Below are 47437 nucleotides of genomic sequence, written 5' to 3'. Positions count from 1 at the left end.
CATGCTGCCCCCTCCTCACGATATAGAAGTGCCCCGACGCTTGCCGCAACGAACGTCGCGATGATGATGCTCAAACCGGAAGAGAGCGGAATAATGGGCATTACCACCCAATGCAGAAAACCTTGCGTCACTGCGGCGAGGAGAGCCACGACCACGACAGGTTTTCGTGTGAGCGACGGAACGAGCAGACCGATAAACATGGCGTATAAGGCGATGCCCATGCTGGCCTGAATCGTTGCCGGCAAACCGAAGGCGAGAAATACACCAATCCACGTCCCGACGTTCCAAGCTAGAAACGCAATCACATTCAATCCGAGTACGAAATGTCCACGTGTGGCCTCGTGTCGTGTCGAGGCGACGCTGAACGTCTCGTCAGTCACCCCGAAAGCGATGGCCGCGAGAAAACGATTTGATGTCGTCTCGAGGCGTTGAGACAGCGAGGCGGACATGAGAAAATGGCGCAAGTTCAATATGAACGTCGTCAAGACGATTTCCCAGTACATTGCCCCGGCCATGATCAATTGCACCCCGATGAATTGACTTGCCCCTGCGAAAATGAAGAGCGACATCGCGAGCGTGATGATGTTCGGCATCTCGAACGACTTGGCCAAAAGACCAAAGGCGATCGCAATCGGGATATAGCCGACCGCGACGGGAATGCCGGCACGCATGCCAGAACGAAAGGCCTGTTTGTTGGATAAGCGTACCGTATCATAGAGCGGAGTCGCCATCGACTTTCCTCCTTTCAGAATAGGGGATGTCCTTTCATTCGATGTAGGAAAGGGTTATCCTGCTCGAATGAAGAAAAAAGCGGGTATAGAAAGGCGACAAGGAGAGTGTGCATATGAGCAGAGCAGAAGAATTCATCGCTTCATATCATCGGATTGAAGACTATTTGAGCCGAGAGCTAGGGGACGGGAAGCACTTCAGTTTCAGCAACATGGTCAACCGTCTCGCCAAGAACAATCCGATCGTCGAACGTTATAAAGAAGATTTGCACCAGATGAGCCAGTTGCGGAACGCGATCGTCCATGAACGACGGGAGCCGGACTTTATCATCGCCGCGCCGCATGATTCAATCGTCGACTTGATTTTAGAAGTCGAGCGGGAACTGTTGCACCCTCGGCAAGTCATCCCGCTGTTTCGGAAACTCGTGACGACGTTTCGGGCCGATGACCCGCTTCAAGACGTCTTAAAGGCGATTCGGAATAAAAACTACTCGCAATTCCCGATCTACAACGTCGACGGTTCGTGGCGCGGGCTGTTGACGAAAAAAGGTGTGACGAGTTGGCTCGCCGAATCAGCTCACGACGCCCATGTTTCGCTAGAAGGGGTGCTCGTCCGGCATGTACTCTATCATGACCCGCACATTCATCGCTATCGCTTCATCGCGGCACATACGTCGGTCATCGAAGCACATCATCATTTCGTGAACATGAAAGAAGGAGCGCGCCTCGACGCTCTCCTCATTACAAAAACCGGCGAAGAGAATGAGCCGCTTCTCGGCATCATTCGACCGCAAGACATCTTATACGTGATCGGTTGAGGCGGCGTGCTCGATGGCGACCTCGTATTGGCTGACCGTATTCCCGAGGACGACGGGCTTCACTTCAGACGTACCGTCGTCCCGTTTTTTGTGGGCGTGTTTATACGCACCGCTGTCACGCCAGTTCTCAAAGCTCGCAGCGTCACGCCAAGTCGTCATGATGACGACTTGGTCTTTCGTCTCGTCTGACGTATCAGTCAGCACTTGCATACGGATGAAGCCGTCCATCGACTCGATTCCTTTCGTCGTCTCGAAACGGGCTTTGACCGCTTCGACTTTTCCTTTTTCTACGTCCAACTTGTTCATCACAATCCACATGTTGCGTTCCTCCTTCACAAGTATCGTACATCCGATAGTATACCGCGAAACCGCAACGGCATCGGCGTGTGATGCTCGCCTTTAGCGCCGTGTCCACCATTCCTCGAACGTCCAATTGTTTTGCTTCATCGTCGTCGCCTCGTTGACGCCGACGTAACGCAAGTGCCACGGCTCATAGTTGTAGCCGGTGATTTTTTCTTTGCCTTTCGGATAACGGATGATGAATCCGTAACGGTGAGCGTTGGCTAGCATCCATCTTCCTTCAGGCGTCTGGTCGAATGAGGCGGCGAGCCCCATTTGCATGCGTTGGCTCGTCATATCGACGGCGAGACCGGTCTGATGCTCGCTGTGGCCGGGCCGGGCGACATACATTGAAGCGTAAGCCGTTCCGCGAGCGCTGACCCAGTAATTGTAGAGCGACTTTTGGGTCGTGTACGATCGATAGGCGCTGAGGGCGTAGAGGGTATGTCCTTGTTTCCGGCCGTCATAGTAGAGACGGGCCAGGGCATGGGCAGCCTCGGCAACCATGAGTGTTCGCTCGCTTCCTTTCGCATGAACGGTCGGGATGGTGAGGGTAACGAGTTGGGTGGACCGATAAGTCGATGTGAGACCATGTTGTTTATTGACGAGGCGGAGCCGCTCGGTCGAGGACAGTTTCGGAATACCGGCCTTAATATTGGCCGAAGGCGTGAAGTAGTGGGTGTTGCCGATGTAGACGTTCGACCAACTTCGGTTGTACACGGCATATCGGACCGGCGTGTTCGATGCGAGGGTTTTCAAGACCGGTGATGTTTGCATGGCGCGTCCATACAGTTTCGTCGATTGGACGGTATAGCCGGCGGTCGTCGCAGGTGCGGCTGCCGTAACATGCGTGCTGAAGATAAGGAAGACGATGAGGAACGTCGCGATGAGTTTCATGATGTTTTTCCTCCTTCTCACTCGATAGTTGTGTTTTTCCCTTTTTTTCAAATGTTGAAAAGAGGAACGAATAGGGAATAGGGTCATGACCGTCTCCGCCTCATGGCCATCATAGGATACAGCCAAAGCCCGATGCGCCATATGTGAGAAAACAGTACACTGATTGTAGAGAGACTGGTCGAGACTTGGAAGGAGTGATCGTATGGAACTCATTTTCGGCTTACCGCTTTTATTGCTCATTTTGTTCTTCGCCTTTTTGTATTTCAACATCAAAGGGCTATCGGACATGTGGAAAGATTACAACCGGACGAAATCGATGATTCCGCTCGGATTCTTCATCGTCGGCATTCTCGGGATTTTCACCGGGATATGGACGTGGCTCGTCATCTTAGTGTATTACGCGATTCGTCCGAAGGCGTGACGCGACACCGTATGCCAAGGCATGCGGTGTTTTTGCTATACTGAGGACGAGGTGTTGTTATGGAAAAATTGATAAAAGCGTGGTTCATCATCACGTTGATCACGTTTATTTTATTCAAACTCGGTGAGACGATGACGGCTGCTTATACTGAACCAGCAGCGGAAGGAAATCCGTACGTGCTCGTCCTCCTCATCGGTTGGCCGTTCGTTTTGTTGTTCGTATGGATCACGATTCGGCTCGCACGGCGGACGGTGCAATCGGTCCATCCGCTCGGGCGGTTCGGACTGATAGTTGGTGGCATCGTCATGGCAGCGATCGCGCTTACGGTCAATACCGGCCAAGCAAACGACCTTCGGGACGGGATTCGTGATTCTGCCAACGCGACGTACGCGACGGGATGGAACCAATTCACGAACATCATCTACGCGAACCAATTGACGTTCTTCGCGTTGACTGTAAGTTGCATGGTCATCGGCATCGCCTTGACGTTCATCGTCTCCGCAAAACAGAAAAACGAGGATCAGCCTGGGCGCTGATCCTCGTTTTTCATTAGTGGAGCTTCGCTTGGTACAAGCGGGCGTAACGGTCGGCAGCGATGATGGCGTCCGCGACTTCTTCCGGCGTGACATCAAAACCGCTATGAATCGTCTCCCCTTCTGCAGTAGCGGCTTGTCCGACTTTTAAGATGTCTTCTCGTGAGGCGTCTTTCAATTTCACGTCTTCGAGTGTGACCGGCAAGTCGAGGGCCATATATAACGCGACATACCGTTCAAACTCTTCTTGCGTCTGTCCTTCGAGCGCTAGCTGGACGAGCGTCCCGAACGCGACTTTCTCGCCATGCGTTAAGTGGTGAATGTCACCATCGAGGGCGGTGAAGCCGTTATGGATGGCGTGGGCCGCGGCCAAACCGCCGCTCTCGAAACCGAGACCGCTGAGGAGCGTGTTCGCCTCGACGACCGCCTCGAGTGCGGGTGTGACGACTTTCGCCTGAACCGACTCATAAGCAGGAATCCCGTAGTCGAACAACACTTCCTCGCAACGTTTGGCGATGGCTTCAGCGGCGATGGTCGGAACGCCACCGGCCATCGTCTTCCCGCCAAAGGCGAGGACGCTCCGGACCTCGACCCACGTCGCGAGCGCATCAGCAATGCCTGAGGCGAGGAAACGGGCCGGTGCTTCGGCGATCAGTTTCGTGTCGACGAGCACGAGGTCTGGATTCTTCTTATAGAAGCGATACGTCTCGAAGTTCCCTTCGTCGGTATAAATGACCGATAAAGCACTCGTCGGGGCGTCCGTCGAGGCGATGGTCGGTACGATGACGATGCGGGCATCGAGCTCGTCAGCGACCGCTTTGGCCGTATCGAGCGTCTTTCCACCGCCCATGCCGATCACGAACGAGACGTGGTTCTCTTTCGCGGCAGCGGCGATGCGTTCAATCTCGTGGCGAGACGCCTCCCCGGAAAAGTCGGCTTTTTCGGTCTCGACGTCACTCGCCGACAATGAAGCGGTCACTCGTTCACCGATGATGCGCCAAACGATATCGTCAGCGATGAGCAACGCTTTGGAACCGAAATGAGCGACATGCTTCCCGATGTGATCAATCGTATTCTTGCCTTGCACATATTTCGCGGGGCTGATGAAAACGCGTTCTGACATAATCAACATCCTTTCTCAAATGAATGTGACGACGGACGACAATACAACTCTTCCCGATTTGGAACAGAGTTGAAACGATGATTCGTGTGACATTCTAGTGAACCGACGTCAATCCACCGAGCACAATCAATAGAACGATCAAAGCGGCGACGGCAAGAAATCCCCATTCCAGTATCGATTTCGTCACGACAATCCCTCCTGCTGGCTGATGTGACCAGTATACGCGCACGAGGGGACGCGTCCATTTTCAAAAAAAGACCAGGTTAAAAAAAGTTTTACGTTCAGACGGGGCGAGCGTTTGATGGTTTGAAGGTGAGGAGAGCGGGAACAACTATGTCGTATGCTCATTTCAGAAGGAGGAATTGATGATGTCTAAACATGTATTGATCATCGCGACGTCTGCAAATAAACTAGAGAACGGCCACGATACAGGACTTTGGCTCGAAGAGTTCGCTGCGCCGTATCTCCAATTCGAGAAGCAAGGATACAAAGTGACCGTAGCGAGCATCGAGGGCGGAGACGTGCCGATCGATGCGAACAGTCTCGAGGAAGGCTTGTCACAAGAAGTTCTAAATACAAAAGACTTGTTAAAGAATACGGTTCGTCTCGAGCAAGTGGCAGACGACACGTATGATGCCGTCTTCCTCCCGGGTGGACATGGGACGGTCGTCGACTTCCCGAACAGTGAAACGTTACAACGCGTCGTACGTGATGTCTATGAGAACGGGAACGTGGTAGGAGCAGTTTGTCACGGACCGATCGGACTCGTCAACGTCAAGTTGAGTAATGGTGAACCGCTCGTGAAAGGCAAACGAGTGACGGGCTTCACGGATGCCGAAGAGCGCGAGATGCAACTCGATACAGCGGTGCCGTTCCTGCTTGAGACGGCACTTCGCGAGAAAGGCGGCGACTTTGATGGGGCCGACAACTGGGCGGTCAACGTCGCTGTCGACGAGCGTCTCGTCACAGGTCAAAACCCGCAATCGTCAGCCCGCGTGGCCGAGGAAATCGTAAAACAGCTCCAATAACGAACTAGGCAACCTTGGATTATTCCGAGGTTGTCTCTTTTTTGGACATATGTCCTTTTCAAACGCTATCTTCTCACGTACAGTCAGACGAGAAGATAGGAGGAAGAAAGAAAGATGGGGATACTATTTGCTGTGCTTTCAGGCACGTTCATCGCCTTGCAAGGCATCTTTAACGCCAAACTCGGCTATGCGGTCGGAGCGTGGCTATCCGTCACCGTCGTTCACCTTGTCGGGTTGGTGCTTGCGCTACTGATCTACGCGTTCAAGCGCGACGGGGATGTGACCGCGTTTCGACGTGTGCCATGGTATTACAGTTTGGGCGGGCTGTTCGGTGTGTTCGTCGTCTTTGGAGAGTTGACCGCGATTCAACAGCTCGGTGTGACGTGGGCGATTTGTGTATTGCTTGTCGCCCAACTGATCGGGGCGTTTTTAATCGATTCGAACGGCTGGTTCGGTGTCGCGAAAAAGCCGGTCACCGTAGGGCAGGTCATTGGACTCAGCCTAATGGTCATCGGCATCGGAGTATATACGTTTACGTGAGGAGGGGACCGGTATGAAAGTAGAAGACGCATTGATTCGTCTCGGTTGGCATCATCTGTTTTCTGAGCAGACGCTCGCCCGCGCCTCGATCGTGACATATCCGTCCGGGGCGATGCTTTGCGCGAACGACCAGGTCATTGACGCCTTGTTCGTCGTGTTAGAAGGGCGCGTCAAAATTTACACGCTCAGTGAAGAGGGCAAGTTGCGCCTGCTCCGCTTGAAAGCGGCGCCGACATTGATCGGGGACATCGAATACGCGAGCGGGCGCCACGTGCTCCATACGGTCGAGGCGGTCGGGCCGGTCGTTTGTTTACGCATCCCGTTCGAAGTGTTGCGGACGCATAACCGGACCATCGAGTTCACGGAACATCTATTGCGCGGTGTGTCGGAAAAATTGTTCATCGAGGCGAACGCGTCGTCGAATCATTTGATGTCAACGCTTGAGGAACGTCTCGCCGGGTACCTCGTCTCGCTCAGTGAGTCCGGGAACGACTTGTTCCAAACTGACATGAGTCAATTGAAGCGAAAAGAAGTGGCCGAATGGCTCGGGACGAGCTATCGACACTTGAACCGGACGTTGCAGGCGTTTGCGGACGAAGGGCTCGTCGAACGGACGCGTAAACAAGTGAAGATTTTGGATATGGAACGATTAAAGCAGCGTGCCAATGGCATGCTCTATGAGTAAGGAGAATCATTATGATTATGGGAATCATCTGTTCAGCCGTCGCGGGCGCGTTCATTAGCGTGCAAGCGGCCGTCAATGCGAAAATGAACGTCCACCTTGGCGCATGGGCGACGACGGTGCTCGTGTTTGTCGTCGGACTCATCGGTTCGCTCGTTCCGCTCGCGTTATTCGGGGGCAACATCCGAGGCGTATTCGAGATTTCACCGCTGTACGCGCTCGGCGGTTTGCTCGGCGTCGGTGTCGTCTTTTGTGTCATGCGAAGCATTCAACTGCTTGGTCCGACGCTGTCGGTATCAATCATCCTCGTGGCGCAATTGGTTTGGGCGCTCGGTGTCGATTTGTTCGGCGCCTTTGGCATGCCAAAACTCGCATTGTCACCCGGACAAGTTATCGGCTTGATGATGTTACTGCTCGGCGTCGCCATCTTCAAACAGTCACAGGCCGTGGCGGTGCAACGTGAATCGATGAAGGAAGCCGCTTGAAAGTTGAAGTGGCTTTTTTCATGTATAAAACGGGTACAAATGAGTATATATCATCAGTTGATGAACGAACATAGGAGTGATGAATACGGTGGGTGCATCTATATGGATTGATTTGATGATCGTCTTATTCTTAATTGTGTTAAACGGGATTTTTGCGATGACCGAAATCGCGCTCATCTCGTCGAAACCGTCGAAGCTTGAAGTGGAGGCGGCCCAAGGGAAGCGGAGCGCTCAAATTGCGTTAAAGTATTCAAAAGATCCGACGGATTTATTATCGACCGTTCAAGTCGGAATCACGTTAATCGGGATCATCAACGGGGCTTACGGGGGCGCGCGGTTCTCGACTCCGGTCGGAAATTTGTTCGAACAGCTTGGGATGAGTGCGCAATCGGCATCGACCGTCGGTTATGTCCTCGTCGTCACGGTCATCACGTATTTGTCGCTCATTATCGGCGAACTCGTCCCGAAGCGGATCGCGCTCGTCGCGCCGGAACGAGTGACGATGGCGATCATTCCTGCGCTCGATCTATTCAGCAAAGTGATGCGACCGTTCATTTGGGTTTTGTCGAAGTCGACGTTGTTCTTGTTTAAACTGCTCGGATTGAAGGCGGAGCGAACGGATGGGGAGACGGAGCTTGAAATCAAGCAGCTGTTGTTCGAAGGGGCGCAGCAAGGCCAGTTCGCCCATGAAGAAGTGCAGCAAGTCGAGCGTGTGTTTGCATTTCACGATCAATTGATTTACGAGTTGATGCAACCGCGGACGACGCTCGAATGGATCGATTTAGAAGACACGATGGAAGAAATCCACGCCGCTGTCTATGAGAGTAAGCATAGCAAACTGCCTGTCGGGAGGGGAACGCTCGATGAGTTCGTCGGTTACGTCGATGTTCGCGACGTGTTGATGTTGCCTGAGTTATTAACCCCTTCTGACATCCTCAAAAAAATTAAACAACCGCTCATCGTGCCGAAGCAACGAGAAGCGAGCCAAGTGCTCCAAATGATGCAACAGACCGGTTCGCCGATTGCGTTCGTCTTAGACGAGTACGGCGGTTTTCTCGGACTCGTCACGCTGTTTGATATCCTTGAAGAGATTGTCGGCGAAGTGATGATTGAAGAAGAACCGCCGGACGTCGTGCGCCGAGAAGACGGCACGTATTTAGCGGACGGCTTGCTCAGCATCGAAGACTTGAAACGGACGCTCGGTATTCGGGACGCCCGGTTTGATGAGGGAAAGAACGCTTATCATACGCTCGCTGGTCTCGTCATCTACACGCTCGGTGACTTCCCGACACGGGGGTCCATCGTCGAGGCGTATGGCCTGCGCTTTGAAGTCGTCGATATGGACGGGAAGCGAGTCGACCAAGTGCTCATTTCCGTATTACCTGAAGAAAAAGAGGAATGACGCGATTCGCGTCACTCCTCTTTTGTGCTTGCCCACGTCTCGAACGCGGCATTCATCAAGATGCGCGCCATATGGAGCATGGCCCGTTCGTCGACATCAAAGCGGGGATGGTGGTGCGGGAAGATGGCGCCTCGCTCCGGATTGCCGGCACCGGCAAAGAAGAAGCTGCCCGGGACGTGTTGCAAGTAGTATGCGAAGTCCTCACCGACCATGAGCGGAGCCATCTCGACGATACCGGCTTCCCCGACGACGTTCGCGGCCGATTGGCGGATGTGATCTGTTTCGATCGGATGGTTGATGACCGCAGGATAACCTTGGATGTAAGTCAAATCGTAGTCGGCGCCGCTTCCGGCACACGTCGTGGCGATGATCCGTTCAATCTCTTGAATCATTCGCGCTTGCGTGTCCGGATTGAACGTTCGCACGGTTCCTGACAGCCGGGCTTCGTCCGCGATGACGTTGAAAGCTTGACCAGCTTCAAACGTGCCAATCGTCAAGACGGCCGGTTCAAGCGGGTCGACGCGGCGGCTCACGACTTGTTGAAGCTGGCTCGCGACATTGACACCGACCATGAGTGCATCGACCGTATGTTGCGGGATGGCGCCATGACCGCCTTTACCTTTGATTGTCAATTCGAAACGGTCGGCTGCCGCCATGATCGGACCGGTTTTGACGCCGATTGTCCCGAACGGAAGCGGTGTCCAAATGTGCACGCCGTATATATAGTCGACGCCGTCGAGACAGCCATCTTCAATCATCGGTTTGGCTCCGCCGGGTGCGAGTTCTTCGGCAAACTGATGAATCAACACGATATCGCCGGGCAACTCGGCCTCGACGAGCACTTTCGCAAGGACGAGCAGGGAGGCCGTGTGAGCATCGTGACCGCACGCATGCATCGCCCCATTCACTTTCGAACGATACGGTACGTCTTTTAAGTCTTGAATCGGTAACGCGTCAAAGTCGGCCCGGAACGCAATCGTCGGCCCGCTCCCACCTTTGATTCTCCCGACGACACCGTTGCCGCCGACGCCTTCGCGGACATCAACGCCGAGGTCGCGCAAATAACGCGCGATGAAACGAGGCGTCTCCTGTTCTTCGAATGAGAGTTCAGGATGTTGGTGGAAGTGACGGCGCAGCGTCACCATCTCTTCATATAAATCGGTCAGTCGGGCATCAAGCGTTGTGACAAACATCGAGAACACTCCAATCCTATATATAATGGTCGATCAAACGTGCTGCCAAACAGCATGGGCGGTCAAATCATCCACGATCCGCGGGTGCAAGCGTTCCTTCGCCTCAAGCGGTGTCACCCAAGCGGCATCGCTATGTTCGAATGACAAGGCGACAGTCGTCGAAGCTGGACGACATAGGTAAGTCAAAATCACCACTTGCCGGCTCGGGTCGGTCAAAAATGTCGTCGCATATAACAGTTGGGTGACGGTGACGCGCAAGCCGACTTCTTCCTCGACTTCACGTTCGAGGGCCATCTCGAGCCGCTCGCCGAAATCAATTTTGCCGCCGATGAGTTCCCACGTGCCGGGATCGACCTCGTCTTCAATCGAACGTTTTGCGATCAAAAGCTTTCCTTCATGGACGATGACCGCTTTCACGGCAACGACGATCGTTTCTGGCATACCATCTTTCCTTTCTGATGACGATTTGTTGACACGATTCAGCCTAGACTGTGTCTTTTCCTTATTTTTGTAAAAGATAAGCTTATCGTATACGAGGAACGGGAATTAAAACAGGAGTAAATCAAGAAATGAGGTGCTTGGATATGTTGTGGATTGGATTAGGAGTCATCATCTTGCTGGCCGTCATTTATTTTTCGGCCTATAACGGTCTAGTGAAGTATCGAAATTGGGTCGATGAGGCTTGGGCTCAAATTGATGTGCAACTGAAACGTCGCTACGACTTGATTCCGAACTTGGTCGAGACGGTGAAAGGGTACGCGAAACATGAAGAAGAGACGCTCGCGAAAGTCGTCGAGCTTCGCAATCAGATGGGAGCAAGATCGACGCGGCAAGAACAAATGGAAATAAACGATCAGTTGAGCGGCGCGCTGAAAAATCTGTTCGCACTTCGCGAGGCGTATCCTGATTTGAAGGCGAACGAGAACTTCAAGATGCTTCAAGAAGAGTTGACGCAAACGGAAAACAAAGTCGCGTACTCAAGACAGCTCTATAACAACACGGTCATGAAATATAATACGAAAATCGAATCGGTGCCGACGAACGTCATCGCCTCGCTCCATCATTTTGAGAAGCGTGACATGCTCGAGGCGCGAGAGGAAGAACGCGAGAACGTTCGCGTCTCGTTCTAATGCGAGGTGCCAGCGATGCTCCTTTATGAACAGATTCGTAAAAACAAAGTGAAGACGGTGTTCATCGTCACCGGCTTCGTCTTGTTCGTCTTGCTCGTCGGGGCGGCGATTTCGTATATCAACTATGGGGATGCGTTGCCAGGCCTCATTTTCACACCGGTCTTTTCGCTGTTCTATGTCGGGATTGTCATCATGTCGAGCACGAATATCGTCATGCGGATGAACCACGCCAAAGAGATCACCTCGGTCGAACAGCATCGGTTTTTATGGCATACGGTCGAGAATATGGCGATGGTCGCCCGAATCCCCATGCCGCGTGTGTTCGTCATCAATGATCCGTCCCCGAACGCGTTCGCGACCGGCTTGAAACCAGAGAAGGCGGCCGTCGCCGTGACGACCGGGCTTCTCGATCGCTTAAGCCGCGAAGAAGTGGAAGGAGTCATCGCCCACGAAGTCGCGCACATTAAAAATTACGACGTCCGTTTGTCTACGGTCACACTCGCACTTGTCTCGGTCATCGCCATCATGAGTGATATCGGGTCGCGAATGCTCTTTTTCCGGAGTGTCGGCGGACGACGCGACAACAACCAAAATCCGATTTTCTTAATCGTCGGTCTCGTCTTACTCGTCCTCGCTCCAATCATCGCGACGCTGATCAACTTAGCGATTTCGCGCAATCGCGAATTTTTAGCGGACGCGAGCGGGGCCGAGTTGACGCGTAACCCGGAAGCACTCGCTTCGGCGCTCGAGAAGATTGCGAACGTCGAGACGCCGGTGAAAGAGGCATCGAGTGCGTCGGCCCCGCTCTACTTCTCCGATCCGTTGAAGAAAAAGATTAGCGGGTTGCTCTCGACGCATCCGAATCCGGTCGAGCGTATCAGCCGGTTGCGGCAAATGTAACGTTTATCGATTCGCTTGATTCATAAGCCATGAGAAAAGCCACCTCGCTAAAGGTGGCTTTCGTTTTTTATCCGGCGCGGTGGCTCCGGAGTTTTTCAATTTCTTCGAGAACGAATTGAACGTTCGTCCCGACGATGACTTGAATGTGGTTCGGGCTGACGACTTTAATGCCAGGGATGCCCGCTTTCTTGATTTGCGCTTGATCGACTGTGTCCATGTCTTTCACGTCGACACGGAGGCGTGTGACACACGACTCGATGCCCGTGACGTTTTGGTCACCGCCGAGACCTTCGTAAATCATCGCTGCCATGGCTGAATATTGACCGCCTGCAGCAACTGGTGCCGTTTTCGTATCGCCTTCAGGAGCTGTTTCTGTTGCGACCGCGTCAACAGCTTCATCTGTCTCACGACCCGGTGTCGCCAAGTTGAGTTTGACGATCATGAAGCGGAAGATCGCATAGTAGATGGCACCGAAGACGAGACCTTGAACGAGTAACATATACGGTTGGTTCGCAAGCGGTAACCGTGAGCTGAGGACGAAGTCGACGAGACCGGCACTGAATCCAAACCCTGCCGTCCACTGGAACGTCGCAGCGACAAAGAGTGAAATCCCTGTCAAGACAGCATGCACGAGGTAGAGAACTGGTGCGAGGAACATGAACGAGAACTCGAGCGGTTCCGTGACACCTGTGAAGAATGAAGCGAATGCTGCGGCGAGAAGGAGCGAAGCCGCTTGTTTTTTCCGTTTCGTTTTCGCGGTGTGATACATCGCGAGCGCTGCTGCCGGGAGACCGAACATCATGATTGGGAAGAATCCAGCTTGGTAACGTCCGGTAATCCCTTTCTCCCCTTCGCCTGACCAGAAGTTTCCGATGTCGTTAATACCGGCCACATCGAACCAGAACACCGAATTCAAGGCGTGGTGAAGACCAGTTGGAATTAAGAGACGATTGAAAAATCCGTAAAGTCCAGCGCCGAATGCGCCCATTTTCGAGATTGTTTCCCCGAATCCGACGAGGCCTGTGTAGACGACCGGCCAGATGAAGTAGAGCGCGACCGAGACGAGGATCATCGCGAACGCCGTCATGATCGGAACGAGCCGCTTGCCGCTGAAGAAGGCGAGGGCGTCAGGCAATTTCACGTGACTGAAACGATTGTACATTTGAGCAGCGACGATACCAGACAAAATCCCAACGAATGCGTTGGCGATTCGTCCGAACGCCGGGTTGACGGCTTCGACGTCGACCCCTTGGAAGAGGGCGACCGTCCCGGCCGAGAGAAGCGTCGTGACCGTGAGGAAAGCGACGAGTCCGCTCAGTGCGGCCGAACCGTCACGGTTTTTCGCCATCCCGAGGGCGACCCCGACGGCGAAGAGAATTGGAATGTTATCGATGATGGCACCACCGGCTTTAATGAGAAACGCGGCGGCAATGTTTTCAGAACCCCAGCCGACAGGGTCGATCCAGTAACCGATTCCCATGAGGATGGCCGCTGCAGGAAGCACTGCGACCGGCAACATGAGGGAACGTCCGAGACGTTGTAAAAAGTTCATCATTGTGAATGTCCTCCTTTTTGATGGTGTTGATCTTGCAGACGTTGAATATGGAGCGTGATATAACCAAGCTCTGACTCGGGCAAGACGATACCGTATAAGTCTTCCATTTCGTTTGCGACATCAGACGCGCACGTGTATGCTGACGAGAATTTTGTTTGAATCATCTGCAACATATCCTCGTCGATCGTGTGATGATCGTAATGGTTGACCCGATCCATGACGAATCGTAAATGAGTTAATAAGCGTTGATAGGATAAGTCATCTTCTTCAATGGATAGGTCGAGCCGTCTCGAAATCGATTGAATCATGTCTCGTACGATCGTCGTCTGTTTGAGCGTCTTCCGTAAATCACCCCCTTTCACTTTAAGCGTATGGATATGGAGGGCGATGAAGGCGGCCTCATCTTTCGGCATCTTCACCCCGAGCGTATTCTCGATATGTTGAATCGCCCATAGCCCGATTTCATATTCATTGCGATATAAAATTTTAATCTCGTTCAACAGCTTGTTACGGAGCGAGATGCCTTCTTGTTCACGCTCGATGGCAAACGAGATGTGGTCGGTCAAGACGACGTGAATATGTTCGTTGAACGTCGTCTCGAGCCGCTTTTCCGCGTGCGTGATGATGTCTTCTGAAATCGTGAAGTGCTCGACCGGGATGCGGCTGAGGAGCTGTTGAAACTTGTCGCCTTCAGACATGACGAACAGCTTTTCGATCTTATGCGGATTGACGATGTCGTTGCGCCCTTTTTTAAACGCGACACCAGGACCGATGGCAATCTTTTCTTCACCCTCGTCCGAGACGATGACCGCATTGTTGTTCAAGATTTTTTTGATTTTTAACATGGTTCCTCCTAACGAGGAGTCATTGTTCCGCTTGAGCGACGACGGTTTTGCCTGGGAGAGCAGGACCGCCTGTGTGGAAGGAGTACGGCTCTTTCAGTTCGCTTCCGTTCGTGACGACCATTGGGGTCACCGTGTCTTTACCGGCTTGCTGGATTTGAGCCAAGTCAGCCGTTAAGAGCGACTGCCCGGCCTTTACCGTGTCGCCAACGCTGACATGAACGTCGAACGGGCTTCCCGCAAGCTCGACCGTATCGAGTCCGACGTGAATCAAGATCTCGGCTCCATCTTCCGAACGGAGGCCAATCGCATGTTTCGTCGGAGCGACTTGGATGATCGTTCCGTCTACCGGTGCGACGACCGTCCCATCTGTCGGTACGATGGCAATCCCGTCGCCCATCATCTTCTCGCTGAAGACTGGGTCGGTCACTTTTTCAAGTGGAATGATGTCTCCTTCCATGGGTGCATAAAGTGTCAGTGTATGTCTCTTCATCCACTTATTCAATAACATATTCGATTCATCCTTTCGCTTGAAAAATGATTGTGAAAAAACAAAACAGGCATGGAGTATAGACGGGTGGCGTGAGCCTTTCGTCTTACCCCATGCCTGATCGAATCAGTCACATGTGATCATTATTCGTTTCGTCACATTCAACATAGCACGACAGAGTAGAGAAGACAAGACCTAATTTGAAAGCGCTCTCTAAAAATTTACTTCTTCCTCTACTTGTTGTATAGTAAGGGCGAATCCTAGTAGAAAGGTGTTGCATGTTAATGAGTGAGGTCGTATCTGCCTAACGAACTGAAAAACGAAGGATGACACGTCTTTTTTTGTCGTGCCTTCATGTTCTGTTACAGATACCGCCCTTCATAAACTGCCAGACACCGGTCTGTCTTTTTGCGTTGGTCGTCATCGACCGACGCTTTTTGTTTGCGCGGTATCTCCACCACATTTTAAGGAGAGCTTCCCATGAACGAACAAACGTTAGAAAAACTACAATATACTGAACTGATTCAACGAGTCGAACGCTATTGCATCAGCGGCTTCGGGCGCAGATTGTTGCAAAACCAGAGACCGACGAACCATTTGCAGACAGTGAGGAAACGACTGCAGGAGACGTCGGAAGCACGCGCGATTTTAGATGCGACGTCTCACGTCCCGTTCATCGGCGTGTCCGACATGGAACCGCTCATCGGGAAAATCAGCCGGGGGATCCAGCTTGAGGCGAGCGAACTTGAAGCTGTCGCTGAATTTTTCCGTGGAGCCCGTAAACTGAAACGGTTCATGGCCGAGCAAACATTCTTTGCGCCGCTTTTATCTGCGTACGCGAACGAAATGAGCGAATGGCGCCACATCGAAGAAGATATCACGGCGGCAATTCGAGCCGGGCGTGTGCTCGATGAGGCATCGAAAGAACTAAAACGGATTCGAAAACAAATTGACATCCTTGAAGGAAGAATCGATGAGCGGTTGAACAAGTTTTTAAAAAGTGCGGCCAACCGTGAAGCGATTCAAGACGGATTTGTCACGAAGAAGCAAGACCGATTCACCATCCCGATCAAAGCATCCTACAAACATAAAATCGCTGGAACAATTGTCGATACGTCGAACCGAGGGACGACCGTTTTCATCGAGCCGGAAGCGATCAGTAAGCTCAACGCCGAGCTCGTCGTCAAACGGACCGAAGAAGCGGTCGAGATTTATCAAGTGCTCGCGACACTCACCGGTATGGTGGCTGAAGCGTTACCGTCAATCGAAGCGACACTCGACGTCATCGCCCAATATGACATGGTCTTCGCCAAAGGGAAATACAGCCAGACGATCGAGGGCATTTCGCCCCGCGTGAATGGGATAGGTAAAATTTGCTTGCGCCAAGTGCGGCATCCGCTCCTCGAACGGGCGGTCCCGCTCGACTTTTCGCTCGGTGAGACGTATCGCGGACTCATCATCACCGGACCGAACGCCGGAGGAAAGACGGTCGTCTTGAAGACGATCGGGTTGCTGACGTTAATGACGATGAGCGGTCTTCACATTCCGGCCCATCCCGATACAGATATCTCGACGTTTGACGACGTATTCGTCGACATCGGGGACAACCAAGACATGGGATCCGCACTGAGCACGTTCTCGGCTCATATGAACAACGTGGCTACGATTATGCAGAAGGCCGGGAAGCGCTCGTTGCTTCTGTTCGATGAGATCGGGAGCGGCACCGAGCCGAACGAAGGTGCAGCACTCGCCATTGCGATTTTAGAAGAGGCGTATAAACGGGGATGCCTCGTCGTCGCCTCGACCCATTACGGGGAAATCAAGGCGTATTCGGAAGCGCACCCGGACTTTATGAACGCAGCGATGCAGTTCGACCCGGACACGCTCGAACCGAAGTACCGATTGTTGATCGGACAGTCCGGCGACAGTAACGCCTTGTTTATTGCCCGGAAAATGAAATTGCCTGAATCGATTTTGAAGCAGGCGTCACGTTATATGCAAGAAAAAGTGTACGACCAGACGCTCGTCGACGCCTCGAAGTTGACACAAGGCGTCGTGACCTCGAAAGCGGAACCGACCGAGCGATTTGAAAAAGGTGATCGTGTCCGTTTGCTCGAGACGAATCAAGTCGGACTTGTGTACGCGATGGACGAGTCCGGACGACATGTCACGGTCTATGCAGAAGGGACGTTCAGCGATCATCCGCTCCGCCGGGTCCGGCGTGAGGCCAAAGCCATCGACCTTTATCCGGCCGGGTATGACCTCGAGACGCTATTCATTGACTATCGGGACCGGAAGGAAGCACACGACTTTGCCCGCGGTTCGAAAAAAGCGCTCCGTCGCGTGGAGAAAGAGATTCGAGCACGGCAACGGGCCGAACGAGGCGAATGAGTGTACCGGGCACGGCACTCGGGTAAGGAACAAGGACCGAGAGTCGTCACGTACCGTTCGACTTTCGGGTAACGTGTCGGAGGTGGATGGAATGTTTTGGTTAAGTTTGTTGTTTGCCATCGGATTTGCCTTGATTCATTACTTCTCAGGGCAATTGATTCATGTGCGCGAGACACCGCGCAGCCGATTTTTATCACTTGCTGGCGGTGTCGCTGTCGCGTACGTCTTCTTGCACCTCTTACCGGAGTTGAATGAATATCAAGAACAGTTGGAAGGTCATTTAGAGGCTGGGATTTTCGCGTCGATTGAGAATCATATTCTCGTCGTCAGCATGATTGGGTTGGCCGCGTTTTACGGTCTTGAACGACTGGCGACACAGATGAGCCGGCGTGGGAGCAGTAACGTGTTTTGGATTCATATGGCGCTGTTCGTCTTCTATAACTTCAGCATCGGCTACGTGCTCGCGGAGAGTGCGTTCGACACGGCCTGGACGATGACGCTTTACTTCTTTGCGTTAGGAATTCATTTCGTCACGGTCGACCAAGGGCTGAGGCACCACCATCAAGCGATGTACGACCGGGAAGGGCGGCTCTTACTGTCCCTCTCGGTGCTCGCCGGATGGGGCGTCGGCGCGTTCTCGGCGCTCGATGAATTGACACTGTCTATCGTCGTCGCTTTCTTGGCAGGGGGCATCATCTTGAACGTCATGAAAGAAGAGTTGCCTGAAGAACGGGACAGCAGTTTTCGTGCCTTTGCCGTCGGGCTCATCGGGTATTCCCTCTTATTGTTGGCCATATGAAAAGGCAACCGCGTGCGGTTGCCTTTTTGCTTACAATGAATTCGTGCTCTGGTTATCTACGTTGTCATCGCTTGAAGGAGTGTCTGGATTCGACCCGTCGAATGGACCGCCGTGATGTCGGCCGTGTCCACCTCCGTGACGTCCGCCGCCAAAGCCTCGCAAATCGTCTAAGTCGTCGTAACTCGTGACGTCAGCGAACCGTTCTTCGTGATCGGCGAGAATCGCGTCCGCCTCGTCTTGTGTCAATTTACCGTTCTCGACTGCTGAGTCGAGCTTCGCTTTGTGCGAGGCGAGCACGGCTTCGATGAACGCTTCGACCGTGATGCCTTCTTCCTCCGCGAGTTCAGGCAGTGACTTTCCTTCTTCACGTGCCGCTTCGACTTCTGCTTCGGTCAAACCGAGCGCTTCGATCAGTGCGGCGTGTCCGGCCGCACGGTCACCGAACATGCCGCGCTCCCCGCGGTCCCCACGTTCGCATTGCACCGTCGTCTCCGTCGATGTCGTCGTTTCATTTGTCGTCTCGTTCGTGGCCGCATAGACGCCAGTGCCGGAGACGGCAATCAGGCTTGCCAGGGCAAGTGCCAATTTTGATGATGTCATTTGAATCTCCTCCTTTCCTACTTCAAGTGTAGCTTTCGCCCTCAGGCGAGTTGTGAGGAAGTTGCAAGATTTCTGCAAATTGTCTTTGGGAAACGATGGGTTCGTTTTGCGATACGATATAATGAAGGTGGAGGCGATAGAGATGAACGTACTCATAGTCGAAGATGAACAAAAATTGGCGGATGCGATGGCTCGTTTTTTAACGTATGCGGGTTTTCACGTCCGTGTGGCGGGCACGCTCACCGAGGCGAAACGAGAGCTCGAGCAACCGTTCGATGCGATTCTTCTCGACGTTCGTCTGCCGGACGGCGAAGGCTGGACACTCATCCCGAAATTGAAGATGCTCCGCCCGCGCCCGGCCATCATCTTGACGACGGCTCGGGGAGAGGCGGATGACCGGGTCTTCGGACTCGAACTCGGGGCTGATGATTACTTGGTCAAACCCATTGTGTTAAAAGAGCTTGAGATTCGCTTGAAGCGTCTCGTCAAGCAGACCGACGAGATTTCCTTCGGGGATATGTCCGTGGATGTACGTTCACGATTAGTGACAGACGAGGGGAAAGCGATTCGTATGACCAACAAAGAATACGAGTTGTTGCTCTACTTCTTAAATCATAGCGGAGAAGCGCTTGACCGGAATCGGCTGCTCGATGACGTGTGGGATTACACGTTCGCCGGTGACACGAGGACGGTCGACACGCACGTCAAACAGTTGCGCGACAAGTCGCCGACGATGAAGCGACAGTTAAAGACGGTGCATCGCGTCGGCTACCGATTGGAGGACATCCGATGAACCGGTTGATGAAGAAGTTGCTCGTCACGGCGATCTTGCCACTTGCGGTCATGGCCGTTTTCACGTTCTTACTCACGTCGCTATTGATCGGCCGGTTTGCCGAGACCGAAAGCTATAGTCAACTCGAGCGGGAAGCAGACATTGTATACGATGCGCTCACGGAAGGGCGAGGCATCCCGGGACAGCTCGACGTCGTCGTGTTTCGAGATGGGGAGCGGGTCGACTTAGATCGCGGCGGTCGGATGCGTCATCACATGACGCCTATTCTGAACCCGGACGCAGTTAACGAACGAGACCACATTCGCATGAACGGGACGAGCCTGCTCACGTTCAAACGTGAGGAAGGGGATTTGCAAATCGTGACGTATACGCCCGCTCCGCTGGCGAATCCGCAGTTTCGCCAAATTTACGTCATTCTCGGGAGCGGATTTTTGTTCGCGCTTCTCGTCGCCATCGGCATGACGTATTGGATGGGCAAGCGTTTGACGAGCCCGCTCATCAAATTGAAGCAAGCGACCGCTTCCATCATGTCGGGCCGGCACGATCTCGCCTTGCCTCCGGTCACGGACGACGAGATTGGAGATTTGACGGAAGCGGTTCGCCGGATGAACACGTCGCTCGAAGAGAAAGAGCGATTGCAGAACACATTCATCTCAGGCATCACACACGATGTCCGCACCCCACTCGCCATCGTTCGAAACGAGGCGGAAATGCTTGAACTCGGTGTCGTCAAGCAAGAAGACGTCGCAGCGACGGGACGCAGCATGACTGAGGAAGTTGATCGCATCGACCGGCTCGTCAGCCAAATGCTTGAGTATTCCAAATTGTCCGCGGGCAAAGTGACACTTTCGCTCGAATCCGTTCGTCTACATGAATTGATCAAACAGACCGTCTCGCGGATGGATGAATGGTTCCTTCAAAAGCAGGTGACGATTGCACTCGAACTTGAGGACGTGACAATCCAGACGGACCGGTTGGCGATGGAACGCATCTTGTCGAATTTTCTTCAAAACGCCTATCACGCCAGTCCGGTCGGGGGCGTGATCACGATCAAGCTGACCGAGAAACGACTCGAAATCAAAGACGAAGGGCCAGGCATTCCTGAGGCGATGCGCGCGAACATATGGGACATGTACGTGAAAGGGGACCGCTCGAACGGTCATGGACTCGGTCTGGCCATCAACAAGTTATTGCTCGAAGTCCAAGGGTTGTCGTATGGGGTCGAATCACGAGAGGGGGCGGTCTTTTGGATCGAATGGAATTAACGTTGTTTTTACGGGGTGTGCGATTAGAACGAGACCGGATCGAGACCCCTGGCTATCCGTTCTCTCTGCCGATTTTTGATGGATTTGACGAATTGACACTGAAGAAGCCGGTCACGTTTCTAGTCGGCGAGAACGGGAGCGGCAAATCAACATTGATTGAAGGGATGGCCATCGCCGCTGGGTTCAATCCGAAAGGCGGGGCGGCGTCGTTCCGCTTTGAGACGGAGGCGACGCACAGTCCATTGTTCGAAGCACTGCGTCCGATTCGCGGCCCTTATCGGCCAAAAGACGGATTCTTTCTACGCGCCGAGACAGCGTATCAACTGTCGAGTTACGTGGATGAGATTGCGCGCTCGAGCCCCGACCCGGAACGGTTTTATGCGTCGTACGGTGGCCGGTCGCTCCATGAGCAATCCCACGGAGAAGCGTTTTTGTCGCTCATGCTCCATCGCTTTCGCGATAGCGGGCTGTATGTGTTAGATGAGCCCGAGGCTGCCTTGTCACCGATGCGGCAATTGACGATGCTTGCCCGCATGCACGAACTTGTCGAAGCAGGAAGCCAATTCATCATCGCTACCCATTCCCCGATCCTCATGTCGTATCCTGAGGCGGATATCCTCCAAGTTGAGACGGGACTCGCGCCGACTTCGTTCGATGAACTCGAGCACGTTCGCGTCATGCGCGACTTTCTGGCTGCCCCGGAACGGATGCAACGGATCCTTTTTGAGTGAAAAACGGTCATGGTGTAAGCGTTTTATTTTTATGTTGACGTCAAGATATCAAGAGAGTATGCTAATAGCGAGAAGAAGAAAATCCATTTTGGGATTGTTACTGGTCAAGCAGGCAAAACCTAAATTGATGCCGATCATCCAGATGTGGGGACCGGTGTGAATTTAGGTTTTTTTCTTTTCAATCGACCCTGAGCGGAGGTGAAGTGATTCCATGCACATTTCAAAAGTGTTCAACAACAACGTCGTGGCCATTCAAGCGAACGGTCAAGAGCAAGTCGTCATGGGACGAGGAATTGCGTTTCAAAAGCGCCCGGGCGATGCGATCGATCAAGCGCGGATTGAAAAAGTCTTTACGCTCGAGAGTAAAGAGAGCCACGAACGGTTCGTTCATTTTTTGAATGAGATGCCGGGCGATGAGATGGAGACGGTCAAAGAAATCGTCAAATTAGCTGAAAAACGGCTCGACAAAGCGGTTCATGACTCGCTGTACGTGACGCTCGCCGACCATATCCATTTCGCGCTCAGCCGATATCAGGATGGAATCCTCATCCGTAACCCGCTCGTTTGGGAAGTGAAGCGGTTTTACACGCAAGAGTTCGCCATCGGGAAAGAAGCGGTCGCCCTCATCAACGAACGGCACGATGTCGTGCTCGATGAAGATGAAGCGGTCGCCATCGCCTTACACCTCGTCAACGCGACAATGTCCGGCGCGAAAGGCGAGAACTTGCACCTCGTCACAGAGATGACAAAAGCCACGCAAGCAATCCTGACCATCATCACGTACCATTTTCAAATCGATTTAGATGAAGAGTCGTACGCCTACTCACGATTTTTGACCCACTTGAAATATTTCGTCCAGCGTCTCGCTGCGAAAGAGACAGTGAAGACCGGGGGGGGATGAGACGCTCTTTGAGATGGTCAAGCTCCGGTATCCGGACGCTTATGACTGTGTCGAGAAAATCGCTGGGTTGATCGCCACGAAGTACAATTACGACGTCTCGACCGATGAACGGCTGTACATGATGATTCACATCGAAAACTTAATGAAAGAACGACGATCCTAAGGATGGTTACTGCTGACGCAGGCCAAACCTAAATGACGCTACGCGATGTAGACGTTCATTTAGGTTTTTCTTTTTAGCAAACTTTGAAGGAGTGAGCAAGATGAGTCAATACAAGGCACTCGCCGACGACATCATTCGGCATGTCGGCGGGAAAGGCAACGTCAAAAGCGTGTTCCATTGTGCGACGCGGTTGCGATTCAAATTAAAAGATGAACGGAAAGCCAACGCCGAGGCGTTAAAAAATCATGATGGTGTCATCACAGTCGTCCAAAGCGGCGGTCAGTTCCAAGTCGTCATCGGCAACAACGTCCCGTACGTCTATCAAGACGTAGTGGCGGCTGGCGGGTTCAAGACGTCATCGAACGACGATGAAGCAGAGAAGACCGGTGTCTTCAACCGATTGATCGATGTGATTGCCGGGATTTTCACACCGATTCTCGGTCCGATGGCAGGGAGCGGGTTGCTGAAAGGATTGCTCGCGATTCTCGTCGCTTTCGGTCTGCTCACGCAAGACATGGGCACATACATTGTTTTAAATGCAGCGGCTGACGCCCTGTTCTACTTCCTGCCGGTCATCCTGGGCCACTCGGCCGCGAAAAAGTTCGGCGGGAACCCGTATATCGGGATGATTATCGGGGGAGCGCTCGTCTATCCGGCCATTGTCGCGATGCAAGGGGCGGGTGAAACGCTCACGTTCCTCAACTTGCCGGTCGTATTGATGAGCTATGCGTCATCGGTCATTCCGATTATTCTAGCAGCATACGTCTCGTCAAAAGTAGAAAGATTCTTTAATGCACGGACGCATGAAGCAATCCGTAACTTTACGACCCCGATGATGGCGCTGCTCATCGTCGTTCCGCTCACGTTCCTTGCCATCGGCCCGGTCGCGACCTATGCGAGTCAAGGGCTTGCGAACGGCTACTCGTTCTTATATGGATTGAGTCCGATTGTCGCCATCGCCTTTATCGGTGCGTTCTGGCAAGTGCTCGTCATGTTCGGGCTCCATTGGGGACTCGTCCCGATCATCATCAACAACTTGGCGGTCGTCGGGATGGATACGATTGTCGTCGGGGTCCTGATGGCGACGTTCGGTCAAGTCGGCGCGACGCTTGCGATCACGCTTAAGGCACGTGATCCGAAAACGAAAGGACTCGGTACGTCGTCAACGATTGCCGGTGTATTCGGCATCACCGAACCTGCCATCTATGGTTTGACGTTGCCACGTAAAAAACCGTTCGTTTTCGGAATGCTTGGGGGAGCGGCCGGTGGTGTCGTCGGCGGCATGCTCGGCACGGCAGCGTACGCGATGGGTGGACTCGGCGTGTTCAGCGTCCCGGTCATGATTCCGGCGGCAGGACTCGACATGACGTTTTATGGAGCGTTGATCGGCCTTGCGGTCGCGACGCTCGTCTCGTTCGGTCTCACGTTCATGTTTCATAAAGAAACGGCGCAGGAAGAAGAGGCGGCGCGTGTCGAACCGGCACCCGTCTTGATCGATTCCGTCGGCACGCCCATCTCTTCACCGGTGAAAGGGGAAGTCGTGGCGCTCGAGACGGTTCGCGATGAAGTGTTCTCGAGCGGCGCGATGGGAAAAGGAATCGCCATCATGCCGACGGAAGGGGTCGTCTATGCACCGTTCGACGGAGAAGTCGTCACGGTCTATCAATCGAAGCACGCGATCGGCCTCCGGTCGAACGACGGCGTCGAAGTATTGATTCACGTCGGTCTCGACACGGTCCAGCTCGGTGGAAAACACTTTGAAACATTCGTCAAAGACGGACAACCGGTGACCGAGGGCGATGTGTTGGTGAAGTTTGATTTAGAGGCACTCGCACAAGCCGGTTACGACACGATTACTCCGGTTATTGTCACGAATACAGGGAATTACTTAGATGTCTTGCCGACGCACGTCGGCATCGTCGAACCAAACCACGGCGTCTTGCGCGTCTTAGCCTAAAAGGAGGAAACGGACATGAAACAAGTAGCGAAAAACTTTTTATGGGGCGGCGCCACTGCGGCGAACCAATTTGAAGGCGGTTATCAAGAAGGTGGAAAGGGATTGTCGATTGCCGATGTAATGCCAGGCGGCAAGGACCGGATGAAAATCATCCACGACCCGACGTTTGACTTTGCTCTGCATGACGACTATGCGTACCCGAACCATGAAGGGATCGACTTCTATCATCACTACAAGGAAGACATCGCCCTGTTTAAAGAGATGGGCTTCAAGACGTTCCGCATGTCGATCGCTTGGTCACGCATCTTCCCGAACGGGGATGAGCTTGAACCGAACGAAGAAGGGCTCAAGTTTTACGACCGTGTCATCGACGAGCTCGTTGTCCAAGGCATCGAACCGCTCGTCACGATCTCCCACTATGAGTTGCCGCTCCATTTGGCGACAGCATACGGAGGCTGGCGCGACCGTCGTCTCGTAGAATTCTTTGAACGTTACAGTCGTGTCCTGTTCGAACGTTATCAAGGCAAGGTCAAATATTGGCTCACGTTCAACGAAATCAACGGGGCCCAGTTCATGCCGATGCTCAGTCTCGGGATGGCGATCCGTGAAGGCGACGACCAGTTACAGTTGACGTATCAAGGGTTGCACCATCAGCTCGTGGCGAGTGCGCTCGCGACAAAAGCGGCGCGAGAAATCGATCCGTCGATGCAAATCGGCTGTATGCTCATCGCGGCGCCTGTTTATCCGTACAGCTCGAACCCGGAAGACGTCTGGTACGCGAATGACGCCGAGCGGATGATGAACTTCTTCTGCGGCGACGTTCACGTCCGCGGGGAATATCCATCGTTCGCGAAGCGATTCTTCCGGGAGAACGGCATCGAACTCGTGATGGAAGATGGAGATCTCGAGACGCTGAAAGCCCATACGGTCGACTTCTTCTCGCTCAGCTACTACATGTCGCGTACCGAGAAAGCAGAGAAGACGGAAGACGAGGCGGCCGGGAACATCATGAGCGGTGTGAAAAACCCGTATCTCCAAGCGAGCGATTGGGGCTGGGAAATCGATCCGATGGGACTGCGCGTCATCTTGAACAAATTGTATGAGCGTTATGAACTGCCGCTCTTCATCGTCGAGAACGGCCTCGGGGCTTATGACAAGGTCGAAGCGGACGGTTCGGTTCACGACGACTATCGGATTGAATATTTGCGCGACCATTTGAAAGCAATGGTAGAGGCGATCGAAGACGGCGTTGATGTCATCGGTTATACGAGCTGGGGCTGTATCGACCTCGTCAGCGCCTCGACGGGTGAATATAGCAAACGGTATGGCTTCATCTATGTCGACAAGCATGACGACGGGTCAGGGACGCTCGAACGTTCGCGGAAAGACTCGTTCTTCTGGTATCAAGACGTCATCCAGACGAACGGCGCGAGCTTGTTTGAAGATGAGACAGTGAAATAACAAAAGAGCGGCCGCGGCCGCTCTTTTGTTATGACTTGGTTATTTTGCGCAGGAAGATGATCGCGAGACTGATTCCAAACGCGATCAACATGTACGTAGCTATTTCCATCCAGGCGTCCATTACGCTTCCTCCTCGACGAAAATGGCCAGTTCCCCTTGCGGCATGGCGACAAGTAAATATTTGTCCCCGCCGAGCGGACGTGCGTCCCCGGCCTGCCAGCTCTCGAACTGTTCATGAAAGCCGTTTACAAAGAGAGCCGTACCGGACTCAAATATCAGTTCGAGATGCGGGTTGTCGGTTCCTAATCGCACCGCATGAACGCGTTCGCGTCGCAACTGAATCAGACGCTGTAATTGCATATCTTCATCAAACGGGAGATCGGCCGTTTGAACGTGCCACGGGCCCTCGATAGAGAGCCATGCCTCGTGATCGCCTCGTTTGAAATAGAGCAGATGGTGATTCGGACCGGAGCCGAAGTCGATACCGACGAAGGACGCGGTATTGAACAGGTGTGTTAAAATCTTTGATGCTTCTACATATTCGGTGCGGGTCACGCTTCCACCTCGCTTAATTGGGTTAGGTAATTCTATCATTTCACGTTAGTACGCTAAAGTATAGGGAAAGATTATGTAAAATATTCGAGTGGAATTGTTGGTAAATCCTTCAAGTAACTTAAAAGTTTGGTAAGTGATTGGGCAAACATTGTCCCGGCCACAGCGAATCGCACTATAATGTAAATAGAGATGATTTTAATGAAATGAGGGGGAGCGATGATATACGGTATATGGATTGGCGGCATTGTCGTGATCACACTCGTCATCAACTTGCTTCGGTTGATGACGACACCGTCGTTAAACCGTTGGCTGCTTGTCGGGGCAAGCAGTCTCGTCGTCATTTGGCACGGGATGCTGTTCAATTTCTATGACTTTCATTGGTCGGTGCTCCTCCTCATCGTGACGGGGCTTGTTTGCTTTCAAGTAAAAGGTATGCTGACGGCGATCCTTGTCAGTTGGCTCCTCGTCTACAGCCAGTCCGGGACGTTGTCGTTCCCGTTGTTGCTCAGTTATGTCTTTTTCGGACTCGGAGCTGCGCTTCTCTTCGGTTATGTTCAGCAGTTGAAGCGAGAACGGTCGGAACGGCTGCGCATGTTGACGGCGAGTTCGCGCCAGTTGAACGTCTTCCGAGAAGTCAGTTTTACGATGCAGGACACGCTCGACTTGGACCGCTTGTTACAAACGATTTTAACGTCAGTGACGGCTGGGCACGGGCTCGGTTTCAACCGATCCATCATTTTCTTTGCCGATCCTGAAAAAGACAGCATTTACGGCGTCATGGGGACCGGGCCGATGAATCCAGAAGAAGGATATCAAATTTGGGAAGAAATCACTCGCCAACATTATGACCTTCAAGACTTGATTGACGAAAAAGAAACGGATGCGACGCACGACGAGCAGTTGAACGAGCGGATCCGGAAAATGACGATTCCGTTTAATGGCGAGCACGCGTTCAAACGAACGCTCGATTCGGGCCGGCCGCTCCACGTCTACGCGAGCATTACCGACGACCCGGTGCTCAGACTGTTACATATCGAATTACAGATGGACGAGTGCACGATTTTCCCGCTCCATCATCAAGGCATCCCGTACGGTCTGCTCGTCATCGATAACGTCGTCAACAAAAAACCGATCACTCCGCAAAAAATCGACGGGGTACGGCCGATTGCGGAACAGGCGTCGTTGGCGTTGCACCAAACGACGCTCTACCAACGGATCGAGACGCTCGCTCTTCGTGACGGCTTGACCCGCTTGAAAAATCACCGTTCGTTCGAACAAGACTTGGACGTGTTGTTCCGCGAGTGCGAGGGTGAGGAGTTATCGCTCATCGTCATGGATATCGATCACTTCAAACACTATAACGATACGAACGGACACTTGGCGGGGAACGAGCTGTTAACGCGGCTCGCGAGCGTCATCCGACGCAGCGTCCCAGACGAGCAAATGGCGTATCGGTTCGGGGGCGAGGAATTCGTCGTCCTGTTGCCGCGTTTTGACGAAGTCGAGGCGTCGCATGTGGCCGAGAAGATTCGTACCGACGTTCTTCAAACACGTTTCACCCACGGGCAGACACAACCGGGCGGGCAGTTGACGCTCAGCTTCGGCGTCGCCTCGAAACATACGCTCTTGCATCAAACCGGCGAACAGCTGATTGAATGCGCTGACCAAGCGCTTTACGCGGCCAAGTCGCGCGGGAAAAATCAAGTGTGCCGCTGGGAAGGAGTACCGTTATGAGTGAATTCAGCGTCATGATCATGGTGGTCGTCTTCGTCGGGACGTTGTTGTTCACGAGCCGTCCGTGTTACCGGTTGATTTTGCGTTCCATCGCTAAACGGGAAGCTGCGCGATTGAACGTCTCGTTACAGGACGTCTCGTTCTCGTTCGACCAGATGGTTTACTTTATCGCCTTGCCGACGACAGTCCCGGAGGCTCGTGACGCCTCGCGGGACGAACTCGTCATCGAGCCGAATTATGAATCGTATTTCTTTCCGGAAGTGAACGGGGTCCAAGTGTCTGTGAAGTCAGGGCAAGATGTGATCCCAATAGCCTATTTGCCGCTCGGAGACTTCAGTTTGCCGATACTCGATCGTTATGTTGAGACGGGATTGATCGATGAGCGGACGAATCGAATCATCCGCGCCCATATGATCATCCATGAGCGGACGTCTCGTGCCATCCGCGACGAGGTGTACCATCAGCTTCATGAAGACCGTATGGCACAATAAAAGGGCTTTGTTCACTCGAGGTGAACGAAGCCCTTTTTAAGCATTCAACATATGGAATCGGGCCGCCCCGATCAAGTTCGCCTCGTTGAAATGTTGACACGTCTCGACATTGATGCGGAACGTGCCGAACGCGTCACACAATTCATCGAGATGCCGTTTAATGCCGTCGCGTACTTCAGGACGCCGGCTAATCCCGCCGCCGATCAAAATGCGTTCCGGGTCCAGGCTGAACTGGATGTTGTAAATGCCGATTGCGTTCCAACGATAAAAACGTTCCAGCTCTTCTTGAACGACCGGGTCGGATTGAAGGTCGAAGATGTCTTTTCCAGTCAACGTCCGGCCGAGGCGGTCGCTGCACCGCTTGACGAGAACGGCGGTGGCGCCGACTTTACTCCACGTGCCGTCGGGGTGGGGAAGCGACGGATCGAGAATCCAATAACCGAACTCGCCGCCATGGAAGTGGGAGCCGATCATCACTTCGTTTTTGTCGATGAACGCGCCGCCGACACCCGTGCCGATGACGACGGTCGCATAGCGGACTGTTGAAGCGGCCCCGCCGGTCCAGCCTTCGGCGAGTGCTGCCGCGTTGGCGTCGTTCAAGACGGTGACAGGCAAGCCGTATCGGTTCTTGAACGCCTGTAAGAACGGACGGTCGTGAATGTAAGGCAACGCACTGATGCCGTGAATCACACCGGTCTCCGAATCGACGGCTCCTGGTGCGCTGATGGCGATGCCTGCAATCGGCGTTTCCGCCGTTGTCTCATTAAAAAGCAGATCGACTTGTTCAAGCAAGCCGTCCCACGTCGCAGGGGTCGGGACGTGTTTGTTCGATAGAAGCTCTCCATCGGATTGGACGACTCCGTATTTGATGCTCGTCCCACCGATGTCGATGGTTAAATAATGTTGCATATGGCTCTACTCCTTTATGTTTGGGGTGACAAGCGTTATTATGCCACATTTTCGAGAAGTGATATGATAGATACAGAAAAATACACAGAATCTCACGAAATGGGGAGGAGTTCGATGGACGTTCATATACAGCGCGCCGGCTATGAGTCCGGAGAAGCGGTGGTGGAGGAAATCGAGTTTGACGTCCGGCCCGGAGAAATCGTCGGAATGATCGGGTCGAACGGGGCCGGAAAAAGCACGACCATCGCCTGTCTCACCGGGACGATCCCTTGGATGCAGGGACGTGTGGAAATTGGACGTTACGCGTACATCCCCGAGCAACCGATTTACTATGACTATTTGACGCTAGCGGAACATATCGCGCTCGTCACGGAACTGACGAGAACGGAGGAGTCGGCCCGGACGCACCAGTTGCTCGAGTTGTTTCGGCTTGAGTCGGTGCAGCACGACTATATCGCCTCGTTCTCGAAAGGGATGAAACAAAAAGCGATGATCCTCTTGGCGCTCATTCAAGAGGCTGAGTTTCTTCTCGTCGATGAGCCGTTCGTCGGACTCGACGCGACGACGACGATCCAGTTGCTTCGCCTGCTTGAAGAAGAGCGACGCCGAGGCACGGGCGTCCTCCTCGTCACCCACGTGCTCGATACGGCAGACAGGTTATGTGATCGTTTCGTCTGGATCGATAACGGGCGTATGCTCGCGAACGGGACGAAACAAGAGATCCGGGCGGAGCTCGGGACAGATGGCGAATCGCTGTTTGACATGATGGAAGATGTGGTGATGCGATGACGATTCGAGACGTATGGGTCCGACGTGTCCGGATCGATTTCACGAAACGATGGGAGACGTGGCGGCTCATTTTCGATTGGACGATCGTCCTGTATGGGGGCATCCCGCTCGCACTCTTTTTCGGCTATCAATACGGATTGATTTGGCAAGGCGCGTACCCATGGCTCGTGGACGTCCCGATGCTTGTGTGGGCGGTCGTCTTCCTCTTGATTCAGTTGCACGACAACTTCTTCGTCTGGGTCGAGCGGGCGGACGTCACGCTCGTCGCGAATCGTGACTTAGTCTCGGCTTTGAAACGCTATTCAATCGGGTATCATGTCGTCGGCATGGCGTTGAAATACACCTTCGTCCTCGTCCTGTTTGCGCCGGTGCCGTCACTGCATGGATGGCCGCTCGTGTCGCTTTTCGCGTTCGGTTTCGCTCTGCTGTTCGTGGCATGGCTTCACATGTGGGTGCGTTATCTTCTTAATATGAACGGGACCCATTGGTCACTCCGCCTCATCGTACCGGTCGTCGCGTTCGTTTGCACGTTTGCGCTGCTTACAGACTTGCCGCTGCTCGCAATCGTCCTCGGCAGCGGAAGTGTCGCCTTTGCGCTCGCCGCCGGAGAAGGTTGGCTCTCGCGTCATCCGTATATTCGCCGCGAAGTCGACCATGCGGCCAACGTCCGCACGGCGTTTGACCGATCGCTGTTGTCGGCGTCGGGTGTCTATGAAAAACCGAACTTGCGAAAGCGGCCCCTTTATCGGCCGAAGTCGAACCGGTTCGGGTCTGTTCGACGCACGCTCGCAATCTTGCTGTATATCCGGACACCGAACCATCGCAACTTGTGGCTCCGGCTGATCCCGCTCGCAGTCACAGGCCTCCTCCTCGTGCCGAGCTGGTTCAAGTTGCTCATCCCGCTATACATCGGGTACGTCGGACTACAAGAACGGGACGCCTTGTTAAAAGAGATGGAGCGTCATCCGTTCTTCCGCACGACCGAAGGAAGGACAGACTGATGACTGAACAACAATATGAACGACTGCTTCAAATCGAGACGGCGAAACCGCAGCAAGGTTTTCCGGCCTCGGTCGAATATCATCGGTACGAGCCGACACCGTATGAGGCGCTCGATTTACTGCGGGACGCGTACCCGCTCGCTTCGATGGATACGGTCGTCGATTTCGGGTCTGGGAAAGGCCGTCTCCCGTTTTACCTGGCCTATACGTTTCGCGTCCGGGCGATCGGTGTCGAGATGGATGGCGGATTTCATGAGGCCGCACTTGAAAACTGGATCAATTACTCAAAAAAACACCGGACGCGCGGGAGCGTACAACTCGTCCACGAATACGCCGAACGATTTTTGATTCCGCCCGAGGCGAACCGATTTTATTTCTTCAATCCGTTCTCGGTAAACGTGTTCCGCGAGGTCGTCGGCAATATCATCGATTCGGTAGAACTTTCGCCGCGGCCGGTCGACATCATCTTGTACTATCCAGCTGACGAATACTTGCACTTTTTAAACGATGAGACCCCGTTCCGCTATGTGCAGGATGTGCGCTTGCCGCTCAAAAATCTTCATGAGCGGTTTCTCATCTATCGTTTTGATATGATGGAATCATCTTGGTGAATGAGGAGTGAAGCGGATGAAAAAGAAAGACATTTTGGAAGCGTACCGTTGGCGTCAAGCGACGAAAGAGTTCGATGCGGATCGCAAGATTGATGAGGACGATTTTGAATTCATCTTGGAGACGGGCCGATTGTCACCAAGCTCGTTCGGATTCGAGCCGTGGCAGTTCGTCGTTGTCCGTCGCGAGGACTTGCTCCAGAAAATTAAACAGCACGCTTGGGGTGCCCAAGGGCAAGCGCTGACGGCGAGTCATTTCGTCTTGATTTTAGCGCGCACCCCTGAGGCGATGCGCTATGATTCGGACTATATTCGTCACATCGTCACGGACGTTCAAGGACGGACTGAAGAAGAGTACGCGCAACGAATCAAGCGTGTGCAAGCGTTCCAAGAAACCGATTATCGTCTCCTTGACGATGAGCGTGTGTTCCAAGAATGGATCAAGCGGCAGACGTATATCCCGCTTGGCAACATGATGACGGCCGCGGCCCAAATCGGCATCGATTCGTGCCCGATTGAAGGGTTCAATCAAGCTGAAATCGACGCACTGTTGATTTCAGAAGGGGTTATGGAACGAGGTGTCTGGTCGCTTTCGGTCATGGTCGCTTTCGGACACCGGGCCCGTGATTTCGCACCGAAGACACGCCGTGACTTTAACGAGGTCGTCAAATACATCGGATGAAAAAAAGCTCAATCGCGTCGAGGCGATTGAGCTTTTGCTTATTTCCAGTCTGTGATGCGGTCGATTGGGAAACGGACCGACGGATAGCCTTCTTCTGCGGCTTTCCCGATGGAGAGGAGCATGACCGGGAGGTAGCGTTCTTTTTCAAGACCGAACGCCTCGGCGATGTTCTTCTTGTCGTAGCCGCCGATTGGGTTCGTGTCGTAGCCGTGGGCACGGGCGACGAGCATAAGCTGCATCGCGACGAGACCTGAGTCGAGCAAGATGCTGTCTTTGATTGCTTCTTTTGGTGCGTCTTTAAAGATGCCTTTAATCATCTCGACTTGACGGTCACGGACTTCAGGAGGCATGAGGCCGCGTTCGACGGCCGAATTGAAGATCTCTTCCGTGTAGTCGGCCATTTGGTAGTCGGCGAAGATGGCGATGACGGCTGAAGACGTCTCGACTTGGCGTTTGTTGAAGCTCGCGAGCGGCAGAAGCGTCTCTTTCCCTTCGGCACTGTCAATAACGACGAAACGCCATGGCTGCAAGTTGAGGGAAGACGGAGCGGTCGTCGCTTCCTCGAGAATTTGTGTCATTTCCTCTTTTGAGATTTTAACGTTCTCGTCATAGACGCGAATCGAACGGCGTCCTTTCACAATCTCCATAAAGTCTTTCTGTGTCGTCGTGTTCATATTAAGGTCTTCCTTTCGTGTTGAATGTTGTGTTGTAACGTGTTTAACAGGTCGAGCAACTGCTGTTGCTCCTCTACCTTCATGTTTACAAAAAGTCGGTCCGATAAGCACTTCTTTTGCTCGGTCCAATGTGCGATTTTGTCTCGACCGTGATCGGTCAAATCGACATAGATGACACGGTTGTCTTTCGGACAACGTTCACGGGCAATCAGCCCTTGCGTCTCTAGTTGTTTCAAGTGACGTGTGATGGCCGCATGATCGACATCGACGCGCTGTTGCAACTCGCGTTGACGAAGCGGACCGACGTGATTCAAGTTGCTTAAAATATCGTATCGGGTCAGGCTCAGACCATCCATTTCTGAATCGAACAGCTGGCTGAGTTCTTTTTGTACAGTGATGATGTTGTAGAGAATTTGGTCGCTAGGCGAACAAGAGTCACGCATCCACAACCCTCCTTAACTCATTGATAACTCAATCATTGATAGCTCATGTAATTCATCCTAACGCCTTTGCCGTCTGACCGCAAATAAAAAGTTTTAAAAACCTGTTGCCAAACTGTTATACAATAGTCTATATTAAAGTCAACTGATATATAACAATGATGACGAGAGGAAGTGAAAGCTTGGAACGGTATAAGCAAATAGGAACTTATCATGTACATCGGGAGTTGCTCGAGTTCATTTCGGCTCGTGTATTGCCGGAAGCTGAAGCGCGCCAATCGTTTTGGCAAGGGGTTGAGCGCATCCTCGACGAGTTCATTCCTCGAAACGAGGCGTTGCTTCACGAACGTGAGGCGTTTGAGCGACTGTTACAGGAATGGTACAGCGCACACAAAGACGAGTTCGAAGTGAACGAGTACGAACGTTTCCTTCAATCGATCGGCTACATCGAACCGGTCGTCCCGGACTTTCAAATCGACGTCTCAGATGTTGATTCAGAGATCACACAGCAAGCTGGACCGCAACTCGTCGTCCCACTCGACAACGCGCGCTATGCCTTGAACGCGGCCAACGCTAGGTGGGGGAGTCTCTACGATGCCTTATACGGCACGGACGTGATCGATGAGTCGGACGGTGAAAAGACGGAGGGCTACAATCCGGTCCGAGGCGCCGCTGTCATCGCCTACGCCAAACAGTTTCTTGACGACACGTTCCCGCTTCGAGAAGGGACGCATCGCGAAGCAGAAGGATATGGCATCGAGGGTGATGCCGCTTATGCCGTCCTAAACGGGAAACGTGTCCCGTTTCGACAGCACTGTTTCGTCGGCTACGCAGGATCTCCTGAATCCCCTGACCGTCTGCTGCTCGTCCATAACGGCCTTCATGCCGAACTGAAATTCGACCGTCATCATCCGGTCGGTAAGAGCGATCCAGCAGGGCTCGTCGACATCGAGCTCGAATCGGCGCTCTCAGCGATCGTCGACTGCGAGGACTCCGTCGCAGCCGTCCGGGCCGAAGAGAAAGTTCACCTTTACGAAAACTGGCTCGGATTGATGGACGGCACACTCGAGGCCACGTTCAGGAAAGGGGACCGGTCGCTCACGCGGACGTTGAACCCTGATCGTCATTACATCGGAACGGACGGACGTGAAGTCGTGTTGCCGGGACGAGCGTTGCTCTTCATTCGAAACGTCGGTCATTTGATGACGACAGACTTGATTCTAGACGAGGAGGGACGTGAAGTGCCCGAGGGGATCTTGGACGGCATATTCACCGCTTTGATCGCAAGCCGTCACTTGGACGCCAAACGAAACTCACGTGAACGCTCCATCTATATCGTCAAACCGAAAATGCACGGTTCAACAGAAGTCGCTTTTACGAACGAGCTGTTCGACGCCATCGAGGACTTGATTCACATACCGCGTTATACGATCAAGGTCGGGGTGATGGACGAAGAGCGGCGGACGTCGCTCAACTTGAAGAATTGCATCAATCGGGTGAAGGGACGCATCGTCTTCATCAACACCGGCTTCCTCGACCGAACCGGGGACGAGATTCATACGTCGCTCACGCTTGGACCGATGCGCCGAAAAGGTGAGATGAAGACGTCAGAGTGGCTTGACGCCTACGAACGCTTGAACGTTCGTGTCGGACTCGGCGCGGGCTTCCATCGCCGGGGCCAAATCGGGAAAGGGATGTGGGCGATGCCGGACCGGATGAAAGACATGATGCGAGACAAGGTCAATCACGTCCGGTCAGGTGCCACGACCGCCTGGGTGCCATCCCCGACAGCGGCGACACTCCATGCACTTCATTACCACCAAGTCGATGCGTCCCTCATTCAACGTGAGTTGTTGGACGAACCGTTCGACACGGCGCACGAACAGCGGCGTCTGCTTACAATCCCGTTGGCGACGAACGTCTATACGACAGAGGAAGTAAACGAGGAACTTGAGAACAACTTGCAAGGGCTGCTCGGTTACGTCGTCCGCTGGGTCGAACAAGGCGTCGGCTGCTCAAAAGTGCCGGACATTCACCACATCGGGTTGATGGAAGACCGGGCAACGCTCCGCATCTCGAGCCAACACGTGGCCAATTGGCTGTACCACGGTGTCTGTACGAAACAACAAGTCGAAGCGACGCTCCGGCGTATGGCCGAAGTCGTTGACGCGCAAAATGCGGAAGACCCGCATTATCGTCCGATGACGCCAGACGTGGAACGCTCGATTGCCTATCAAGCCGCACGAGACTTGGTGTTCCAAGGAACGGATTCACCGAGTGGGTATACGGAACCGATCTTACATCGGCGCCGTCGTGAATTCATCGAACAGTCGACACGGGAAAATGTAAAAGGAGGAGCATCATCATGACAACGAAAAAACTTGAAAGTGAACAATTGATTGAACGCTGGGTCGTCCGCCGCATCGTCTCGGGAGAATCGACAGCGACGCTTGCCAATACGGCGTTCGTCTACGGGAATGATTTGATGCGTCTCGTCCTCGATCGAACAGACGGTTCCCTTCAGATCATGAGAGATCCGGTCGAAGAAGTCGTCGTTTTCCGGAAGCCAGAGGAGCGTGACGAAGAGAACGTCTGTCGTTGTTGCGGGATGGAACATTCGACGTTCAAGGCGGCGCTTGAGTGTTGTGCTTATTTGGATTAAGTGTGCACTATCTGTTATATAACAAAGTTGTATAAAATAAACTAATATAATACAGGAGGAATGACAATGAACGAACAGCGCAAACAACTCGAGGAAATGCTTCAATCAGACCGGTTTGACGGGGTCGAACGTCCGTACGGGATGGACGACGTGATGAAACTTCGAGGATCAGTATTGATCGAACACACGCTTGCGACGAAAGGGGCGGAACGGCTGTGGGAACTGCTCCATGAGCGCGATTACGTCCACGCCCTCGGCGCCCTCACCGGGAACCAAGCCATCCAACAAGTGAAGGCGGGGTTAGAGGCGATTTACTTAAGCGGCTGGCAAGTCGCTGCCGATGCGAACCTTTCAGGCCATATGTATCCAGACCAAAGCCTGTATCCGGCCAACTCGGTACCAAGTGTCGTCAAACGAATCAATCAAGCGTTGCAACGGGCCGATCAAATCCAGACGGCCGAAGGAAAAGGAAATACCCATTGGTTCGCCCCGATCGTCGCCGACATGGAAGCCGGGTTCGGCGGCGTGCTGAACGTCTTCGAACTAACGAAAGCGATGATCGAAGCGGGAGCGGCCGGTGTCCATCTCGAAGACCAACTGTCTTCGGAGAAAAAATGCGGTCACCTGGGCGGAAAAGTGCTGCTCCCGACCCAGACGGCGGTCAAAAACTTGATTTCGGCTCGTCTCGCGGCCGACGTCATGGGTGTGCCGACGATCATTGTCGCCCGGACGGATGCGCATGCGGCGAACTTGATCACGAGCGATATCGACCCGATCGACCACCCGTTCATCGTCGGTGACCGGACACCGGAAGGGTTTTACCGGACGGAAGCGGGCATCGAACAGGCCATCGCCCGTGGACTTGCCTACGCCCCGTACGCGGACCTCGTCTGGTGTGAGACGTCTGAACCAGACTTGGATGAGGCGCGCCAATTTGCAGAAGCGATTCACGCCAAATACCCGGGTAAACTGCTCGCCTACAACTGCTCGCCTTCATTCAACTGGAAGAAGAAGCTGTCGGATGACGAGATTGCCACGTTCCAACAAGAAATTGGCGCGATGGGATACAAGTTCCAATTCGTCACGCTCGCCGGTTTCCACTCGCTCAACTTCGGCATGTTCGAACTCGCACGCGGATACAAGGACCGTGGCATGGCCGCCTACTCCGAGTTGCAACAAGCCGAGTTTGCAGCCGAACAGCACGGCTACACGGCGACGCGTCACCAACGGGAAGTCGGGACCGGCTACTTCGACGAAGTATCGCTCGTCATCTCGGGTGGACAATCGTCAACGACGGCGCTCGCTGGATCGACCGAGGCCGAGCAGTTCGAAGTGAAATGACGTCAAAAAAAGATGGTGCCGCAACGGGCACCATCTTTTTTCGTTTACTTCGGAATCGTGAGCACTTGCCCGACACTGATCAAGTTGACGTTTGTAATATTGTTGGCGGCGGCAATCTTGGCGACGGTCGTGTTATAGGTTGTCGCAATCTTATAGAGCGTGTCGCCTGACTTGACCGTATACTTGACGGTCGTTGTAGGTGGCGGCGGTGTGACGGTCGTACCTGGGATAATCAACACTTGTCCGACGTAAATCGAGTTGACGTTCGTGATATTGTTAGCGGCGGCGATTTTCGCGACAGTTGTCTTATACAAGGTAGCGATCTTATAGAGGGTGTCGCCTGACTTGACCGTATACTTGACGGTCGTCGTAGGTGGCGGCGGTGTGACGGTCGTACCTGGGATGATCAACACTTGTCCGACCGAAATCAAGTTGTAGTTCGTGATTTTGTTAGCGGCAGCGAGCGCAGCGACTGTGACGTTGTAAGCCCGGGCGATGCTGTAGAGTGTATCACCTGATTTGACGGTATACGTTTTACTAGTAGACGTGTTTTGATAAGCGAGCAGTTGGGAGACGGTGACGAACTTGTAACCTTTCGCTTTCAATTGTGAGATCATCGTCGGCAAGGCGAGCGGTGTGCCCGGTGCGCCTGCGCCGGTGTGCATCAAGACGATTGAGCCAGGTTTGATATTCGTTTGAACTTTTGTATTGATTTGACTTGCAGTGAGGCCTTTCCAGTCGATGGTGTCAATGTTCCACTGGATTGTGTAGCCGTAGCCGGCAGCACCGACACCGTTCAAGACAGCGCTATTGACGGCACCGAACGGGGCCCGGAAAATCGGTTTTGTCGTCTTGCCGGTGAGTGACTTGACGATTGCTTCCGTCCGGTCGAGCTCTGTTTTCATTTGAGTGGCGGTCAATTTTGTGAAATCTGGATGGCTGTAGGAGTGGTTACCGAGTTGGTGACCTTTGGCTGCGATGTTTTTAATGTATTGGGGGTGATGGTTGGCGCCTGATCCAGTTAAGAAGAAAGTGGCTTTGACGTTGTTCTTCGCGAGTATGTCCAAAATCTTGTTCGTATTCGCACCATCCGCCCCATCATCGAACGTCAATGCCACGACTTTACTGGTGGTGTTCACGCTCGTTATAAATTTCGAAGCGGCGGCGTCGGCTGATTTTGGATAAGTGACTAACGGTGCCAACATGATCAACAAGGCCATTAATACACGTACGAACCTGCTCTTCATTTTCCTTTCGCCTCCATTCATGGTGTATGTATCTTGATGTTAAGGCTTTCCAAATATTGAGCTGTATATATATTTTATATACCCCGTTTCAGACAATTCCATCAAAAAACCTAAAATTAGACAAAGGAATTTTTGGCGACAGTCTCTCAAAATATGTGTGCAATTTATGAGCGTGGGGAGTGGCGAATATCACACAATCCTCACACATTCCCGGAAAAAGGATGGTATCATGAACAAAGTGTGAAACATGTAAGCGATTAAATAGGGGGATGTATGATGAAACAAACAATGATGAGTTTGGGACTGGCGACAAGTCTCGCTAGTGTATTGGTGCTTGGGGCTTGTGGGTCCGAACAAGCGAATAATGCGTCTGAAACCGTCCAATCGATGGAACCGGTCGAAGCCGAATTGAACGTGCCAGCGACAGCGGATAAAGGGGAAACCGTCACGCTCTCGGTACGCGTCACCCAAGAAGGCGAGGCGGTCGACGATGCCGACGAAATCAAATTCGAAGTATGGAAGAACGGGGCGAAAGAAGATAGCGAGATGATGAAAGCATCATTGACTGAGGATGGGGTATACGAGGTCGACACGACGTTCGCTGATGAAGCGGTGTATACCGTGCAAGTGCATGTGACGGCACGATCGATGCACACGATGCCGACGACGAACGTCACGGTCGGCCATCCGGAAACGGCGGCGGAAGCGGAACAAGAGAGCGACCATCATCACCATGCCGGCGCTGACATTGTGCTTGAACCGAAACAAGCGACGGTAAACGAACCGCAACCGTTTAACGTGAACGTTGAGATTGATCACGAGACGCTTACGGGTGCTGACGTCCAATTGGAAGTGTTTAAAGACGGGGCAGAGAAGCATGAGTGGGTGAAACTTGAAGAGACGGATGGGGTGTACACAGGGGAGCACACGTTCATCGAGACTGGCTCGTACAACGTTCAAGTCCATGTCACAAAAGGGCACGACATCCATGAGCACATTATGGAAACAATTGAAGTCAAATAAAAAATCGATCGGCCGCGGCCGATCGATTTTTCTTATGCGTTTTGGTAAAGGGATTCGACTTGCTGTTGGAGCGATTCGTTCTCGAGGAACTGATCATACGTCGCTTCTTTGTCGACAATCCCGTTCGGCGTCACTTCGATAATGCGCGTGGCGATCGTCGAGATGAGCTGATGGTCATGCGAGCTGAAGAGGAGTACGCCTTTGAACGTCTCGAGGCCGTTGTTGAGCGCTGTGATCGATTCGAGGTCCAAGTGGTTCGTCGGATCGTCAAGGACGAGCACGTTCGAGTTCGAGAGCATCATCTTCGAGAGCATGCAACGCACTTTCTCTCCCCCTGAAAGGACAGACGCTTTCTTCATGACTTCTTCGCCTGAGAAGAGCATGCGTCCGAGGAAACCACGGAGGAACGTGTCTGACTCGTCTGCTGGTGAGAACTGGCGTAACCAATCCAAGATGCTCTTATCCGAGCCTTCGAAGTATTCCGAGTTGTCTTTCGGGAAGTACGACTGAGTCGTCGTCACGCCCCATTTGACCGTACCCGTGTCTGGCTCCATCTCACCCATCATGATTTTGAAAAGTGTCGTGATGGCGACGTCGTTGCGGCCGACGAAAGCGACCTTGTCCGTCTTGTTCAGTGAGAACGTCACGTTGTCGAGCACTTTGACACCGTCAATCGTCTTCGAGACGTTATCGACGTACAAGACGTCATTTCCGATTTCACGTTCCATCGAGAAACCGACGAACGGGTAACGGCGTGATGACGGACGGATGTCGTCAAGCGTGATCTTATCGAGCAACTTCTTCCGCGACGTCGCTTGACGCGCCTTCGAGGCGTTCGAGCTGAAACGGGCGATGAAGTTTTGAAGTTCTTTGATCTTCTCTTCTTTTTTCTTGTTTTGGTCGTTGGCCATACGTGAAGCGAGCTGGCTCGACTCGTACCAGAAGTCGTAGTTTCCGACGTACAGTTGAATCTTTCCGAAGTCGAGGTCAGCCATGTGCGTACAGACTTTGTTCAAGAAGTGACGGTCGTGGGAAACGACGATGACAGTGTTCTCAAAGTTGATCAAGAACTCTTCAAGCCATTGGATCGCTTTGATGTCAAGTCCGTTCGTCGGCTCATCGAGGAGCAAGATGTCTGGCTTACCGAATAGTGCTTGGGCAAGGAGAACCTTGACCTTCTCGCCGCCCGTGAGCTCACTCATGAGCTTATGGTGCGACGCGTCTGTGATGCCGAGTCCTTGAAGAACCATCGCCGCTTCCGACTCAGCTTCCCAACCGTTCATCTCAGCGAATTCACCTTCGAGTTCAGCGGCACGCATGCCGTCCTCGTCAGAGAAATCTTCCTTCATATAAATCGCATCTTTTTCTTTCATGACTTGGTATAAGCGTTCGTGACCCATGATCACCGTCTCGAGAACGGCTTGATCTTCGTACGCGTAATGGTCCTGCTTGAGGACAGCGAGACGTTCGCCCGGTGAGAAGCTGACGTCACCTGTTGTTGTCTCTTGCTCGCCAGCAAGAATTTTTAAGAATGTTGATTTTCCGGCACCGTTTGCGCCGATCAATCCGTAACAGTTGCCTGGTGTGAACTTGATGTTCACGTCTTCGAACAACTTGCGTCCACCGAATTGAAGACTTACGTTATTTACTGTAATCATGTATGGTATCCCTCGTTTTTCTGATTAGTTTACGACGTGTATTGTATCACGTTTTTTGAAAACGCGCAGTGATGGGTAAAGATGAAACAAAAGTTGACAAGCTTCGTAGAAGAAAATTAGGGGGGAAAGACTATGAAAACATCGTTATCGCTTCGCGAAGCGTGGAGCAGCTACTATCGAAAAGACTTCTTTCGTCTGCTCGTCATCTTCATTGTGACGAGCATCGCGTCCTATTTTATCTTCCGCTCATTCGTCACGAGTGAACAGGTTGAAGAGATTTTGAAGCAGATCGGTGACATGTTCGAGTCACGTGGACTGACGTTCGATACGAGTGCGTTCGACACGATGGTCGCGCTCTTTATCAATAACACACGCGTCACGTTGCTCGCATTTTTGTTCGGTCTGGTCCCGCTGTTTCTTCCGTATATATTCGTCGTCGTCAACGCTGCCATCATCGGACTCGTGGCGATGATCGTCGATTTTTCCGGAGAATCGGTCGTGAAAGTCATCGCGCTCGGCATCTTGCCGCACGGTATCACCGAAATTTCAGCCATCTTGCTCGGAGCGGCGATGGGGTTGTCGCTCAACCGCCATATTTGGAAGAAGATGCGGGGGGAAGAGACGGACGTCACGTTCAAAGCGCTCTTCTTTGCCGGTGTGAAGACATTCTTATTGATTGCGGTGCCGCTCCTCGCGATTTCTGCCGTCATCGAGGCGTACGTCACGCCACTCTTGTTACAGTGAAACAGCCATCGTGTGATGGCTGTTTTTATTGTGCCGTCGTCGTCTCGAAGCAGCGGAGCAGTGTGATGCCTTCCGGAGAGAGGCGAGCGTTCAGTTGCCATACTTCGAGCCCGTCCGGAATTGCGGCACGCAACGTTCGACGGAGCGCGCCATCGTTTCTTCGGTTCGGATTGCCGGTGAAAACAGGTGCATCGTACAAGAAGACATACAACAAGACCGCGCGTCCGTTCTGTTCGAGCGATTGAATGAGCGTGTCTAGGTGGCGAGCGAGGCGTTTCGTCTCGACGGGCGTATGTGCTATTTTCTGTGCGAAGTGAGGGAGCGGCGTCACGAACAGTTCGGTGAGCGGCATTTTCACTTCCATCAGTATGCCATCGACGGCGAAGTCAATGCGTGAGTCGTAGTGTGCGATTTCGCGTTCGATGTATGTCGGCTTAGGAAAAAGCGGTAAACGCGATTCACCTAACAGATGCGCGACGTAATCGTTGACGCGACCTTGGTGAATGCCGATCCATTGCGCATCATCAATCGAGATGGCCTCGACCGTGAAGCGGGTCGTGCGGGTCGTCTCGTCTGCCCGTGAGACGAGACACGGTACCCCTTCGAAGACGACATCACCAATTCGCCCTGTGACCGGACAGTGGCACGCGACGATCTCATCATCAAGCAACACGTCCATGACGAAGCGGTTGCGCCGTTTGACGATCGTTCCTTCGAGCAACGGGTGTTCAAAGCGAAACATCAGTCGGCTCGCGTGACCGTCGTGTCGAGTTCGAATGACACGTTACCGGCCAAGGCGCGTGAAATCATGCAACTGTCCTTCGCTTTCTTGGCGATGCGTTCGACGAGGATGATGTCGCGGTCTGTCGCCGTCTCTGGTACGTTGATGCGCGTGGTATAACGAATCGTCTCATACGTGAAGACGCCGTTCGTCACGTCGACGATTCCTTCAGCGTCAATCGAGATGCCTTGATGTGACAAGTCGCTTCGTCCGAGCATGGCCGCGAGGGTGATGATATAGCAAGTCGCCGCAGCGCCGAGAAGCATTTCGTCCGGGTTCGTCCCGATGCCTGGTCCGTCCATTTCCGGGGGAATGGAGATCTGCGTCTTCAATCGTTCCGCTTCGATCGTGCCGACGTCGTTTCGTCCGCCGGTCCAATCGAGGTTCATGTGAAAGGTGTGTTTCATAAAAAAATCGCCTCCAATATCTCTAGTGTAGAAGAGAATGGTTGGAGGCGCATAAATTATGCTCGCGCGCGTTCGGCGACCGTGCGAAGTGTCTGAATGATGACATGGGTCGCTTTTTCCATGTTGTTGACCGAGACGTACTCGAACTTTCCGTGGTAGTTCTCGCCGCCAGTGAAGATGTTCGGCGTCGGGAGACCCATATAAGACAGTTGCGAGCCGTCCGTTCCGCCGCGAATCGGTTCGATTTTTGGTTCGATGCCAAGGTCGCGCATGACGTCGGCGACCGTGTCGACGATATGTTTCACCGGCACAATCTTCTCGGCCATGTTGTAGTATTGGTCATCCATCTTCAAATCGATGCGCGCTGCACCGTATTTCTGCTTCCATTCCGTGACGAGCTTCTCGAGCAACACTTTGCGTGCCTCGAACTTCGCTTTGTCGTGGTCGCGGATGATGTATTGGAGCGTCGTCGTCTCGACGTCGCCCGAGAACCCGTTCAAGTGGAAGAAACCTTCGTACTCGCTCGTATGCTCCGGTGCCTCGTCGGCCGGGAGGCGGTTATGGAACGCCATCGCCAGCTTCATCGAGTTGACCATTTTGTTCTTTGCGCTGCCCGGGTGGACGTTCGTTCCGTGGAACGTCACGGTCGCGCCGGCCGCGTTGAAGCTCTCAAACTGCAGTTCACCGAGCGGTCCGCCGTCCATCGTGTAGGCGAAATCGGCATTGAAGCGCTTGACGTCGAATTTGTGTGGGCCGCGTCCGATTTCTTCGTCCGGTGTGAAGGCGATACGGACCGGTCCGTGGGGAATCTCGGGATGGGCGAGCAAGTACTCGACCGCGGTGACGATTTCGGCGATGCCCGCTTTGTCATCGGCCCCGAGGAGCGTCGTCCCGTCCGTCGTCATGAGCGTGTGCCCGACGTACCCGTCAAGCTCTGGGAAGTCTTTCGGTGACAGGATGACACCGAGCGCCTCGTTCAAGACGATGTCGCCGCCTGCATAATGTTCGACGAGTTGTGGATTGACGTTCGTCCCGGTGAAGTCGGTCGCCGTATCAACGTGAGCGAGAAGCCCGATCGTCGGCACGTCAAAGTCGACGTTGCTTGGAAGTGTCGCGAACAAGTAGCCATACTCATCCGTCTCGACGTCATCCAACCCAAGTGCTTTTAACTCGGCTTCAAGATGGCGAATTAAATCCCATTGTTTTGCCGTCGACGGTGTCGTCTCACTCGTGAAGTCAGATTGTGTGTCAATCTTGGCGTACGTCATCAACCGTTCGATCAATTTTGATTGCATAAAAAATACCTCCCCAAATCGTTTCTCATCCGTTTTAGTGTAGCACGGGAGGCGTTTGAGGAAGTATCAAAATTGTTTGAAAATAAGACGAGTGTCTACCTTTCCGTCTGTTATCTAAATTAGGCGAGCTCAAATTGAAAAGAAGAGGGGAAGCAGGTACGGGAGTAAAAATGACGTAAAAATGGCCGAGAGTCCCATCGCGGCTCCGCCTGTCGCGCCCGATAGCGGATGTTCCGTCGCGGCTTGAGCCGTCCCGATGCCGTGACTGATCGTCCCGAGGGCGAGTCCGCGCGTGAACGGATCACTCACATGGAAGATCGTCAGAATCATCGGTCCAATCATGGCGCCGAGTATGCCGCAGGCGACTGTGATCGAAGCGGCGAGCGCCGCGTCTCCTTGAAGCTGTCGCGCAAGTTCGAGGGCGATTGGAGCCGTGACCGATTTGACTGAGAGTCCGATGAGCACTTTGTCTGTCAATGTAAGGGCTGTGCCAACTAGGACGGCGACAAGAATGGTCGAGACCGTGCCGGCAAGGATGGCGCTAAGGGCGCGTTTTGCCCGCGCGAGCAACGTCGGCAAGTTGCGATAGAGCGGCAAGCCTAACGCGACCGTCGCCGGGCCGAGCAAGATGGTGATGAGATCTTTGGCTGGTTCATATACGCTGTATGGCTGATCGAAGAGCAAGAGCAGCGTAATCAAGAAAGTCGTGCTTAAAAAGACGACGTTCGTGAACGGGGACGCCCATTTAAACGACAACTTCCGACCGACGAGATAGACGGCGATCGTAACGAGTACCCAAAATATCGTCATGATGTCTCACCTCGTCTACCTGAAATGACTGCGGTCACGATGAGTCCGACAAGCAGACTGATGAGTAAGGCGATAAAGAGCGGGATGCCCTCTGCCTGTAACAGGTCGCGATAAGACATGAGCCCGACCGCGATCGGAATAAAGAAAAAAGCGAGGTGTTTCGTCAAAAAACCGGCGCTGTCCTCAATCCATTCGACGCGGATCACTTTCGTCATGAGCAACAGCAACAGCAGTACCATCCCGATGACGTTTCCTGGCACGCTCCATGCGAGCGTCGCGACGATCCAGTTGCCAAGCGCACTTAATCCGAATAAGAGCGAAAGGCCGATAATCCATTTAATCAAAAGTTGCATGCGTGACATCCTTTCGCGTATAAGTTCAAAACGTATGCATTTTCTCAAGCTTTCACGCCACGGTCAAGATAGAGGCTAGTCAAAAAAAGATAATGGGTACATACGTTCGGTGTGGTACACTACTTTCATCATAACTAAATGGGGTGCGAAGATGGAACTACAATCGGTAAAGCAGTGGATCGAGTCGCGGGGGCTTGAGCATAAAGAAGAAATCATAGCAGCGTTCAAGAAACGCATCAATTTGAAGCTCATACCGCGAACGACGCGGGAAGAAGTCGCGATTGGACACTCCAAGTTTGGCGGGTATCCGGATTTAGTAAGTGCAGACGAGCATCCAGGAGAGAATTTGACGTTTTTGGCTCAGTTCCGGTTGAGCGATTTCGCTGGATGCGAATCGGTTGAGGCTCTCCCGAAAGAAGGGTTGTTGTCTTTCTTTTACGATGTGGATGAACAACCGTGGGGAGATGCGGACGAACGGCATTTATGGCGTGTCGTCTACACGAGAGAGACGATGCTCGAGCGTGTTCGAATCGGCGAGGCGCTCAACGAACGTGCCGTCACGTTCGAGGAAAGCTATGCCCCGATTGTCGACACGTTGCTCGAACTCATGACAGAGGACGATTTCACGGCGATGGAAGAATTGTTCGATGAAGGGGACGTGCATGCGATTGGCGGACATCCGGATGCGGTTCAAAACGACGTATTCGAAGAGGTGGAAGAGACGTACGGGAAGAAATTCCGTGACCCGTTCTTGCTCTTTCAAATGGACTCGACGGAAGAGCTTGACGTCATGTTCGGCGATGTCGGCATCCTCTATTTCCTCATCCCGACCGAAGCGCTCCGAGTGAAGCGCTTTGAAGAGACGGAAATCATTATGCAATGTTATTGAACAGAAAAGAGAGTTGACCGCAGATGGTCAACTCTCTTCAGACTGTAGACAAAACATTGTCTGCAGTCTTTTTTATTTGCCCGACCGGGCACAGCTCGCTTTTCTGGGGGCAAGCAGGGAGCCGCATCGCGACTTTGTCGCTGCTGGGTCTCCCTTCGCTTGCTGATCCCCTGGAAG

General features: G+C 53.1%; 52 protein-coding genes. 31 read left to right on the top strand and 21 right to left on the bottom strand.

The features are described 5' to 3' along the window. Positions 1-731 (bottom strand): AzlC family ABC transporter permease (locus JJU47_RS06070; RefSeq protein ID WP_228617150.1); only part of this gene is annotated, 731 nt, incomplete at its 3' end. 113 nt (positions 732-844) lie between these two features. Here JJU47_RS06070 and JJU47_RS06065 point away from each other — a divergent pair. Beyond that, positions 845-1546 carry a CBS domain-containing protein gene (locus JJU47_RS06065; protein ID WP_228617147.1) on the top strand — a complete coding sequence of 234 codons (702 nt, stop codon included), beginning with the start codon at positions 845-847 and terminating at the stop codon, positions 1544-1546. Here the strand turns inward: JJU47_RS06065 and JJU47_RS06060 are convergent. Both JJU47_RS06060 and JJU47_RS06055 read right to left on the bottom strand, forming a co-directional pair. Continuing rightward, positions 1529-1864, bottom strand: coding sequence for an antibiotic biosynthesis monooxygenase (locus JJU47_RS06060; protein ID WP_228617145.1), 336 nt, complete (start codon positions 1862-1864; stop codon positions 1529-1531). The genes JJU47_RS06065 and JJU47_RS06060 overlap by 18 nt on opposite strands. A gap of 81 nt (positions 1865-1945) precedes the next feature. Further along, entirely contained in the window at positions 1946-2782 is an 837-nt protein-coding gene (locus tag JJU47_RS06055; RefSeq protein WP_228617143.1) for a M15 family metallopeptidase, read from the bottom strand. 202 nt (positions 2783-2984) lie between these two features. On the opposite strand from JJU47_RS06055, the gene JJU47_RS06050 reads away from it, so the two are divergent. Further along, the gene (locus JJU47_RS06050) at positions 2985-3203 is read left to right on the top strand and encodes a hypothetical protein (RefSeq protein WP_228617140.1); all 219 of its coding nucleotides are present in this window, start codon (positions 2985-2987) and stop codon (positions 3201-3203) included. A gap of 59 nt (positions 3204-3262) precedes the next feature. Beyond that, positions 3263-3739, top strand: coding sequence for a hypothetical protein (locus JJU47_RS06045; protein ID WP_228617138.1), 477 nt, complete (start codon positions 3263-3265; stop codon positions 3737-3739). Positions 3740-3752: 13 nt separating this feature from the next. On the opposite strand, the gene JJU47_RS06040 is transcribed toward JJU47_RS06045, so the two are convergent. Beyond that, positions 3753-4859: a glycerol dehydrogenase gene (locus tag JJU47_RS06040; RefSeq protein WP_228617136.1), complete on the bottom strand. Its 1107-nt coding sequence runs from the start codon at positions 4857-4859 to the stop codon at positions 3753-3755. A 368-nt stretch (positions 4860-5227) separates the two neighbouring features. Between JJU47_RS06040 and JJU47_RS06035 the strand changes: the two genes are divergently transcribed. From JJU47_RS06035 to JJU47_RS06015, 5 genes are all read left to right on the top strand, one after another. Further along, entirely contained in the window at positions 5228-5887 is a 660-nt protein-coding gene (locus tag JJU47_RS06035; RefSeq protein WP_228617134.1) for a type 1 glutamine amidotransferase domain-containing protein, read from the top strand. A gap of 114 nt (positions 5888-6001) precedes the next feature. Next, positions 6002-6427, top strand: a complete 426-nt coding sequence (locus JJU47_RS06030) for a DMT family transporter (protein ID WP_228617132.1) — start codon at positions 6002-6004, stop codon at positions 6425-6427. 13 nt (positions 6428-6440) lie between these two features. Continuing rightward, positions 6441-7112 (top strand): Crp/Fnr family transcriptional regulator, encoded by a 672-nt coding sequence (locus tag JJU47_RS06025; RefSeq protein WP_228617129.1) that lies wholly within the window; start codon positions 6441-6443, stop codon positions 7110-7112. 11 nt (positions 7113-7123) lie between these two features. Further along, complete coding sequence (locus JJU47_RS06020; protein WP_228617127.1) at positions 7124-7594, top strand: DMT family transporter; 471 nt, start codon at positions 7124-7126, stop codon at positions 7592-7594. A gap of 79 nt (positions 7595-7673) precedes the next feature. Next, positions 7674-8996 carry a hemolysin family protein gene (locus JJU47_RS06015; RefSeq protein ID WP_228617125.1) on the top strand — a complete coding sequence of 441 codons (1323 nt, stop codon included), beginning with the start codon at positions 7674-7676 and terminating at the stop codon, positions 8994-8996. Between the two features lie 11 nt (positions 8997-9007). Here the strand turns inward: JJU47_RS06015 and JJU47_RS06010 are convergent, their stop codons facing one another. Both JJU47_RS06010 and JJU47_RS06005 read right to left on the bottom strand, forming a co-directional pair. Then, the gene (locus JJU47_RS06010; protein WP_228617122.1) at positions 9008-10189 is read right to left on the bottom strand and encodes an amidohydrolase; all 1182 of its coding nucleotides are present in this window, start codon (positions 10187-10189) and stop codon (positions 9008-9010) included. A 33-nt stretch (positions 10190-10222) separates the two neighbouring features. After that, a complete protein-coding gene (locus tag JJU47_RS06005; RefSeq protein WP_228617120.1) occupies positions 10223-10630 on the bottom strand; it encodes an NUDIX hydrolase in 408 nt (135 codons plus the stop codon). A 143-nt stretch (positions 10631-10773) separates the two neighbouring features. On the opposite strand from JJU47_RS06005, the gene JJU47_RS06000 reads away from it, so the two are divergent. Both JJU47_RS06000 and htpX read left to right on the top strand, forming a co-directional pair. Beyond that, positions 10774-11319, top strand: coding sequence for a LemA family protein (locus tag JJU47_RS06000; protein ID WP_228617117.1), 546 nt, complete (start codon positions 10774-10776; stop codon positions 11317-11319). A gap of 15 nt (positions 11320-11334) precedes the next feature. Further along, positions 11335-12219, top strand: coding sequence for a zinc metalloprotease HtpX (htpX, locus tag JJU47_RS05995; protein WP_228617114.1), 885 nt, complete (start codon positions 11335-11337; stop codon positions 12217-12219). 67 nt (positions 12220-12286) lie between these two features. Here the strand turns inward: htpX and nagE are convergent, their stop codons facing one another. From nagE to JJU47_RS05980, 3 genes are read right to left on the bottom strand one after another with little or no spacing between them, the layout of a single operon-like run. Further along, positions 12287-13774: an N-acetylglucosamine-specific PTS transporter subunit IIBC gene (gene nagE / locus JJU47_RS05990; protein ID WP_228617112.1), complete on the bottom strand. Its 1488-nt coding sequence runs from the start codon at positions 13772-13774 to the stop codon at positions 12287-12289. Then, positions 13771-14619 carry a PRD domain-containing protein gene (locus tag JJU47_RS05985; RefSeq protein ID WP_228617109.1) on the bottom strand — a complete coding sequence of 283 codons (849 nt, stop codon included), beginning with the start codon at positions 14617-14619 and terminating at the stop codon, positions 13771-13773. The genes nagE and JJU47_RS05985 overlap by 4 nt, the downstream gene beginning before the upstream one ends. Before the next feature lie 19 nt (positions 14620-14638). Beyond that, on the bottom strand, positions 14639-15127 hold the full coding sequence (locus JJU47_RS05980) for a PTS sugar transporter subunit IIA (RefSeq protein ID WP_228617107.1): 489 nt from the start codon (positions 15125-15127) through the stop codon (positions 14639-14641). A gap of 459 nt (positions 15128-15586) precedes the next feature. On the opposite strand from JJU47_RS05980, the gene JJU47_RS05975 reads away from it, so the two are divergent. Next, positions 15587-17497, top strand: a complete 1911-nt coding sequence (locus tag JJU47_RS05975; protein WP_228617104.1) for an endonuclease MutS2 — start codon at positions 15587-15589, stop codon at positions 17495-17497. Positions 17498-17588: 91 nt separating this feature from the next. Next, positions 17589-18296, top strand: coding sequence for a hypothetical protein (locus JJU47_RS05970; protein WP_228617102.1), 708 nt, complete (start codon positions 17589-17591; stop codon positions 18294-18296). 30 nt (positions 18297-18326) lie between these two features. Here the strand turns inward: JJU47_RS05970 and JJU47_RS05965 are convergent, their stop codons facing one another. Then, on the bottom strand, positions 18327-18896 hold the full coding sequence (locus tag JJU47_RS05965) for a hypothetical protein (RefSeq protein ID WP_228617099.1): 570 nt from the start codon (positions 18894-18896) through the stop codon (positions 18327-18329). A 142-nt stretch (positions 18897-19038) separates the two neighbouring features. Here JJU47_RS05965 and JJU47_RS05960 point away from each other — a divergent pair, with 142 nt between their 5' ends. The 7 genes from JJU47_RS05960 to JJU47_RS05935 all read left to right on the top strand — a co-directional run bounded on the left by JJU47_RS05960 (position 19039) and on the right by JJU47_RS05935 (position 26167). Beyond that, positions 19039-19689, top strand: coding sequence for a response regulator transcription factor (locus JJU47_RS05960; protein ID WP_228617097.1), 651 nt, complete (start codon positions 19039-19041; stop codon positions 19687-19689). Continuing rightward, on the top strand, positions 19686-20954 hold the full coding sequence (locus tag JJU47_RS05955; RefSeq protein ID WP_228617094.1) for a HAMP domain-containing sensor histidine kinase: 1269 nt from the start codon (positions 19686-19688) through the stop codon (positions 20952-20954). The genes JJU47_RS05960 and JJU47_RS05955 overlap by 4 nt, the downstream gene beginning before the upstream one ends. Next, positions 20945-21685: an AAA family ATPase gene (locus JJU47_RS05950; protein ID WP_228617153.1), complete on the top strand. Its 741-nt coding sequence runs from the start codon at positions 20945-20947 to the stop codon at positions 21683-21685. Before JJU47_RS05955 ends, JJU47_RS05950 begins: the two co-directional genes overlap by 10 nt. Before the next feature lie 211 nt (positions 21686-21896). Beyond that, positions 21897-22586 (top strand): PRD domain-containing protein, encoded by a 690-nt coding sequence (locus JJU47_RS05945; RefSeq protein ID WP_300997506.1) that lies wholly within the window; start codon positions 21897-21899, stop codon positions 22584-22586. Positions 22587-22599: 13 nt separating this feature from the next. Then, positions 22600-22749 carry a PRD domain-containing protein gene (locus JJU47_RS14615; RefSeq protein WP_300997505.1) on the top strand — a complete coding sequence of 50 codons (150 nt, stop codon included), beginning with the start codon at positions 22600-22602 and terminating at the stop codon, positions 22747-22749. 100 nt (positions 22750-22849) lie between these two features. Beyond that, positions 22850-24706: a beta-glucoside-specific PTS transporter subunit IIABC gene (locus tag JJU47_RS05940; protein WP_228617091.1), complete on the top strand. Its 1857-nt coding sequence runs from the start codon at positions 22850-22852 to the stop codon at positions 24704-24706. Positions 24707-24721: 15 nt separating this feature from the next. After that, positions 24722-26167: a glycoside hydrolase family 1 protein gene (locus JJU47_RS05935; RefSeq protein WP_228617088.1), complete on the top strand. Its 1446-nt coding sequence runs from the start codon at positions 24722-24724 to the stop codon at positions 26165-26167. Between the two features lie 120 nt (positions 26168-26287). Here JJU47_RS05935 and JJU47_RS05930 read toward each other — a convergent pair whose 3' ends face one another. Then, entirely contained in the window at positions 26288-26722 is a 435-nt protein-coding gene (locus JJU47_RS05930) for a hypothetical protein (RefSeq protein WP_228617086.1), read from the bottom strand. Between the two features lie 216 nt (positions 26723-26938). Between JJU47_RS05930 and JJU47_RS05925 the strand changes: the two genes are divergently transcribed. Next, the gene (locus JJU47_RS05925; RefSeq protein WP_228617083.1) at positions 26939-28456 is read left to right on the top strand and encodes a GGDEF domain-containing protein; all 1518 of its coding nucleotides are present in this window, start codon (positions 26939-26941) and stop codon (positions 28454-28456) included. Continuing rightward, the gene (locus JJU47_RS05920) at positions 28453-28947 is read left to right on the top strand and encodes a hypothetical protein (RefSeq protein WP_228617080.1); all 495 of its coding nucleotides are present in this window, start codon (positions 28453-28455) and stop codon (positions 28945-28947) included. The genes JJU47_RS05925 and JJU47_RS05920 overlap by 4 nt, the downstream gene beginning before the upstream one ends. A 36-nt stretch (positions 28948-28983) precedes the next feature. Here JJU47_RS05920 and JJU47_RS05915 read toward each other — a convergent pair whose 3' ends face one another. Next, positions 28984-29856 (bottom strand): ROK family protein, encoded by an 873-nt coding sequence (locus tag JJU47_RS05915; RefSeq protein WP_228617077.1) that lies wholly within the window; start codon positions 29854-29856, stop codon positions 28984-28986. A gap of 114 nt (positions 29857-29970) precedes the next feature. Between JJU47_RS05915 and JJU47_RS05910 the strand changes: the two genes are divergently transcribed. From JJU47_RS05910 to JJU47_RS05895, 4 genes are read left to right on the top strand one after another with little or no spacing between them, the layout of a single operon-like run. After that, positions 29971-30645, top strand: coding sequence for an ABC transporter ATP-binding protein (locus JJU47_RS05910; protein ID WP_228617075.1), 675 nt, complete (start codon positions 29971-29973; stop codon positions 30643-30645). After that, positions 30642-31646 (top strand): ABC transporter permease, encoded by a 1005-nt coding sequence (locus JJU47_RS05905; protein WP_228617072.1) that lies wholly within the window; start codon positions 30642-30644, stop codon positions 31644-31646. Before JJU47_RS05910 ends, JJU47_RS05905 begins: the two co-directional genes overlap by 4 nt. Then, on the top strand, positions 31646-32257 hold the full coding sequence (locus JJU47_RS05900; RefSeq protein ID WP_228617070.1) for an SAM-dependent methyltransferase: 612 nt from the start codon (positions 31646-31648) through the stop codon (positions 32255-32257). The genes JJU47_RS05905 and JJU47_RS05900 overlap by 1 nt, the downstream gene beginning before the upstream one ends. 16 nt (positions 32258-32273) lie before the next feature. After that, entirely contained in the window at positions 32274-32936 is a 663-nt protein-coding gene (locus tag JJU47_RS05895; protein WP_228617068.1) for an NAD(P)H-dependent oxidoreductase, read from the top strand. Between the two features lie 38 nt (positions 32937-32974). On the opposite strand, the gene JJU47_RS05890 is transcribed toward JJU47_RS05895, so the two are convergent. Both JJU47_RS05890 and JJU47_RS05885 read right to left on the bottom strand, forming a co-directional pair. Next, the gene (locus JJU47_RS05890) at positions 32975-33610 is read right to left on the bottom strand and encodes a nitroreductase family protein (protein WP_228617065.1); all 636 of its coding nucleotides are present in this window, start codon (positions 33608-33610) and stop codon (positions 32975-32977) included. Then, a complete protein-coding gene (locus JJU47_RS05885; RefSeq protein ID WP_228617063.1) occupies positions 33607-34053 on the bottom strand; it encodes a MarR family winged helix-turn-helix transcriptional regulator in 447 nt (148 codons plus the stop codon). The genes JJU47_RS05890 and JJU47_RS05885 overlap by 4 nt, the downstream gene beginning before the upstream one ends. A gap of 179 nt (positions 34054-34232) precedes the next feature. On the opposite strand from JJU47_RS05885, the gene JJU47_RS05880 reads away from it, so the two are divergent. From JJU47_RS05880 to aceA, 3 genes are all read left to right on the top strand, one after another. Then, positions 34233-36419 carry a malate synthase G gene (locus tag JJU47_RS05880; protein ID WP_228617060.1) on the top strand — a complete coding sequence of 729 codons (2187 nt, stop codon included), beginning with the start codon at positions 34233-34235 and terminating at the stop codon, positions 36417-36419. Next, positions 36416-36712, top strand: a complete 297-nt coding sequence (locus JJU47_RS05875) for a hypothetical protein (RefSeq protein WP_228617057.1) — start codon at positions 36416-36418, stop codon at positions 36710-36712. Before JJU47_RS05880 ends, JJU47_RS05875 begins: the two co-directional genes overlap by 4 nt. Positions 36713-36778: 66 nt before the next feature. After that, on the top strand, positions 36779-38053 hold the full coding sequence (gene aceA / locus JJU47_RS05870; protein WP_483298119.1) for an isocitrate lyase: 1275 nt from the start codon (positions 36779-36781) through the stop codon (positions 38051-38053). A 44-nt stretch (positions 38054-38097) separates the two neighbouring features. Here aceA and JJU47_RS05865 read toward each other — a convergent pair whose 3' ends face one another. Continuing rightward, positions 38098-39300: a LysM peptidoglycan-binding domain-containing protein gene (locus tag JJU47_RS05865; protein WP_228617052.1), complete on the bottom strand. Its 1203-nt coding sequence runs from the start codon at positions 39298-39300 to the stop codon at positions 38098-38100. A 276-nt stretch (positions 39301-39576) separates the two neighbouring features. On the opposite strand from JJU47_RS05865, the gene JJU47_RS05860 reads away from it, so the two are divergent. Then, complete coding sequence (locus JJU47_RS05860) at positions 39577-40323, top strand: FixH family protein (RefSeq protein ID WP_228617050.1); 747 nt, start codon at positions 39577-39579, stop codon at positions 40321-40323. A 32-nt stretch (positions 40324-40355) separates the two neighbouring features. Here the strand turns inward: JJU47_RS05860 and JJU47_RS05855 are convergent, their stop codons facing one another. After that, positions 40356-41981 carry an ABC-F family ATP-binding cassette domain-containing protein gene (locus JJU47_RS05855; protein WP_228617048.1) on the bottom strand — a complete coding sequence of 542 codons (1626 nt, stop codon included), beginning with the start codon at positions 41979-41981 and terminating at the stop codon, positions 40356-40358. A gap of 132 nt (positions 41982-42113) precedes the next feature. Between JJU47_RS05855 and JJU47_RS05850 the strand changes: the two genes are divergently transcribed. After that, positions 42114-42725, top strand: coding sequence for a stage II sporulation protein M (locus tag JJU47_RS05850; RefSeq protein ID WP_228617045.1), 612 nt, complete (start codon positions 42114-42116; stop codon positions 42723-42725). Positions 42726-42750: 25 nt separating this feature from the next. On the opposite strand, the gene JJU47_RS05845 is transcribed toward JJU47_RS05850, so the two are convergent. The 5 genes from JJU47_RS05845 to JJU47_RS05825 all read right to left on the bottom strand — a co-directional run bounded on the left by JJU47_RS05845 (position 42751) and on the right by JJU47_RS05825 (position 46371). After that, on the bottom strand, positions 42751-43467 hold the full coding sequence (locus JJU47_RS05845; RefSeq protein WP_228617043.1) for a DNA/RNA nuclease SfsA: 717 nt from the start codon (positions 43465-43467) through the stop codon (positions 42751-42753). Next, the gene (locus tag JJU47_RS05840; protein ID WP_228617040.1) at positions 43467-43913 is read right to left on the bottom strand and encodes an SACOL1771 family peroxiredoxin; all 447 of its coding nucleotides are present in this window, start codon (positions 43911-43913) and stop codon (positions 43467-43469) included. The genes JJU47_RS05845 and JJU47_RS05840 overlap by 1 nt, the downstream gene beginning before the upstream one ends. A gap of 56 nt (positions 43914-43969) precedes the next feature. After that, positions 43970-45208: a peptidase T gene (pepT, locus tag JJU47_RS05835; RefSeq protein ID WP_228617038.1), complete on the bottom strand. Its 1239-nt coding sequence runs from the start codon at positions 45206-45208 to the stop codon at positions 43970-43972. Between the two features lie 129 nt (positions 45209-45337). Beyond that, the gene (locus JJU47_RS05830) at positions 45338-46018 is read right to left on the bottom strand and encodes an LrgB family protein (protein WP_228617035.1); all 681 of its coding nucleotides are present in this window, start codon (positions 46016-46018) and stop codon (positions 45338-45340) included. Further along, positions 46015-46371, bottom strand: coding sequence for a CidA/LrgA family protein (locus JJU47_RS05825; RefSeq protein ID WP_228617032.1), 357 nt, complete (start codon positions 46369-46371; stop codon positions 46015-46017). Before JJU47_RS05825 ends, JJU47_RS05830 begins: the two co-directional genes overlap by 4 nt. A 151-nt stretch (positions 46372-46522) precedes the next feature. Here JJU47_RS05825 and JJU47_RS05820 point away from each other — a divergent pair, with 151 nt between their 5' ends. Then, on the top strand, positions 46523-47260 hold the full coding sequence (locus JJU47_RS05820) for a YwqG family protein (RefSeq protein WP_228617029.1): 738 nt from the start codon (positions 46523-46525) through the stop codon (positions 47258-47260). Positions 47261-47437 lie beyond the last annotated feature (177 nt).

Origin of the sequence: Exiguobacterium sp., from assembly GCF_020832205.1 — a bacterium.
Lineage (GTDB): Bacteria > Bacillota > Bacilli > Exiguobacteriales > Exiguobacteriaceae > Exiguobacterium.
Note: the sequence above shows the minus strand (reverse complement) of the source record. Positions and strands in the feature narration are given on the sequence as shown.

Bases quoted from the DNA above. Each gene is read 5' to 3' on its own strand.
- JJU47_RS06065 (WP_228617147.1), top strand. From the start codon at position 845: ATGAGCAGAGCAGAAGAATTCATCGCTTCATATCATCGGATTGAAGAC.
- JJU47_RS06060 (WP_228617145.1), bottom strand. From the start codon at position 1,864: ATGTGGATTGTGATGAACAAGTTGGACGTAGAAAAAGGAAAAGTCGAA.
- JJU47_RS06055 (WP_228617143.1), bottom strand. From the start codon at position 2,782: ATGAAACTCATCGCGACGTTCCTCATCGTCTTCCTTATCTTCAGCACG.
- JJU47_RS06050 (WP_228617140.1), top strand. From the start codon at position 2,985: ATGGAACTCATTTTCGGCTTACCGCTTTTATTGCTCATTTTGTTCTTC.
- JJU47_RS06045 (WP_228617138.1), top strand. From the start codon at position 3,263: ATGGAAAAATTGATAAAAGCGTGGTTCATCATCACGTTGATCACGTTT.
- JJU47_RS06040 (WP_228617136.1), bottom strand. From the start codon at position 4,859: ATGTCAGAACGCGTTTTCATCAGCCCCGCGAAATATGTGCAAGGCAAG.
- JJU47_RS06035 (WP_228617134.1), top strand. From the start codon at position 5,228: ATGTCTAAACATGTATTGATCATCGCGACGTCTGCAAATAAACTAGAG.
- JJU47_RS06030 (WP_228617132.1), top strand. From the start codon at position 6,002: ATGGGGATACTATTTGCTGTGCTTTCAGGCACGTTCATCGCCTTGCAA.
- JJU47_RS06025 (WP_228617129.1), top strand. From the start codon at position 6,441: ATGAAAGTAGAAGACGCATTGATTCGTCTCGGTTGGCATCATCTGTTT.
- JJU47_RS06020 (WP_228617127.1), top strand. From the start codon at position 7,124: ATGATTATGGGAATCATCTGTTCAGCCGTCGCGGGCGCGTTCATTAGC.
- JJU47_RS06015 (WP_228617125.1), top strand. From the start codon at position 7,674: ATGAATACGGTGGGTGCATCTATATGGATTGATTTGATGATCGTCTTA.
- JJU47_RS06010 (WP_228617122.1), bottom strand. From the start codon at position 10,189: ATGTTTGTCACAACGCTTGATGCCCGACTGACCGATTTATATGAAGAG.
- JJU47_RS06005 (WP_228617120.1), bottom strand. From the start codon at position 10,630: ATGCCAGAAACGATCGTCGTTGCCGTGAAAGCGGTCATCGTCCATGAA.
- JJU47_RS06000 (WP_228617117.1), top strand. From the start codon at position 10,774: ATGTTGTGGATTGGATTAGGAGTCATCATCTTGCTGGCCGTCATTTAT.
- htpX (WP_228617114.1), top strand. From the start codon at position 11,335: ATGCTCCTTTATGAACAGATTCGTAAAAACAAAGTGAAGACGGTGTTC.
- nagE (WP_228617112.1), bottom strand. From the start codon at position 13,774: ATGATGAACTTTTTACAACGTCTCGGACGTTCCCTCATGTTGCCGGTC.
- JJU47_RS05985 (WP_228617109.1), bottom strand. From the start codon at position 14,619: ATGTTAAAAATCAAAAAAATCTTGAACAACAATGCGGTCATCGTCTCG.
- JJU47_RS05980 (WP_228617107.1), bottom strand. From the start codon at position 15,127: ATGTTATTGAATAAGTGGATGAAGAGACATACACTGACACTTTATGCA.
- JJU47_RS05975 (WP_228617104.1), top strand. From the start codon at position 15,587: ATGAACGAACAAACGTTAGAAAAACTACAATATACTGAACTGATTCAA.
- JJU47_RS05970 (WP_228617102.1), top strand. From the start codon at position 17,589: ATGTTTTGGTTAAGTTTGTTGTTTGCCATCGGATTTGCCTTGATTCAT.
- JJU47_RS05965 (WP_228617099.1), bottom strand. From the start codon at position 18,896: ATGACATCATCAAAATTGGCACTTGCCCTGGCAAGCCTGATTGCCGTC.
- JJU47_RS05960 (WP_228617097.1), top strand. From the start codon at position 19,039: ATGAACGTACTCATAGTCGAAGATGAACAAAAATTGGCGGATGCGATG.
- JJU47_RS05955 (WP_228617094.1), top strand. From the start codon at position 19,686: ATGAACCGGTTGATGAAGAAGTTGCTCGTCACGGCGATCTTGCCACTT.
- JJU47_RS05950 (WP_228617153.1), top strand. From the start codon at position 20,945: ATGGAATTAACGTTGTTTTTACGGGGTGTGCGATTAGAACGAGACCGG.
- JJU47_RS05945 (WP_300997506.1), top strand. From the start codon at position 21,897: ATGCACATTTCAAAAGTGTTCAACAACAACGTCGTGGCCATTCAAGCG.
- JJU47_RS14615 (WP_300997505.1), top strand. From the start codon at position 22,600: ATGGTCAAGCTCCGGTATCCGGACGCTTATGACTGTGTCGAGAAAATC.
- JJU47_RS05940 (WP_228617091.1), top strand. From the start codon at position 22,850: ATGAGTCAATACAAGGCACTCGCCGACGACATCATTCGGCATGTCGGC.
- JJU47_RS05935 (WP_228617088.1), top strand. From the start codon at position 24,722: ATGAAACAAGTAGCGAAAAACTTTTTATGGGGCGGCGCCACTGCGGCG.
- JJU47_RS05925 (WP_228617083.1), top strand. From the start codon at position 26,939: ATGATATACGGTATATGGATTGGCGGCATTGTCGTGATCACACTCGTC.
- JJU47_RS05920 (WP_228617080.1), top strand. From the start codon at position 28,453: ATGAGTGAATTCAGCGTCATGATCATGGTGGTCGTCTTCGTCGGGACG.
- JJU47_RS05915 (WP_228617077.1), bottom strand. From the start codon at position 29,856: ATGCAACATTATTTAACCATCGACATCGGTGGGACGAGCATCAAATAC.
- JJU47_RS05910 (WP_228617075.1), top strand. From the start codon at position 29,971: ATGGACGTTCATATACAGCGCGCCGGCTATGAGTCCGGAGAAGCGGTG.
- JJU47_RS05905 (WP_228617072.1), top strand. From the start codon at position 30,642: ATGACGATTCGAGACGTATGGGTCCGACGTGTCCGGATCGATTTCACG.
- JJU47_RS05900 (WP_228617070.1), top strand. From the start codon at position 31,646: ATGACTGAACAACAATATGAACGACTGCTTCAAATCGAGACGGCGAAA.
- JJU47_RS05895 (WP_228617068.1), top strand. From the start codon at position 32,274: ATGAAAAAGAAAGACATTTTGGAAGCGTACCGTTGGCGTCAAGCGACG.
- JJU47_RS05890 (WP_228617065.1), bottom strand. From the start codon at position 33,610: ATGAACACGACGACACAGAAAGACTTTATGGAGATTGTGAAAGGACGC.
- JJU47_RS05885 (WP_228617063.1), bottom strand. From the start codon at position 34,053: ATGCGTGACTCTTGTTCGCCTAGCGACCAAATTCTCTACAACATCATC.
- JJU47_RS05875 (WP_228617057.1), top strand. From the start codon at position 36,416: ATGACAACGAAAAAACTTGAAAGTGAACAATTGATTGAACGCTGGGTC.
- aceA (WP_483298119.1), top strand. From the start codon at position 36,779: ATGAACGAACAGCGCAAACAACTCGAGGAAATGCTTCAATCAGACCGG.
- JJU47_RS05865 (WP_228617052.1), bottom strand. From the start codon at position 39,300: ATGAAGAGCAGGTTCGTACGTGTATTAATGGCCTTGTTGATCATGTTG.
- JJU47_RS05860 (WP_228617050.1), top strand. From the start codon at position 39,577: ATGAAACAAACAATGATGAGTTTGGGACTGGCGACAAGTCTCGCTAGT.
- JJU47_RS05855 (WP_228617048.1), bottom strand. From the start codon at position 41,981: ATGATTACAGTAAATAACGTAAGTCTTCAATTCGGTGGACGCAAGTTG.
- JJU47_RS05850 (WP_228617045.1), top strand. From the start codon at position 42,114: ATGAAAACATCGTTATCGCTTCGCGAAGCGTGGAGCAGCTACTATCGA.
- JJU47_RS05845 (WP_228617043.1), bottom strand. From the start codon at position 43,467: ATGTTTCGCTTTGAACACCCGTTGCTCGAAGGAACGATCGTCAAACGG.
- JJU47_RS05840 (WP_228617040.1), bottom strand. From the start codon at position 43,913: ATGAAACACACCTTTCACATGAACCTCGATTGGACCGGCGGACGAAAC.
- pepT (WP_228617038.1), bottom strand. From the start codon at position 45,208: ATGCAATCAAAATTGATCGAACGGTTGATGACGTACGCCAAGATTGAC.
- JJU47_RS05830 (WP_228617035.1), bottom strand. From the start codon at position 46,018: ATGACGATATTTTGGGTACTCGTTACGATCGCCGTCTATCTCGTCGGT.
- JJU47_RS05825 (WP_228617032.1), bottom strand. From the start codon at position 46,371: ATGCAACTTTTGATTAAATGGATTATCGGCCTTTCGCTCTTATTCGGA.
- JJU47_RS05820 (WP_228617029.1), top strand. From the start codon at position 46,523: ATGGAACTACAATCGGTAAAGCAGTGGATCGAGTCGCGGGGGCTTGAG.